General features: G+C 27.7%; 62 protein-coding genes (2 of these 62 only partly in view). 14 read left to right on the top strand and 48 right to left on the bottom strand.

Annotated elements, in window-relative coordinates:
* The 11 genes from HYG84_RS19915 to HYG84_RS19865 form a co-directional block, all read right to left on the bottom strand.
* A protein-coding gene (locus HYG84_RS19915) for a type II secretion system protein (protein ID WP_212382723.1) crosses the window boundary here: on the bottom strand, positions 1-1,088 show its 5' portion. It extends 322 nt beyond the left edge of the window; the window shows 1,088 of its 1,410 coding nt (coding positions 1-1,088); it begins with the start codon at positions 1,086-1,088; its stop codon lies beyond the left edge, outside the window.
* A 160-nt stretch (positions 1,089-1,248) separates the two neighbouring features.
* Positions 1,249-2,025: a hypothetical protein gene (locus HYG84_RS19910; protein WP_212382721.1), complete on the bottom strand. Its 777-nt coding sequence runs from the start codon at positions 2,023-2,025 to the stop codon at positions 1,249-1,251.
* 24 nt (positions 2,026-2,049) lie between these two features.
* Complete coding sequence (locus HYG84_RS19905; protein ID WP_212382720.1) at positions 2,050-2,220, bottom strand: hypothetical protein; 171 nt, start codon at positions 2,218-2,220, stop codon at positions 2,050-2,052.
* 17 nt (positions 2,221-2,237) lie between these two features.
* Positions 2,238-2,957, bottom strand: a complete 720-nt coding sequence (locus HYG84_RS19900) for a hypothetical protein (protein WP_212382718.1) — start codon at positions 2,955-2,957, stop codon at positions 2,238-2,240.
* Between the two features lie 109 nt (positions 2,958-3,066).
* On the bottom strand, positions 3,067-3,612 hold the full coding sequence (locus HYG84_RS19895; protein WP_212382716.1) for an SLOG family protein: 546 nt from the start codon (positions 3,610-3,612) through the stop codon (positions 3,067-3,069).
* A 4-nt stretch (positions 3,613-3,616) separates the two neighbouring features.
* Positions 3,617-3,931, bottom strand: a complete 315-nt coding sequence (locus HYG84_RS19890; RefSeq protein WP_212382714.1) for a hypothetical protein — start codon at positions 3,929-3,931, stop codon at positions 3,617-3,619.
* A gap of 2 nt (positions 3,932-3,933) precedes the next feature.
* Positions 3,934-4,098 (bottom strand): hypothetical protein, encoded by a 165-nt coding sequence (locus HYG84_RS19885; protein WP_212382713.1) that lies wholly within the window; start codon positions 4,096-4,098, stop codon positions 3,934-3,936.
* A gap of 147 nt (positions 4,099-4,245) precedes the next feature.
* The gene (locus HYG84_RS19880; RefSeq protein ID WP_212382711.1) at positions 4,246-4,548 is read right to left on the bottom strand and encodes a hypothetical protein; all 303 of its coding nucleotides are present in this window, start codon (positions 4,546-4,548) and stop codon (positions 4,246-4,248) included.
* Positions 4,549-4,928: 380 nt separating this feature from the next.
* Entirely contained in the window at positions 4,929-6,092 is a 1,164-nt protein-coding gene (locus HYG84_RS19875) for a sensor histidine kinase (protein ID WP_212382709.1), read from the bottom strand.
* A 164-nt stretch (positions 6,093-6,256) separates the two neighbouring features.
* Entirely contained in the window at positions 6,257-6,397 is a 141-nt protein-coding gene (locus HYG84_RS19870) for a hypothetical protein (RefSeq protein WP_212382707.1), read from the bottom strand.
* 66 nt (positions 6,398-6,463) lie between these two features.
* Positions 6,464-6,634 (bottom strand): hypothetical protein, encoded by a 171-nt coding sequence (locus HYG84_RS19865; RefSeq protein ID WP_212382705.1) that lies wholly within the window; start codon positions 6,632-6,634, stop codon positions 6,464-6,466.
* A gap of 69 nt (positions 6,635-6,703) precedes the next feature.
* Between HYG84_RS19865 and HYG84_RS19860 the strand changes: the two genes are divergently transcribed.
* On the top strand, positions 6,704-7,213 hold the full coding sequence (locus HYG84_RS19860) for a metal-binding protein (protein ID WP_212382703.1): 510 nt from the start codon (positions 6,704-6,706) through the stop codon (positions 7,211-7,213).
* Between the two features lie 178 nt (positions 7,214-7,391).
* Here HYG84_RS19860 and HYG84_RS19855 read toward each other — a convergent pair whose 3' ends face one another.
* From HYG84_RS19855 to hflK, 8 genes are all read right to left on the bottom strand, one after another.
* Positions 7,392-8,018, bottom strand: a complete 627-nt coding sequence (locus HYG84_RS19855; RefSeq protein WP_212382701.1) for a RecX family transcriptional regulator — start codon at positions 8,016-8,018, stop codon at positions 7,392-7,394.
* Positions 8,019-8,230: 212 nt separating this feature from the next.
* Entirely contained in the window at positions 8,231-10,216 is a 1,986-nt protein-coding gene (locus HYG84_RS19850; protein WP_212382699.1) for an ATP-dependent helicase, read from the bottom strand.
* A 239-nt stretch (positions 10,217-10,455) separates the two neighbouring features.
* Complete coding sequence (locus HYG84_RS19845; RefSeq protein WP_212382697.1) at positions 10,456-12,111, bottom strand: DUF4127 family protein; 1,656 nt, start codon at positions 12,109-12,111, stop codon at positions 10,456-10,458.
* Between the two features lie 134 nt (positions 12,112-12,245).
* Positions 12,246-14,759: a hypothetical protein gene (locus tag HYG84_RS19840; RefSeq protein WP_212382695.1), complete on the bottom strand. Its 2,514-nt coding sequence runs from the start codon at positions 14,757-14,759 to the stop codon at positions 12,246-12,248.
* Positions 14,760-14,781: 22 nt separating this feature from the next.
* Entirely contained in the window at positions 14,782-16,878 is a 2,097-nt protein-coding gene (locus HYG84_RS19835) for a hypothetical protein (protein WP_212382693.1), read from the bottom strand.
* Positions 16,879-16,998: 120 nt separating this feature from the next.
* Positions 16,999-17,994 carry an HD domain-containing protein gene (locus tag HYG84_RS19830; protein ID WP_212382691.1) on the bottom strand — a complete coding sequence of 332 codons (996 nt, stop codon included), beginning with the start codon at positions 17,992-17,994 and terminating at the stop codon, positions 16,999-17,001.
* A gap of 141 nt (positions 17,995-18,135) precedes the next feature.
* Positions 18,136-19,134 carry a protease modulator HflC gene (gene hflC / locus HYG84_RS19825; RefSeq protein WP_212382690.1) on the bottom strand — a complete coding sequence of 333 codons (999 nt, stop codon included), beginning with the start codon at positions 19,132-19,134 and terminating at the stop codon, positions 18,136-18,138.
* Entirely contained in the window at positions 19,134-20,081 is a 948-nt protein-coding gene (gene hflK / locus HYG84_RS19820) for an FtsH protease activity modulator HflK (RefSeq protein ID WP_212382689.1), read from the bottom strand. Before hflK ends, hflC begins: the two co-directional genes overlap by 1 nt.
* Positions 20,082-20,288: 207 nt before the next feature.
* Here hflK and HYG84_RS19815 point away from each other — a divergent pair, with 207 nt between their 5' ends.
* Positions 20,289-21,257, top strand: coding sequence for a hypothetical protein (locus tag HYG84_RS19815; protein WP_212382688.1), 969 nt, complete (start codon positions 20,289-20,291; stop codon positions 21,255-21,257).
* 80 nt (positions 21,258-21,337) lie between these two features.
* Here HYG84_RS19815 and HYG84_RS19810 read toward each other — a convergent pair whose 3' ends face one another.
* The 12 genes from HYG84_RS19810 to HYG84_RS19755 all read right to left on the bottom strand — a co-directional run bounded on the left by HYG84_RS19810 (position 21,338) and on the right by HYG84_RS19755 (position 30,381).
* Complete coding sequence (locus HYG84_RS19810) at positions 21,338-21,796, bottom strand: chemotaxis protein CheX (protein ID WP_212382686.1); 459 nt, start codon at positions 21,794-21,796, stop codon at positions 21,338-21,340.
* 142 nt (positions 21,797-21,938) lie between these two features.
* Positions 21,939-22,526 (bottom strand): deoxynucleoside kinase, encoded by a 588-nt coding sequence (locus tag HYG84_RS19805; protein WP_212382684.1) that lies wholly within the window; start codon positions 22,524-22,526, stop codon positions 21,939-21,941.
* 108 nt (positions 22,527-22,634) lie between these two features.
* On the bottom strand, positions 22,635-23,336 hold the full coding sequence (locus tag HYG84_RS19800) for an ATP-grasp domain-containing protein (protein ID WP_212382683.1): 702 nt from the start codon (positions 23,334-23,336) through the stop codon (positions 22,635-22,637).
* 137 nt (positions 23,337-23,473) lie between these two features.
* The gene (locus tag HYG84_RS19795; protein WP_212382681.1) at positions 23,474-24,847 is read right to left on the bottom strand and encodes a LamG-like jellyroll fold domain-containing protein; all 1,374 of its coding nucleotides are present in this window, start codon (positions 24,845-24,847) and stop codon (positions 23,474-23,476) included.
* Positions 24,848-25,008: 161 nt separating this feature from the next.
* Positions 25,009-25,164, bottom strand: coding sequence for a hypothetical protein (locus HYG84_RS19790; protein ID WP_212382678.1), 156 nt, complete (start codon positions 25,162-25,164; stop codon positions 25,009-25,011).
* 64 nt (positions 25,165-25,228) lie between these two features.
* Positions 25,229-26,083: a type II toxin-antitoxin system HicB family antitoxin gene (locus tag HYG84_RS19785; RefSeq protein ID WP_212382671.1), complete on the bottom strand. Its 855-nt coding sequence runs from the start codon at positions 26,081-26,083 to the stop codon at positions 25,229-25,231.
* 154 nt (positions 26,084-26,237) lie between these two features.
* On the bottom strand, positions 26,238-26,585 hold the full coding sequence (locus HYG84_RS19780; RefSeq protein WP_212382669.1) for a hypothetical protein: 348 nt from the start codon (positions 26,583-26,585) through the stop codon (positions 26,238-26,240).
* A 77-nt stretch (positions 26,586-26,662) separates the two neighbouring features.
* On the bottom strand, positions 26,663-26,965 hold the full coding sequence (locus HYG84_RS19775) for an extracellular matrix/biofilm biosynthesis regulator RemA family protein (protein ID WP_212382667.1): 303 nt from the start codon (positions 26,963-26,965) through the stop codon (positions 26,663-26,665).
* Position 26,966: 1 nt separating this feature from the next.
* Complete coding sequence (locus tag HYG84_RS19770; protein WP_212382665.1) at positions 26,967-27,293, bottom strand: extracellular matrix/biofilm biosynthesis regulator RemA family protein; 327 nt, start codon at positions 27,291-27,293, stop codon at positions 26,967-26,969.
* Between the two features lie 129 nt (positions 27,294-27,422).
* Positions 27,423-28,394 (bottom strand): HD-GYP domain-containing protein, encoded by a 972-nt coding sequence (locus HYG84_RS19765; protein WP_212382663.1) that lies wholly within the window; start codon positions 28,392-28,394, stop codon positions 27,423-27,425.
* Positions 28,395-28,474: 80 nt separating this feature from the next.
* Complete coding sequence (locus tag HYG84_RS19760; RefSeq protein ID WP_212382661.1) at positions 28,475-29,851, bottom strand: hypothetical protein; 1,377 nt, start codon at positions 29,849-29,851, stop codon at positions 28,475-28,477.
* Between the two features lie 5 nt (positions 29,852-29,856).
* Positions 29,857-30,381: a hypothetical protein gene (locus tag HYG84_RS19755; RefSeq protein WP_212382660.1), complete on the bottom strand. Its 525-nt coding sequence runs from the start codon at positions 30,379-30,381 to the stop codon at positions 29,857-29,859.
* Between the two features lie 241 nt (positions 30,382-30,622).
* On the opposite strand from HYG84_RS19755, the gene HYG84_RS19750 reads away from it, so the two are divergent.
* Complete coding sequence (locus HYG84_RS19750) at positions 30,623-30,883, top strand: hypothetical protein (protein ID WP_212382658.1); 261 nt, start codon at positions 30,623-30,625, stop codon at positions 30,881-30,883.
* Between the two features lie 134 nt (positions 30,884-31,017).
* Here the strand turns inward: HYG84_RS19750 and HYG84_RS19745 are convergent, their stop codons facing one another.
* The 9 genes from HYG84_RS19745 to HYG84_RS19705 are packed head-to-tail and all read right to left on the bottom strand — an operon-like array spanning position 31,018 to position 40,156.
* The gene (locus tag HYG84_RS19745; protein ID WP_212382657.1) at positions 31,018-32,628 is read right to left on the bottom strand and encodes a transglutaminase-like domain-containing protein; all 1,611 of its coding nucleotides are present in this window, start codon (positions 32,626-32,628) and stop codon (positions 31,018-31,020) included.
* A gap of 20 nt (positions 32,629-32,648) precedes the next feature.
* Positions 32,649-33,299, bottom strand: coding sequence for a hypothetical protein (locus HYG84_RS19740; protein WP_212382656.1), 651 nt, complete (start codon positions 33,297-33,299; stop codon positions 32,649-32,651).
* Positions 33,300-33,319: 20 nt separating this feature from the next.
* Positions 33,320-34,180, bottom strand: a complete 861-nt coding sequence (locus HYG84_RS19735) for a hypothetical protein (protein ID WP_212382655.1) — start codon at positions 34,178-34,180, stop codon at positions 33,320-33,322.
* A gap of 23 nt (positions 34,181-34,203) precedes the next feature.
* Complete coding sequence (locus tag HYG84_RS19730; protein WP_212382653.1) at positions 34,204-34,890, bottom strand: hypothetical protein; 687 nt, start codon at positions 34,888-34,890, stop codon at positions 34,204-34,206.
* Between the two features lie 19 nt (positions 34,891-34,909).
* Complete coding sequence (locus HYG84_RS19725; RefSeq protein WP_212382651.1) at positions 34,910-35,371, bottom strand: type IV pilus modification PilV family protein; 462 nt, start codon at positions 35,369-35,371, stop codon at positions 34,910-34,912.
* Position 35,372: 1 nt separating this feature from the next.
* Positions 35,373-35,735, bottom strand: a complete 363-nt coding sequence (locus HYG84_RS19720) for a hypothetical protein (protein WP_212382650.1) — start codon at positions 35,733-35,735, stop codon at positions 35,373-35,375.
* A 59-nt stretch (positions 35,736-35,794) separates the two neighbouring features.
* Positions 35,795-37,426: a GspE/PulE family protein gene (locus tag HYG84_RS19715; protein ID WP_212382647.1), complete on the bottom strand. Its 1,632-nt coding sequence runs from the start codon at positions 37,424-37,426 to the stop codon at positions 35,795-35,797.
* Positions 37,427-37,446: 20 nt separating this feature from the next.
* A complete protein-coding gene (locus HYG84_RS19710; protein WP_212382645.1) occupies positions 37,447-39,054 on the bottom strand; it encodes a type II secretion system F family protein in 1,608 nt (535 codons plus the stop codon).
* A gap of 16 nt (positions 39,055-39,070) precedes the next feature.
* Entirely contained in the window at positions 39,071-40,156 is a 1,086-nt protein-coding gene (locus HYG84_RS19705; protein ID WP_212382643.1) for a type IV pilus twitching motility protein PilT, read from the bottom strand.
* Positions 40,157-40,321: 165 nt separating this feature from the next.
* Between HYG84_RS19705 and pilM the strand changes: the two genes are divergently transcribed.
* On the top strand, positions 40,322-42,007 hold the full coding sequence (gene pilM / locus HYG84_RS19700; protein ID WP_212382642.1) for a pilus assembly protein PilM: 1,686 nt from the start codon (positions 40,322-40,324) through the stop codon (positions 42,005-42,007).
* A gap of 97 nt (positions 42,008-42,104) precedes the next feature.
* Here the strand turns inward: pilM and HYG84_RS19695 are convergent, their stop codons facing one another.
* Together HYG84_RS19695 and HYG84_RS19690 are read right to left on the bottom strand one after the other, a co-directional pair.
* Entirely contained in the window at positions 42,105-42,479 is a 375-nt protein-coding gene (locus HYG84_RS19695) for a hypothetical protein (RefSeq protein WP_212382641.1), read from the bottom strand.
* Between the two features lie 115 nt (positions 42,480-42,594).
* Positions 42,595-43,137: a prepilin-type N-terminal cleavage/methylation domain-containing protein gene (locus HYG84_RS19690; protein ID WP_212382640.1), complete on the bottom strand. Its 543-nt coding sequence runs from the start codon at positions 43,135-43,137 to the stop codon at positions 42,595-42,597.
* Between the two features lie 500 nt (positions 43,138-43,637).
* Between HYG84_RS19690 and HYG84_RS19685 the strand changes: the two genes are divergently transcribed.
* The 3 genes from HYG84_RS19685 to HYG84_RS20925 all read left to right on the top strand — a co-directional run bounded on the left by HYG84_RS19685 (position 43,638) and on the right by HYG84_RS20925 (position 45,125).
* On the top strand, positions 43,638-44,507 hold the full coding sequence (locus tag HYG84_RS19685) for a cell wall hydrolase (protein WP_212382639.1): 870 nt from the start codon (positions 43,638-43,640) through the stop codon (positions 44,505-44,507).
* 101 nt (positions 44,508-44,608) lie between these two features.
* Positions 44,609-45,013: a signal peptidase I gene (gene lepB, locus HYG84_RS19680; protein WP_212382638.1), complete on the top strand. Its 405-nt coding sequence runs from the start codon at positions 44,609-44,611 to the stop codon at positions 45,011-45,013.
* Positions 44,943-45,125 carry a S26 family signal peptidase gene (locus tag HYG84_RS20925; protein WP_442860816.1) on the top strand — a complete coding sequence of 61 codons (183 nt, stop codon included), beginning with the start codon at positions 44,943-44,945 and terminating at the stop codon, positions 45,123-45,125. Before lepB ends, HYG84_RS20925 begins: the two co-directional genes overlap by 71 nt.
* 72 nt (positions 45,126-45,197) lie before the next feature.
* On the opposite strand, the gene HYG84_RS19675 is transcribed toward HYG84_RS20925, so the two are convergent.
* The 4 genes from HYG84_RS19675 to HYG84_RS19660 all read right to left on the bottom strand — a co-directional run bounded on the left by HYG84_RS19675 (position 45,198) and on the right by HYG84_RS19660 (position 48,194).
* Positions 45,198-45,899, bottom strand: a complete 702-nt coding sequence (locus HYG84_RS19675; RefSeq protein WP_212382637.1) for a cell wall hydrolase — start codon at positions 45,897-45,899, stop codon at positions 45,198-45,200.
* Between the two features lie 196 nt (positions 45,900-46,095).
* On the bottom strand, positions 46,096-46,626 hold the full coding sequence (locus HYG84_RS19670) for a hypothetical protein (RefSeq protein WP_212382636.1): 531 nt from the start codon (positions 46,624-46,626) through the stop codon (positions 46,096-46,098).
* Positions 46,627-46,671: 45 nt separating this feature from the next.
* Positions 46,672-47,124 (bottom strand): hypothetical protein, encoded by a 453-nt coding sequence (locus HYG84_RS19665; protein ID WP_212382635.1) that lies wholly within the window; start codon positions 47,122-47,124, stop codon positions 46,672-46,674.
* A gap of 11 nt (positions 47,125-47,135) precedes the next feature.
* Entirely contained in the window at positions 47,136-48,194 is a 1,059-nt protein-coding gene (locus tag HYG84_RS19660) for a ParM/StbA family protein (protein WP_212382634.1), read from the bottom strand.
* 250 nt (positions 48,195-48,444) lie between these two features.
* On the opposite strand from HYG84_RS19660, the gene HYG84_RS19655 reads away from it, so the two are divergent.
* The 3 genes from HYG84_RS19655 (at position 48,445) to HYG84_RS19645 (ending at position 51,926) form a co-directional block, all read left to right on the top strand.
* Positions 48,445-48,759: a hypothetical protein gene (locus HYG84_RS19655; RefSeq protein ID WP_212382632.1), complete on the top strand. Its 315-nt coding sequence runs from the start codon at positions 48,445-48,447 to the stop codon at positions 48,757-48,759.
* A gap of 115 nt (positions 48,760-48,874) precedes the next feature.
* Complete coding sequence (locus tag HYG84_RS19650) at positions 48,875-50,650, top strand: ATP-dependent metallopeptidase FtsH/Yme1/Tma family protein (RefSeq protein WP_212382630.1); 1,776 nt, start codon at positions 48,875-48,877, stop codon at positions 50,648-50,650.
* A 157-nt stretch (positions 50,651-50,807) separates the two neighbouring features.
* The gene (locus tag HYG84_RS19645; RefSeq protein ID WP_212382629.1) at positions 50,808-51,926 is read left to right on the top strand and encodes a hypothetical protein; all 1,119 of its coding nucleotides are present in this window, start codon (positions 50,808-50,810) and stop codon (positions 51,924-51,926) included.
* 85 nt (positions 51,927-52,011) lie between these two features.
* Here the strand turns inward: HYG84_RS19645 and HYG84_RS19640 are convergent, their stop codons facing one another.
* Positions 52,012-53,526, bottom strand: a complete 1,515-nt coding sequence (locus HYG84_RS19640) for a hypothetical protein (RefSeq protein WP_212382628.1) — start codon at positions 53,524-53,526, stop codon at positions 52,012-52,014.
* Positions 53,527-53,934: 408 nt separating this feature from the next.
* On the opposite strand from HYG84_RS19640, the gene HYG84_RS19635 reads away from it, so the two are divergent.
* The 4 genes from HYG84_RS19635 (at position 53,935) to HYG84_RS19620 (ending at position 57,159) form a co-directional block, all read left to right on the top strand.
* Positions 53,935-54,606, top strand: coding sequence for an S-layer homology domain-containing protein (locus HYG84_RS19635; protein WP_212382627.1), 672 nt, complete (start codon positions 53,935-53,937; stop codon positions 54,604-54,606).
* Positions 54,607-54,753: 147 nt separating this feature from the next.
* A complete protein-coding gene (locus HYG84_RS19630) occupies positions 54,754-55,737 on the top strand; it encodes a prepilin peptidase (RefSeq protein ID WP_212382626.1) in 984 nt (327 codons plus the stop codon).
* A 3-nt stretch (positions 55,738-55,740) separates the two neighbouring features.
* The gene (locus tag HYG84_RS19625; RefSeq protein ID WP_212382625.1) at positions 55,741-56,067 is read left to right on the top strand and encodes a DUF192 domain-containing protein; all 327 of its coding nucleotides are present in this window, start codon (positions 55,741-55,743) and stop codon (positions 56,065-56,067) included.
* Between the two features lie 201 nt (positions 56,068-56,268).
* Entirely contained in the window at positions 56,269-57,159 is an 891-nt protein-coding gene (locus HYG84_RS19620; RefSeq protein ID WP_212382624.1) for a hypothetical protein, read from the top strand.
* A 113-nt stretch (positions 57,160-57,272) separates the two neighbouring features.
* Here the strand turns inward: HYG84_RS19620 and HYG84_RS19615 are convergent, their stop codons facing one another.
* A protein-coding gene (locus HYG84_RS19615) for a flagellin N-terminal helical domain-containing protein (protein WP_212382623.1) crosses the window boundary here: on the bottom strand, positions 57,273-57,671 show its 3' end. The gene runs 1,398 nt beyond the window's last position; 399 of the gene's 1,797 nt are visible here — the last part of the coding sequence; the start codon falls outside the window, past its right edge; it ends in the stop codon at positions 57,273-57,275.

The following is a 57,671-nucleotide window of genomic DNA, read 5'->3' as shown; positions in this document are numbered from 1 at the left end:
GTGGCAGCAACGCCACTTTTAGGTAATCCATAATGTACATATTCTCTTTCTGAATTAGGATTTCTGAATATAATAGAAGTATTTATATTTCCTCCTACATATTTACTGCCCGGTACAAAATCGAATTCAATATCTATAATGTCTCTTTTAGGAATTAATTTTTTAGTATAAAACGAGCCTCCCGTCCATAAAGAATATGAATTATGTATTTCCATCATACCATTGTTAATTCCAACAGTTGTACCATTATTCTTTTCAAACACATCCCAATTTTCATCAAAGCCTTCAGAGAAATCTGAATTTATAATCGGATTATTGTTTTCTGTGTTTTTATAATAGATATTATAATTACATTCTTTATTTTTGTCTGAAATTATAAATTTAATTTCATTTTTTCCGTCTTTTAAATTTAATTCTATGCTAAACATTCTTTTCTTATTTCTATTATTTGAGGCATATATATTTGCTATTTTTTCGTTTAATATCACTTTTTCTTTGTATTGTATTTGAGATGAAACATCATCTCCATTTAAGTAAATTTTTAATTGTTCTTCATTATCTATTTTCCCATTTATGATTGCATTTGATTTTGTTAATTCAATTCCATTATACAGATGATCATCATTAATTGTTAGATTGCTTAATACCAGTTTTGTATAATTTGTGAAATTAGATGTATATACCATTATGTTTTTAGAGTTCTTTTTTCCACTTTTATAATATACATTCCCCTTACTAGAAACAATATAATCTCCATCGTTATATTCTTTTCCAAGATTACTTGCATATTTAATTACCTTATTAAAATCTAAGTTATACAATTCATCGAGATTATCCTCATTACTTAGAATTAAATCTATTAGATTACTATCTAATATGGAAAAATTAATTTTATCTTTTACAGGTATGTTCCCATATTTATTTTCATACACTGGAATTATCTTTTCTATCGAATCTATATCATTAACTAATCTTGCTACCTCACCATCACGTTTAACTCCTATAATTTTAGGAATAGCAAGTCCTGATAGCAAAATAATAACTGCTATAGTTATTATAAGTTCAATTAATGTAAATTTCTTCTTCATTTTGATCCCCCCTATTAAATTTGTGAACATTTTAAATTAAACCCTGCTATATTTCAAGAAATTATTTATTAAACTTAACAATAAAAAATAGAGAACTTTTCTTGATTTTGTCTGTCTTTTGCATAAAAAAGACTATCTGTTTAAAGGATAGTCTTTTAAATTATTCTATTATTTTAACAACATTCACTAGAGATTCTTCAATTAGTCCGTTTCCTACATCATAAACTTCAAGAGTTACTTCTTTATCTACATACTCGGATAAACTGTTATCAGAAACTACATAATGCTTATCTATTTTATATAGGTAACGTCCACTACTATCTGTTTTATCATCAAGTATTTCAATCAATTTTCCTGAAATTTTTATAGTTTTATAAATCTCTTTAAGTTGTGAAACTCCTTCTTTTTCATTTTTCACTACTATAAATACATTGCTTTTTTCATAATCAGATAACTCATTATCTATTTTAAATTGTATATTTTCAACCCTATATAAAATTTTATTATCTACCTCTTTTATTTTCTCTAACTTTCCAGATGTCATTTCCATTGTTGTATTATCAGAATGGTTTTCATCTATCACTGTAATTTTATCAACCAAAATTGTAAGTTTTTTCTCTTTTATAGTGCCAGACACTTCTACAGATTTACCTAAGTAATTATTAAAATCCAGATCTCCCTCTAAAGACCATCCTAATAATTTATAGTTATCACTGTTATTAACAATATAACCAATTAAGATTACTTTTTTATCAAAAGTAGAGATCTCTTTGGATTCATTTATGTTTTTGTTAGAGTCTTCTATATCTTCTATTGTTTTATCTGTATTAGTAGGCAAATTTGGTGGATCATTTTTTGCTAATTGTATGCCTACATAAACAACAGCACAAGAAAGAATTAACGCTATTAATCTAGTTAATAATTTGTTTTTATTCATGACAACCTCCCCCTTTTACTTGATTTATTTAGCCGTTTCTTCTTCTAATAATTTATAAGTTTTACACTCATCAATTTTTTCAGTTTCCTTGTCATCAACTTCTTTGCTGAACTTATCCATTAGATAAATGCCACCTGCAATAATAGTAGCAGTAGCACCAATACCTATACAAGTTAAAAATGCTTTTTTATTCAAGGTAAACAACTCCTTTCCTATTCAATAATCTTAATAAATGAAACTTCTTTTTCACTATTAATAAATCCATGCTGCCCAATGTAAACTTCTATTTTTACTTCTTTATCAATATAATCTGATAGATTTTCAGTTGAATGTATATCATATTCACCTAAATTATAATGGATTTCCTTGTTTACTCTTTTTACTTTTTCTCCTTCCAACACTCCAGAAATTTCAATAATTTTTGATATCTCTTTCGCATCCACAGTTATATCTTCCTGTTCCTGTGGTCCAAATTTGCTTTCTATAGCCTTGACAAACACCTTTTGTCCCACATATTCTGAAAAATCCTTATCTGTCCTAATCTCGTAATTATTTATTCTATAATGAACATCATTTGTTTTTTCTCCTGATATATATTCTAAACTACCGATAATTTCATGAATCTCTCCTAAATCCTTATCTTCATCCGTTATTTCAATATTTTTGATCTTCAATTGATAGTCTTGATCTGTCGGTACACCTGTAACTTTGACTTTTTTATCTTCATATTTTTCGTACTCCAAGTCACCTAATAAAACCCAACCTAAGAGATTTATCTCCTCATTATCTTTTACCAAATGTCCCTCCAATACAATATCTTTAGATGTATTTTGTGGGCCTATAGTTCTATCACTATTGCTATATAAAAATAATAATGAACCCATTATAATCATTACAATAGAAACCAATGCTATAATTTTCTTCCTATTCATACTAAACTCACTCCTTTTTGTCTATTTTATTTAACATAACACATAAAACAGTTACTCTATTAAATCAAAACTTATCTTCCGTAATCAAGTTAAGAAAAACAAACCTTACTTAAAGTAAGGTTTGTTGAGTATATGGGTATTTAACTTCAAAGTTAAGAGGATTAATAATAACAATCTCTTTGCTTGTTTCTTTAGCGTAATCAACAGCATCTTTTGTACCACTATTAACTCCACTAAAAACTGCTATAACTAATGAACTATTATCAACCATATATTTATTTCTATTATTCATTTGATTCAATCCATTAGTATATTCTTTTTGTGATACATAATGAACTTTATCTGCTCTGTTTAATATATTTCTATATCTATCTTTAGATGCTTGGTTCCACTTTCTATCTTGGTTCAAACATGGAACTGCTATAATAAGTTTAATCCAAGGATAAACTTCCTTTAGTTCCAGCACTATTTCAGCAGCCCAAGTATCTAGACCTAATGCTCCTCCTGCAATAAAGTAATTATAACCTCTTTCAATTACTTTTATAATTTCTTGTTTAAGGAGCATTTTTATTCTTATACAATCCTTATGGGTTTCGTTAAATCGAAACGAGTAATATTGTGGTCTATGACCTGTAAAAGTACATACCTTTATCATGGCCTTACCCCCATATGAAAATTAATTCCTTGGCTTTTTCATATTCTTCAAACATTTGCAAACATGCTGCTTCTTCTCCTATTATATTTAAACATTCGCTATGAACAATCACATTTGGAAATAACTTATTATTGTTTATTACTAATATAGTCTTATCTCCTATCTCAAATTCTTTTTTACATAAAGGACATATATCTACTTTATGCCCTTTCCCTTTATTAAAATTAACATTTTTTCTTATTAAAATAAATCTAGTGTCCATTATTCCCATGCTTGTAAAAAATACACGTTCTCCTTTTATAACTATTTCATTATTCATCTTTATTCTCCTCTCACTTTCTGTTCTATAATTTCCTTATTTCTAGCAAAACAATCAAATCCTGCTTTCCAGCCTACTTTTCCTCCAATTAAAAAACCATTTAATAATCCTGCAACATATGCAACAAATATAGTGATCCATAGCAAGTTAAAGTTTATATTTTTCATACAATTCCCTTCCTCTTTAATTTAAATATCAAAATAATCTTCAATATTATATTGAAATATATTATTAGAAATCAAAAGAAAATCCTACCCTTATTTTGAGTGTAAGACTTGATATAGCAGTATATTAAGTTATCTATTTGCTTATTTCTAATCTAACTTCTTAAGTTCATCTGCGGAATGACCAAGAGTAACTTTTAATTCATACAACTCTTTTTTTGTGAGAGTGCTAGTTTTAATTACTTCCTTATCACATTGTTCACATCCATAAACTGTTGAAACCATATATATTGCATCTTCACCTTCGTCAAGTTGTGTGCATTTTTTAACATCTACTGGTTCATAAATGTGCTTATGATTATTTTTTTTAGCATTTACAATTTTTTTCTTTAATCTTTTCTTTTTACTTAAATCAAAATAGTTGTCATAATCTTCTACTCTAATCTTCGCCATATGTAATTTCTCCTTCATGTCTTATGATTATTTTCCTTTAACATAACACATGATTTTGTTAAATTATATGCAACTATTTAATGAAATTCAAACTTGCTTTTTTGCTTTTATTAACATTCAATGAATAAATATTATAAAGAAATTGTTCTAAACAGAGATATTGGATTAGCCATACTTCCATAATAAGGTGTAATAAATGGAAGAGTAGTTTTAATCGGTAGATTTTATTGAAATAATCAAAGAGGAGTACGCCAGTTTAAACAATCAATAATTTGTATTGTTCAAAATAGCAGCATAGTAGCAATACCTAATAGATATTGCTACTATATTTTATGTAAATGTAAAAATTATTTAAAAATATACGTTGATAATTTTAAATCCTAACTTATTTTAAGAGTTCTTTCTATATTTAATGGAATTTGAACCTTTAGTCTAGTTCCTTTATTTTTTTCAGATTCTATTCTAATATCTCCACCGATTAATTCAACTCTTTCGTATAGTCCAGTAATCCCATAACTATCTGTTTTGCTTTTCATATCAAATCCAACCCCATTGTCAGAAATTACTATGACTACAAAGTTATTATTTACAACTTCCATTTTTAATTTTACAAGAGTTGCATTAGCATGTTTTTTAATGTTATTTAATGATTCTTGTACAATTCTAAAAGTGTTTAATTTTACACTAGATTCAAGTTTGTTCAACATATTTTCAGGATCTAAGAATCTTGTCTCAACATTCATTCCATACTTCTCTTTTGTTTTTTTTACGTAGTCTACTATTATTGATTCATACTCATTATCTTCAAAATCCAAAGGACGCAATTCATATAAAATATTTCTCATATACTTCAACGTATCTTTTGCTAATTCACTTAGTATTGTTAATTGTTCCTTGGCTTTTCCTTTATCCAATTCAATATATTTTTTTATAATTTCTGTATGCATTATAATAGCACCTAAATCTTGTGCAGGTCCATCATGTATTTCCCTAGCGATCTTTCTTCTTTCAAACTCCTGTGCCTTAGCAATTTTATTTTTATAATTGTTTTTATTAATGTTATCCTCATGATTATCAAGTTCTCTTATAATAATATTTACCCGATTAATGGATTCTGTTGTTATTTTGGATAATTCGTGTACCTCTTTAAATTGTTTTTCTAAATCTTTTCTTTTATCTTGCATTTCTTTCTCTATTTTTTGTTTTTCTTTGAGCATAGTATATATTTGAATAGTATGATTATATTTGCCTTTATACTTGTTCTGATTATTATGCCCATTGTTATTTTTCAACTCGTTTGTAATATTGATCAATTCTTTCTTACTGTACTCATACTCATTTTGTAAATTCTCCAATTGTCTTATAATATCTTTTATATCTTCAGTTATCATATTTAATTCATACTGAAGTTTAAGTAAAAGTTCATTAGCCTCTTGACTTACTTGAAGAATACTTTTCTTATCTTCTCTTAAACTGCTTTCAATATTTTTATTTAAATCATGGATAATTTTCTTTAATTGTTCTATATGCATTTTATTTTCCAATAGTGTCATCTCCTATAAAATATGTAAATATCTATAAATACATTTTGTAGTTTTGTGTCGGATTTTGTCACATAAAGAAGTATATCATAAAATACATTAAAAATACACTAAAAATATAAAAAGGAAAGATACAAAATGCACTATCCTTCTCTTTAAAAAATCATTTAATTTTTACTCCATATATTTTCACCACCTCTTGTCACAACTACAACCATATCGTTATAAATAGTAGGAGAACTTTCAATATTAGCCCCTAGTTTAATACTGTTTAAAAATTTTCCTGTATTTCTTTCTAATATATTCATTTGACCTGCTGAATCACATTGAATGACATAAGTCTTGCCATATTCACTGTAAATATCTATAGCGGATCACCAAGTGTAGTTAGACATTCCCCATGACCATATTTCTTCTCCTGTATTTTTATCAAAGGCTATTAATAATCCTTTAGATCCTCCTTGATATCCTAGCACTGGAACAATGATTAGATTGCTAATATCATTTTTACTAACTATGGAAGTAGCATAAAATCCTCCATTCAAATAATTTTGCTGTTTTATATGTTATGTTCAATACTGAAAGACATAACGATAAATGAGGAAGTGGTTATTATGGCATCAGGGAAAACTCACGACAAGATAACTTATCTGACAATTCCTCTGGTAATGTTTATACAGATATTTCTTGTGAAAGATTTTCAGTTAGTATTTTTAAACACATTAATATATGTTTTTGCTGCACTAATGTTTTCTGGAGATTTAGATATTAAAAGTGTTCAAGTAAACAGGTGGGGAGTATTTAAGTTTATTTGGTGGCCATATAGGAAATTTTTCAATCATAGATCTTCCTTCACCCATGGCATTATAGATGCAACTATAATTAGAATTATATATTTGATTTCATGGATATACTTATTTCTATCAGTTTTGCATATGATCTATCCTGAAACAGTGATATCAGGAAATGAGTTCATTAAATGGATTGTAACATCTGCTAAGGAAGATACATTTCTATTCCTAAATATACTAGGTTCGTTATTGTTGGGTGGTTTATCACACACATTAACCGACTATATCTACTCTACACTAAAACGAAAATTTACATTTAGAAGAAAAAAATAATCCGAGAGTAAGCATAGGCTTATTTCTCGGATTTTTATTCTCATATTATTTCGGTCATCTGTTGTTTTTCTGAATACAAACTGTATATCCCGCTTTACCTAACAATTCCTCAACTTCTTCATTATTAATGATTTGATGTAATTTATAATATTATTACTGTTGGCACTTAACAAGTCATCTATAATACTTCTTTTAGCACCCTACTAACAATACTATAAGAATAACCTTTACGCTGAAGAAAACTACATAACTTTCTTTGTTTTGCTTGTTTATCATCATGTTTATAAGTAGAATTTAATTTCTTTTTAGCCAATTCTAAGGCTGCCGTATATTGTTTATCTTCATCCATTAGTACATTAATAACATCATTAATAATATCAGAACTTATTCCTTTATAAAAAAGTTCCTGCCTAATTAGTTTTTCACCTGCACTCTTTAAATTTATTTTATCCTTAGCAAAACTCAATGCAAACTCCTTATCATCCAAATATTTATATCTATACAGAAACTCTATAGATTGATCTATTATAGAATCCTCATATCCTTTTTGAAACATTTTGTTTTTTATTTCTTTTTCAGACCTTGCTCGGTAAGATAATAAGTTTAAGGCATAATTATTAGCCTTATTCTGTTCTTCTTCTTTTACCACATTTTCGATAAAATGTTTGTCAATTTCATTACCTTTTTCTAATCTAAATTTTACCATAACATCTTCATGAATACCAAAAGCAAAAACTCCATCTATATAAATAGAAAATCTATGTTTATTCCTTTTCTGCTGCTCTATTTTTGTTATTTTAGACATTCCCAATACTCCTTTGCATTTATCTTAAAGCATATAGTTTTTATTCCTCATAAATATTACTATGTTTCAGCCTGTAAAGATTTTGATATTTGTATCTTTCTATTATTCCATAATTATTTTTCAAATAAGTCATTTCTTCCGTATAAACTTACAATATCTAATTTTAATATAACATACAAGAAATCTTGCCTATTAAGATAGGCAAGATCTTCCTACTTTACTACTTTATAATCAAATATGTTTTCATCTAATTCTTTAAGAAATATTGATGGAGAAATTGAATCAAGCCATCCCAACATATCTCCTACAAAACTAATATTTAAATATTTTTTTGCTCTGGTAACAGCCACATAAAACAATCTTCTTTCTTCTTCTATATTTCCTTCTAACACGCTTAGTTTACTAGGAAATACTTCATCCACAAGATAAGGTAGGAATACACTGTCCCATTCAAGCCCCTTCGCTTTATGAACAGTTGTAATTGTTACACAACCTTGTTCTTTTTCTTCCTCTGTATCGCTTTTATCCAAAATAATATCGGATAAAAACTTATCTATATCACTATATAAAGATGCGGAATCAATTAAAGACTCTACATCTTTTAATCTATCATAATAATCCTCGAATTTATTTTGCATGTATTCTTTATAATTAATATCCATAATTACTTCTAAAGTTTGTTTTAAGTCACTTTGCTTACTTATTTCGCACAAAACATCAAATAGTTCTTTTATTCCTTCTTTTGCATCTTTAGTAGCCCTAAATGGAAGTTGACTTAAATTAATAGCATGTATATTATAATCTACTTCTCTTAATGCTGAATAGATCCTTTCTATCGTCTTTTCTCCGACTCCAGAAAATAGATTTGCTATACGACTAAAAGCAATTTCATCATCAGGATTGCTTTGATACTTTAAAAAAGCAATTAGATCTCGAATATGCTCTCTTTCAAAGAATGATATTCCGCAGAGTATTCTGTAGGGGATTCTTGCACTTTTAAGACCTAATTCTAATGATTTCGTTAGATAGTTCGCCCTAACTAATATAGCAATTTCATCATATTGTGTGCCTTCTCTTTTTTGCCTTTCTATCTCGTTTACAATAAATCTTGATTGAGCGTTCTCATTATTAGCATCTACAACCAAAGGCTTTCTAAAAGATGAAAGATAAGGAATCATTTCCTTTTTATACTTTTGGGTATTATTATTAATTGAATTAACCGCTAAATCTATAATTTCCTTATGTGATCTATAGTTGTATCTTATTTTATATAGATTACAGTTTGGGTGATTATCTTCAAAATTTAGAATATAATCAATCATTGAGCCTCTGAAACCATATATAGATTGCTCATTATCGCCAACCACATATAAATTATGTGTTTCTTCATTTAAATATTCTATGATATCATTCTGAATCCAATTGATATCTTGATACTCGTCCACTAAAATAAACGGAAAATTTGATGATATTGCTTTCCTAACATCCGGATGACTTTTTAGCAAATCTCTGAAATTTAAAATTAAGTCGTCAAAATCCATACCTTGATTTAGTGCTTTTCTATTTTTGTAATCCTCTATAATAGTATTAATCGCATTAACAATTTCTTTTGAGTATCCATACTTTTGAGAAATCAGACTTTCAACAGATCGTTTAAGATTAATAGAACTAGAATATAGTCCATAGATAATTGCTTTAGTCGGAAATTTCTTTTTTGGTATATGATCATTTTCTGTTAAGTATTTCTGCCTACATAAACCTATGAGATCTTTTGCATCTTCAGGAGTCAAGATAGTAAAGTTATTTTTATATCCTATTAATTTAGCATATCTTCTTAAAAATACTACTGCAACATGATGAAAAGTTCCAGATAAAACCCCTACATTATCTTTTTTAAGTATTTTCTTTACCCTTTCAAGCATTTCATCTGCTGCTTTGTTGGTAAAGGTAAGTAACATAATTTGACTTTCCGGAACTCCCTTAGCAATAAGATAACTTACACGATAAGTTAAAACCCTTGTTTTTCCTGAACCTGCATTTGCAATAATCAAAGTATCTTTAAAAGGAGCCTCTGCTGCCTTTTTCTGATCATCGTCTAAGTCTTTTAATAATTTTTCTATAATTTCGCTATTCTCATTACTTAAGTTTTCTACATTTGCTCTTTTCATTCTTTCTTCCTCATTAGCAAGAAAATTCATTATAACATCCACCTCTTTCGACACAGAACCTTTTTTCTTTAACATAACACATGTTTTTGAGCGTGATTTATCTGGATGTTTAGTCATATACAAATAAAAAAAGTGAAAACATTTAGTTTTCACTCAAAATATTATATTGCAATTAAGCCCTTAATTAAACTCAAAGCAATATCAAGATGACTTGTACGTTATATAGCAAGAATATCATTAAATCAAGTATTTTTATTAAATTCAATACATTATTTAAACTTATTTTTATTATTGGCTACTTCTACCTTTATATCAAACATTCTTTGCCATGGCAAAGTAATATTTTTAACCTTATAATCCACTTTGCCATTATGAAAATCACCTAATAATTTTTCTTCATAAAAGTTTACTTTTTTTGTAATAGATTGTTCAACTTCTTCTAAATTTTCATTTTCAATATTGTATTGGTCTATACCATTTGAAAGTAGTATATCTATTATTTCTGGCCTAACAATTGCATCATATATATAGTCTCTTATCAATCTTTCATATAAAAAATTAAAATGCACTTCTAATTCACGAGTGTTATGTTTTATATTTTTTAAATTATTATATGATACCGCATGACTAACTCCAATGCCGACCATATTAGAGACAGTATTCCAACTACTGTATGTTGCTAATTTCGATAAGTCTATTTTTTCATCAAGTGACTTCATAAAAAGTATTTTATCATCATGATATGATATGTCAATAATTGCAACACTCTTACCTTCTTCTAATGCCCTTGTAATATCTGAAATGAACATATCCATTCTCATTTTTTCTACCGGGGTGTAAATATAAAACTCAATTTCTGCGTTATCTTCTACAATTTTACCTCCAAACCATTCCACATGTTCTTTTACTGTTTGCTCTAGTGGTCTATCTTCAAATGTAGCAACAAAATCTTTCTTGCTATCATCACTATAGTTAATTTTAAATGTTGAATTTGTATTATATTTTTCATGTATAACTAAGTTTATTAAATTCATATGAATCTCATCAGCACCACAGGTAATTTTTACTTTATCTTCTACTCCTGACGTTTTAATTTTGTTTTTTAATTCTTCTTGTTCAAGTCTGTGTAGGCCATACTCTGCTGCATCTTCTTGTGAGTAAATTATATAGTCAACATATCCATCTTCAGCAAGTTCGATCATTTTAAGTTTTAGATCGTGATTTAATTTTCTTTGAATATTATATTTATTTAAGTATTCTTTTGATATTACACTTTTTAAAAATTTTATTCTTTCTTTTGCTCTTTGATCATCAAAGTTATCCGCTTTATCTATTAATTCAGCCCACTCAAGAATATTTTTATAATTATTTATATCATCAATAGTCCATACTGAACCTGCAAGTCTTTGAATTGTATCATATAAGTATATTTTCTTTTCAGGATATTGTGTTTTAATATCTTTAATTAACTGAAAATCATAAACCTTTGAGTCATAGTAATCGTCAGTATAATTTCTTGAGTGCATTAAGCCTCCATGATTTAGCATTGTTGCCGATATGATAAAAGAATCTACTTTATTTGCATTTTCTCTAACCCATTTCTCAATTTCCTCTACATTCCCTCTTGTTGTTTTACCACCAATAATTTTTACTGGTGGCATTAATATATTTATCCTAGATATCCTTCCTATCTTTTCCCCATAATATGTACTAGAAGGTCTATTATCAAGTGGTACCAACATTATATTCATTGGATTTTTGTATTGATTTTTAAAGCCCTCCATATATTTATTTATACTTATATCTCTTGCATTTTTATTATCAATAATTTCATTACCAAAATCATTGTTTCCATTATTCGGTATAGTAAATAAAGTTAAAAACAAACATAGAGTTAAAATTCCAATCACTACACATTTCTTCATTCATAGTCCTCCTCAATTGTTATTTAGATTACATATTTTACAAATAACAAGAGGATATTCAAATTTGAACATCTATTTTTAATAAAATAAAATAAGAACTGCGTTTTGAGCAGTTCTTAAAATTATAAATACTATTATGGTTCAATAATATGCAATTTATCAGTTACGTAATGCCCCTCATTTTCAGGTCCAGTTCTACCATTAAATGAGTCAATATATTGCATACCATTTTTAGAATATGAGATAAAAACACTGTAAACTTTAAATTCAAGTGATGTACATCCTAATCCCTGCTTGTCTAATATTGAATCATAATAACTATTTGCTACAACCACTAAAGCATTAATATGCTTCGCCTTTTCCATTGCGATCTTTACAAAGGTTTTTAAAATCCTCTTTTTGATTTTATCAGATACCCCTTTAATATAAGGTCTTTCTACAAATAATATTAATTGTTCTTTCTGTTCTATAACCATCTCATTATTATATTCTTCAATTTTTTCAATATCTTTAAAGGTTAGTTTCCCTTGAGTATAATTATAGTTTTCTAGGTTTTCAATTCCTTTGGTAAGTCTTATAACGGCTCTCGCAACTAATCCATCACTATTACCTGCAACAAGCAGTTTTTTGTTTGTATCGAAGTTAGAAAGAAGACAATTATTATATGAACCACTTCTCCAGTTCATACAAGTTGAAGTTGGGTTTTCCCCCATTTTTAAAGTGGTTTTAAAATCATATGTTTCTTCACAGTAGTATTCATTATTGATATCTTTTTTAATATTCTTCTTCCATTCATCTTTTACTTTATCAGTAGTCTGAATACCAATTTCAATATCAAGATCATCATTAAAGAATTTTACTTTTTCAAATTGTTCTGCCATATAAGCCTTTGTCAATAACATTAAGTTTCTTTTTTGTGCGGAATTAACACAATCATAAAGAGTGTCCACTACTCTAATTAATCCTTCGGAGGCGAATTTGCAAATTCCATCTTTATTATCTTCTATAAAACTATCTGAAAGCCCCATTCTGTTTAAAAGTGAGATTAATTCTTCTGAATCTTTATAATATGCATGTTTAGCATCTTTTAAATCCTTCATGTTCATAAAAGGGGTGTTTCTATTATCCATTAAAAAATCAATGTCATTCTCCTCTTTTATTTCTGGAATAAATCTTCTAAATACATCTTTATTAAGAAGTATTTGAAGATATCTTGATCTTTTACATCTTTTAATGTGAGCAAGATCATCGTTTATCCATTTAGATAGAGGTTTTTGCTCTAACAGACTCTTAACCCTTTGGACTTTTTCTTCTAAAGAAAGTTCAGGCATTTTAAGATTTTTTTCATTAATGCCAACAAGTTCAGAAATAAGTTTTAATTTATCATCAATTCTCATATCTAAGACAAAATATATATCTATAACAAAGGCACTACAACCACTTAGTATCTTATATTCATTGAAAGTAATTGTTTCTCCTTTGGATATCCTTTTAAATACGTCCTCATTAGAAGATACTGAAGATATATCTATTAAGTTATCCTTATTTAAGGTATTAATATTTATATAATTTCTAAAGTCGTTGGAAAACAATATACAAGTATCATACAATTTATTGAAAGTATCTTTTTCTTCAAGCATTAATTTAATAAATGCTTTTTTTCTATTTCTAACACAATATATAATAAAATCGTTTTGCTTATTAGAAGAACGACTAAGTATATAGTTAAACTCATTAAATAAATCTTCATATTGATCTTTATATAGAAATTTTATATAATCCATATAATTATAAATTGATGAGTAATCTTGTCCTTTCTCAATTTTATAATTTAACATTTTAAGTTCTTTATTTAAAACTTCTCTCTCAAATACTATTCCCATAACCCTTTTAAAATCATCACTATGCAATCTATCTTCAATACTTTTTAAAACTTCTAATATATCACTCGGCTGTTCTACATTAAAATCATTAGCAACTATATTATATTCTCCAATAAAATTAAAAAGTTTAATTGTTTCAGTCTTTCCTTTAATTTCTTTAAATAGATCAATAATATTATTACCATACAAACTTACGAAAGAATGTTTTATAAACTCACAAAACATTTCACGATCTTCATTTTTCATATCCTGATAACTTCCATATTCATAATTATAAATAAGTGTGTACATTGTTTTATACATGTTTTGTAATTCTTCTATGGATACATTATTAGTAAGAGAATAATCCAAGAGTTCCATCATAGACTTTTTCATTCCCCTAGAAATTCGATAAGAATCATTGTATCTATAAGTATTTTCCTTGGCTTTATCAATTAGTTCCTCTTTGATCTTGTAAAGTTTTAAAACAAAATCATCTTTATATTGGTCAATATTAGATAAGGATATATTTTCTTCATCATTGTTAATGAAGTATATATATGCATCTTTTAGTTCTGTATTCTCTGAATTGAATACATTAAATATTTTATCGCTTTTAAGTAGATGTGGCTGAATAGAACGATGATAATCTCTATTCCCCAGTTCAAAGATCTTGCTTAATCTTTCTGGTTCTATGTTCTTTAACACCCTATTCGCTATATCTAATTTTCTTACCTGCCCTAATATATTTAACTTGTTTTCTATATTTGCAACTAAAGTATTCATGTCAAAGTTTTCTCCTTTCAAATTAAGCAATTTTCATGTTTTGAAATAGTCCAAATAACTGCTCCTTGTCCAAAATATGCGAATCAATAAGTTCTTTAATTATTTCCAGAGAGTAAGAACTATGTTCTTTAAAGGTACATAAACGTTCACGAATTGCTATGCTAATTTCTTTGTTTTGATAATCACTTTCTTGCGTATAACGTTTAAGCGACCATAAAGAATCACAATTCTGAATCTGACTAATTTTCTTTTGTATTCGTTCTCTTTCCTTTTCTTCTTCAGTCATAAAAGATTTTCTGATATTTTCTCTAATGTCGTGATCTAATAGACTATACTCAATAAACTTCCGAAGTAATATATCTCTTTCATCATCCGAAATTTTCATTATTTTAAGATATTTTTCATCTTGAAGATTTTTATAAATTAAAACATCATATGATTCTGGCCTTAATGTAAAACACGCAGCATCTTGTAATTCATATAACTTTTTTATTAAATGTTCTTCAAGTTCATTACTTTTATCTATTATATAGTTGATCTTACTGTAAAATAGATCATTCATATCATACATTTTAACTGTATCACTTAATCTTATAAGATACTTTGCATATTCAGTATCTGAAAACTCTTTTTCGATATATTTAAATGTGTTTTCAAATATACATTCTCTGCTATTTATATTTAAAAAATCATAAATATCAAACATCTTAAATTTAATCATATTCTCAAAAACTGAATAATTATCTAAAAGATCAATATTAAAATCATTGGCTTTTTGCATAAATAATTCAAATTCATTTTTATCATTTAAAATTCCTAGTACATCTATAAGAATCGTTCTAAGTTCATCTTTTCTCATAATTTTCATATAATCTGGGTTCTCAAGAATATATTTATGTTCCCTTCCACATGCAAAATTTAAATCTTTAAATTCTTTTCTAGCAAGTTCTAGTATCAATTTAAAGTTTTCATATGAATTTGACATATTTACATGTCTAAAAATCCAACATAAAATGTTATCTTCTAAATTTTCATATTCACTTAATTTTATTAAATGGTCTTTTATAGTTTCAGGTAATACATCATATTTTTCTAAATAAACTTTAGCCATTTCAGTAGCAAGTCTAACATATCCGGGACCAGTAATCTTTTTTCGTATTCGGCTATAATCGTTATAAAAACCCATATAATAATTCAAGAATCTAATTTGCTCATTTGATAGTTTTAAAAACCTCTGTATCTTCTCTACTTCTGAGTCCGTTATTTCTTTTAATTTAAGATTACTCACTGAACTTAAAAATCCAGAAAAATATTTAGTTTTAAAGTCTTTAGATTTCGGAGAACCAATTCTCTCATACATATTAACCAATACAGAATAAATCTCTACATTTTCCTCTATATCTATAATATTGTTATTGAGGGCAGGAACCAATATACATTCTACATCGTTAACCATGGTCTCTATAATATCTTTTATTGGTTGAACGCTTTCAAAATTTGTATGTCCGTCAATAAAATATTTTAATTCTTCTATCTCTGTAATATAAAAATTAATTCCTAATAAAACTTCTTCTAAGGAATTGTTCTTAATTAATGATTCTTTTAGCATTACAAGCAATTTAAAGTAATCTAGTTCAAAAAACTTATCATCTCCTAATTTAAGCAATCCAAATCCTTTTTCATCATCAGTTAAATTCATGATAAAACTGCTAATTGTTAATACATCTGGATTATCTTTAATCAGTGAAAGGACATTTTTTCTGTATATTTCACGTTGATCATCTACAATATCTAAATCAGTAAATTTATTCAAATTTCCTACTGTAAATACTAAAGTGAACAGATCTTTAGTATCTCTTATTATGTTTCTTTGATTAAATCTTTCAAGTAACTCACCCATATATAGAAGATTATTGTTTTCAGCAAAATTCTTGCCTTTTTCTACTATGTTGTCAATTTGTATTAAAGATTTAAATTTTAATTTATCCTCATTTGCATAGTTATGAAAAGCCACTATGTTCTCTAATAATTCTTTATTTAAAGTTCTATCCAATACTTCAAAGTATTTTTTTCTTAGTAAAATTTCCTTAAACATTTTCACTAATATATTTTCCATCATATTGAATACCTCCTATAGTTTTAGTTAATACCTTAGTAAATTTAATGATGTCATTATCAAAGAAAAGGCTATATTATTTCAAGTAAAAAAGTGCAACTTTTAGTTGCACCTTTTAAATTTTTACAAAATATCATATCTTTGAGGTATAAATATTTCCTCAAATTTAGCAATTGCATATACATCAGTCATTCCTGATATAAAATCTATAACTGCTGTTTCTTTAGAATAACTCTCAAGTAATTGCAAGTACTTTTCTGGCATTTTTTCAGGGTGCTTCAAATAATATTCTGTAAGGGAAATAACAATATCTTTTGCCTTCTTGACTTCCCGCTTTGAAGACTCTCTCTCATATATAGTTTCAAACATATAACTTCTAAGTTCTAACATAGCGTTTTCAATGTCTCGTGACATTTTTATTTCATCTTTGCCTAAACTAGATTCAATTATGTCTAGAGAAAGAACTATTGACACATCTTCAATTGAATTAAATAGTTCTCGAAGATGTGTTGGAATATCATCATAAGTAATAATTTTTCCTCTAATAGCATCATCAATATCATGATGTAGATAAGCAATACGATCTGCTATTTTTACAATTTGGCCTTCTAATGTCATAGGTTTTATTTTACCCGTATGATTAAGTATCCCATCCCTTACCTGATTGGTGAGATTCATATTTTCAACAACATCTGCAACTCTAAGACTTTGTTTATTATGAGAATAATTAGATCCAAAATATTCCTCTAGTGCTGCCTCTCCTGCGTGTGAAAATGGACTGTGACCAATATCATGTCCATACCCGATAGCAGCCGTTAAATCTTCATTTAATCTTAAATATCTTGCAATGAATTTAGCAGTTTCCACAACTTCAAGAGTATGTGTAAGCCGAGTTCTATAATGATCTCCCCTTGGATTTAAAAACACTTGTGTTTTATGTTTTAATCGCCTAAATGATTTTGAATTAATGATCCTCTGTATATCAATCGTGAAAGGAAGTTGAAAACCATTAATATCTTCCTTTACTCTAGTGGCATTTTTGCTTAAACATGCAAATTTCGACAAATTATTTGCCTCTTGTTTTAATAGATAATCTTTTATATAAAAAACTACTTTCATTTAAATACCTCCCTAGATTTCATAAAAAGATTTTTTGTTATTATCATATAAAATTCCAGCCTTTATCAAGTAATTTAGGTGATCCACTTTTAACATAACATACAAAACAAAACCCCCATTGTGCATCATGGGGGTTTAAAATTATCTATTTCCTAAAAGATATTTCAAGAATGGAGAATCAGAGCCAATTACTAATTTATTATCTTTTAAAGTTGATTTATAGGCTGTTAGTGTTCTGTAAAATTCATAAAACTCTGGATCTTTGTTATATGCATTAGCATAAATTCTTAAAGCCTCTGCATCGCCTTCACCTCTGGTTTTTTCGGCTTCTTTATATGCTTGTGCCTTAATAATTGTTACTTGTTTATCTGCCTCTGCCTTTATTTTTTTTGATTCTTCCTCACCTTCAGAGCGAAACTTTTTAGCCATCTTTTGTCTTTCGGTAATCATTCTGTTAAAAATGTTTTGATTGTTTTCTTGCGGTAAATCCGTTTTTTTAATCTTAATATCTTCAATTTTAATTCCAAACTTTTTCACATCTTCATTAGCAATATCTTTTGTAGCATTAAGCATTTCATATATATATTCCTTATCAGAAATTAGAGTTGTCCCATCTGTAAGACCGATTTTTTCATTTAGTCTTGAATAAATAATATCATCTAACTTTGTGTTAGCACTATTAATGTTTTCTACCGATACTCTAAATGCTAGAGGGTTAACTATTCTCCAGTGTGCATTATTATCAAGTACAACTTTCTTTTTATCAGAGGTAGTCACCTCTCTCGGAGATGCATCGTAAGTAAGTAGTCTATTCGGATATTTTTCTACATGCTCAATAAATGGCCATTTAAGATGCAAACCCTTTCCCTCTATAATTTTTACATTTTTAAATTTAGAATCACCATTAATTTCTTCCGTTATTTCAACTGTTTTTTCATCCACAACAATCCTAACCACTTCACCAAACCTAGTTACAACGGCTTGGTTTACTTCATTGACTGTATAGGTAAATAGATTGAAACCAATTAAACTAACAACAATTACACCTGCTACTATTCCATAAACTTTGGCTTTCTCTTTTAATTTATTTAAAACCATTTTCTTTAATTGTTGAGAATCAATGTTATTAAAATTATTCATTAGTTGCTACCTCCTTTTGGAAGAACCACATTATCAGTTAATGGTAAGAACTTTACAGTTTCGCCAGATTTATCATCAACTATATAAAGATCCATGTCAGGTAGAATTTCTTCTAATGTTTCAAGGTACATTCTTGTTCTTGTCACAGATTTTCCTAAGTTGTACTTCTCTAATATAGCCTCAAAATTAGCAACGTCACCTTTTGCTCTCTCAATTCTATCTTCCTTATATCCTTCTGCACTCTTAATCATTTTCTGTGCATCTCCTCTTGCAGTAGGCAACACATCATTTTCATATCCTAAAGCCTCATTAATTTTAGACTCTTTATCTAGTTTGGCTCTAGCAATATCTTTAAATGCATCATCAGTTTCTATTGGAGGGTATACATCTTGTAAGTTTACTCCATTTATCACCATACCCAAACCATACTCATCAACAACATTTTGAATATCTGATTTTATTTCTTGCTGTATAGCAAATTTATTATCTGTTAGGACATCATCAAGAGTATTATTGGCTACACTTCTTCTTATAATTGATTCTGAAATAAGCCTTAATGTTTCAACAGGATTATCTACATTAAACATAAAATCCTTTAAATTTACAATTTGATATTGAATCGAAAGATCAACATGTACTAAATTCTCATCCCCAGTAAGCATTAATGACTCCTGTGGAGCATCTTCATACTGTGCAGGATATCTTGAACTTCCACCATCAGTAGTTCTAAATCCAAACTCTAGTCTTCTAACTTCAGACATCTTTGCAGGATATATTTTGTCTGCAAATGGAAATTTGAAGTTGATTCCTGCTTTTTTCACTGTTGTTGCATATTCCCCGAATCTTAGAACTAATGCTTCTTCTCCAGAATCAAGTGTATACACCATGTTTGGAATTAGAATCAAACCAATAAGTATAATTGGAATAAATTTAATTAGCCTTTTCAAACTACATCAACCCCTTTTTGTCTTATTTTTATTCTGCTTTAACATAACACACACTATTTTTTATTAAGATACATTCATAAATTTTAAATTATTTGATTTTATCTTTGATAAAACTATATAATCCCGACACAATTCTATATATAGGTTTCTAATTAAATTTATGTGTTATCTTAAAACTATAAAAAGCATTTAAGGAGGTATTCATCTATGACTACTGCTAATACAACAGCACAAGATTCAGATAAAACAGTTGACAAAAATATGCCCAATGAAAATGAAGTTGTATCAGAAAAATCCACATCTGCAAAAGGTAAGAAAAACAATTTGATTATACTGACTACTAAACCTATTAGTGACGAGGATTTGAGAGATAAACTAAATAAAGAATTTGGAAAACATAATCAATACTATAAGGTTTTAAAAGAAGCAGTTGATAACTTAACCGGAAAATATAAGCAAAAATTAGCAAGCATGATTCTTTTAATTAGAGAAGGAGTGAGACCTGATTTTAAGATTGAAGATGGTAAAGTTAAAAGTGTAGAGTTTAAAAGAAAACTAACCAATGAAGAACTAGAAAATTTTGTAATATCTATACCTGTTGAAATGTTTTTTATTCAGGAGTATATGGATGATAGAGCATTAGATATGGAAATGACACAGCATATGAAAGAATTTAATATTACCGAAAAAATCTTAGAAATTCAGGGTGGTACAGAAAAGGAAAGGCTTCGTGCTGCTGAATATAATTCTATGATTTCAATATTCACCACTATTATTAAAAATAGAGTTTATTACAACTTAAAGAATGACATAGACCAAGCATCAAAGGTTTATGATGCACTGAAAAGAGTTATTCAACTTAGAATTACTGAGATGCAGACATTTGGAAGATCCCAAGAATATGGCTCTCCTAAAAACTCTCTTTCAGGAAATAATCTTTTATCTAATAGGACAGAATATATTGAAGTGGATCCTAAACTAGCAAATTTTATCATCAAAACAAATAAATATAATGATGGCATTAGTGTTAAGGATTTGTTTTTTAATGATCTAGGATATTTTAACTGGATAAAAGACAATGTTGATGTTAAAGGAGTATTCGTTGAATATCAAAAGGTAATCAAGCAGTTTAAAGAACGATTTGAGTCATTAAATCCTGACTATAAAGTAAGTTAAAACCCCTTAATTGGAGTTTTGCTATCATTTAAATTAAAAATTATAACTCCTCTATGTATTTAGAGGAGTTTCATCTTTGATTAAGAGACTGCAATATCTAACTCTATCTTACCATGTTGAGATTCAAGGGGTATCGTGATCGGCTTACTGTCTGAAGTATGTATTAGCAAAGAGTCTCCAAATATTATTGTTGGTGGAGTAATGTCAATAATTGTCCCCTCACTAGAAAGATGTGTTGCAGAATTACCCATAATCATGTTCCCTATTTCTGCTAAAGCACTTCTTGAAATTTCATCGAATGCTTGAATATCTATTCCACCCATCATATGAGATGCAATTTTAAGTCCTAGTAATTTATTCATATTTAATACTGCTCTACCTTTTAAATCACCTGTAATTCCAATAAGAATAGATACATCTGGTGCATTAAATGTCTCGTTTTTAATATATATTTTGCCTAATTTACATGTAAGACCTGCCATTTGAGATAAAATGTCTGTGCTTGCTTTAACAAATGGATTAATATGTTCTACCTTCATTATATATTACCCCCAATCTATATTTTTAACATAATATATAATAAGAAATACTTTATAAGAATCAAATTATTGCATAAAAAAATCTTATATAAGAACTTACTCTCATATAAGATTTTTTATTAGTAAATTATCTCTTGTATTATTAGAGTTCATATATAAACTTAATAATATCTAGAATATCTTTTTCTAAAATGTCTTTCGTTGTGTCTAAAATGTATACCGGTAGTTTACTTTTATTAATATTTTTTTCATACTCTTTTAATATTATTTCTATATCAGAGGATTGAATATACCAATCCCCTCTTTTTTCTATTCTTTCAACTACTGTGTCAACATCTGCTGTAATATAGATGATTTTGAAGTTCTCCCTTATAAGTAGATTTTCTAATTCATACATATTTATTTCAGTCTCACTATCTACTGTTTCAGGTCTAAATATAGAGCCATATGTTAATTCTCCAATATGGTATCTATCAATAATAACAGGTTGATTTAATAAACTGACTAGATCAAACATCTTCAGAAGAATGTTATAATAGTAATATTTATCATTTCCTTTTGGCGGTGCAGATGTATGAAGTACAAAAGTATGTTTCATAATCTCCGTAAGAATTTTCTCAATTGTTGACTTTCCTACGCCATCCCCACCTTCTATAATTACTTTTGGAAAAGTTTCAGGTAATTCAATCATCTGACGCTTCCACCATTGTTTCCAATCTATATTTAACATAATATGCCCTCCTTTAAATTTCTTTAATAACCTAATTAAGACCATATTTTTATTACAAATAATAATCTATTTATATCATATTTTTCAATATATATTGTCTATATCTTTTTAATTATTGATTATGTAATTAAATGCCTGATTGAACATAGTAGGCAGAAATTTTCCCCTAAAACCATATAACCCACAAGATACAAAAGGATGTACTTCTATAATAAATGTGCCCGATTGATTCACTCCTACATCTATAGTATAGGAAGGAGGACAGTTTTTGTAAGAGTTAATCATTTCTTTAATCAGCAATATATCTGGGAAAAGGGTAAAATCCCCAAGATAATTATTTAAACCTACCAATTTCCCATTAAGGACAAATCCTCTCCACTCACTTTCAATATCAATTACTTCAGAAACAAGATACCTTCCTTCTGGAATATTGTTTTTATCATTTATAATTTCTGTGAAAGATTTATATGCATCCATAGACTTTATAAATACAGGCCTATCAATAATTATATTTTTCTTATCTTTTATACAACAGTCTCTTTTTAAATATTTTGGTATAAATAATTCATCAGGAATATTTATTGGCTTTATAGACTTTCTATCCTTTCTAAAAAACTTCTCTATATAATCGAACACAAATTCTAAACTTCCTACTGGAATGCACTCCCTATAATTAATATAGTCACTTAATATTACATTATAAACTTTCTCTCCATTATACCAATTAATGAAATTCACCGCTTCAATTAGTTGAAAGCAAAAATCATGTTTTATATTACCTCCTATTGTTTGTATTAAAAAAGTTTTCATAATAAATCTCCCCTTTATCTCTATCAATTCATTAATCTTTTCTATATATTATAGTTACACATAATTTCCATTATATATTTTTCTTTAAAATAACATACAAAATAGGTTTTGATATAAAAAAGACCTCAATAGAGATCTTATTTTAAAGAATTGTATAAACTTTCTACTTCTACATCCGTTAAGGCTCTATTCCAAATATACACTTCATCCATTATAGATCCACTCAAACGATAATCTCCACTATAACCCCATCCACTTATATGAAAAGCATCACCAAAACTTGCCCGGCTTGCAGTCATAGAACCTCTTTTTTGGCTTAAGTTTTGTTTAATACCATCTATATAAATTGAGTTCAGTCTATAATTGCCTTTTTTAAATATAATTACAACATGTTTATATTCTGATGTGCTTAATGGATTGTTTATACCATATACATCCGAATTGTGTGTATTAAACCCAAACTCTCCGACGTATATATAATTATCATATCTATTAAAACCAATGGGCATTGCTGAAAGTTCTCCATTCCACTTCATAATATAAGATACAGTAACATATTCTGTTGAACTATTTATGTCTAAATCAGCATTAGGAATTTTTATCTGTCCACCATTTATTTGAATTCCGCTACCAACCTTTCCCGGAACAAAATCAATTCCACTTCCTATATATGTTTTACTATTAATTTCATTTACTATTTGGTTCCCTTCAAAAGTAAATTTACCAACAATTCCATCAGGAACTACAACTTCAGGGTTATTGTTATCAACAACTACTTTATAGATTTGAACTTTACTTTTTGTTTTAATTTTAATATCATTTATTTTATTATTACTTAAATTTATATCTGCTTTAAATCTTTTATATTTAGTTTCAGCAGCATAAATGTTTTTTATATCATAATCGAAAGATATATTCTCATAAGTTACGTAAACTGGAGAGTCATTAATCGTAACAGTTATTTCTTCATTTATAGGAACTTCCCCGGTCATGATTACTGAAGTAATCTCTACCTTATTCACCGAATTAGTAGAAAGATATGTCTCTCCAATGGCCACATTTCTAATATCTCCCATATATCCAAAGATTAGTTCCCCATCAGCATCTTCTAATCCTTTAGCATAAAATACTCTACTACTATCTTTTGAATAAACAAAGAAGTCATCTTCTCCCCTATTTTTTCCATGTTTTAGTCTAGTATGGTATTCTTTTGATTTTGAAATATCTATTTTATATAACTCATTTCCACTGTCTCCAACAGATGTGACTGTTTTTAAAAGTTCTTCAGATGGAGTTATCTTATCTCCAATTGGTAATGAATCTTTATGTGTATTATATAATACAATCGCTGTTTCTAAACTATCTATGTCTTTGTAAAGTGTTGCTATATCAGTATCTCTCTTTAGATTTATTAATTTTGGTAGTGCCAACCCTGTCAACAGTCCTAACACCAAAATTACTACAATTAACTCTACAATTGTAAATGCTTTGTTTTTTATTATTTTAGACATCTTATTTCTCTCCTTTCTTTTTAAAATCGAAATATATTTTAATCAGTCATGTATAAGAAATCAAGAAAAGAAATTATGATATTTAAAGACTTATAATAAGAAAAAAGCAATGCCAAATTTAGCAATGCTTTTATTAGATATATTTTAAATTTGTTTAGTTGTTATTTGCCATACATTCCACTTTTATGTCTTAAACCTTTAGATGTAATTGGCTTCTTTTGAGACTGCATTGGTTTTTTACACTTTTTGCAGATCAAGTCTCCATTTCTAAAAATATAATCTCTACAATCACAAGTAAGAATTTTGCTTTTTTCCATTTAGAACATCTCCTTCATTTATTAGTTTGATATAGATTGTATTGATAAAATGTTGAATTTCAATTTATAGACAACTTTTTTTAGTTTTATTTCTTTCAGTAATATAAGAAATTCCGCCTAAATATTTTTGTGCTGTTTTAAATCTGACTTTATTTTTTTTCAATTCCTTAATTCTAGTTTTCTTACCATTTATCGCATTTGCAAAAGCCTGTTGAGGTGTATTACCTTCCCATGCATAATCAAGGGCAGGACAATAAGCGAGATAGTTTCCTTCTTCATTTTTACTAACCTCAATTTTATAAGGTAAGTTATAATAATAATGAATAGTTTTCTTTTTCTTCTTTTCTTTTGGATTTACTATCTCCCTTATAACTTTTTTAGGAAGTTTGTATTCTTCAATCAGGCTAGGCTCGTCTTGATAAATCAAATAAAAAAGTCCAATAAGTGCTAACCCAAATGCGTCACATTCATTATCTTTATTTGCAAAATCAATACCATAATTATCCTTGGCCCCTAAGATAGTCCACTCTTTTGTATTTAACTCTTTAAATTTTTTAGGTTTAATTCCGTTACCAGTAAGAATTTTTTTAGCCTTTTGGGTATTTACAATTAACAGATCCTTATCCATTATGTATAATCGTCTTTTTATAACTCCCTGCAATTCAGCCAAAGCCTCTCTATTGTATTTTTTTTCATAAGCATAATTTTCTATAACAATTAAATCAGCATCTTTAGCCCAATCCCTTATTTGATTCTCTATAAAGAGTATCCTTGGAATTCCTTTTAAGTTATTAGTAAGAGTTAGCGTCTTAGGCTTCTCTCCCTTTAAAAAATCACTATTTATAAGACATAAACCTGTGCCAGTTAAAGATGCATCTATTCCTAAAACCGTAAACTTTTTATTCTGTAAACTTTTCATCTTTAACACTTCCTTTAAGGAAATTCATATTATTAATGCATTTTTAACATAACACATATTTTTTGTTATTCTAAAAACAATGATAGTTTTTAGTACAAATTAAAAAACCTATCGGTTTACTCGATAGGCTCTTTAAAATATCTCTCTATGAATTTTAATTATTTTTTCTTATATCAAAAGAAATATTTTGGTAAGTATCTTCTCCTCTTTTGAAGTCATATGATACACTAACTTTCTTTGAATCAATATGTTTTACTTTCATGTCTTTTATATATTCTTCCAATTTATTATCTCTAAGTCTCATGTTTATAAAATTATTAAACTTAGGCACTTCTTCAATTTCTATATCCATATCGTTAAAGTACATCATTATAGACTGAAGAACACATGCATTAATCTTGTTTATAATATTATTATGATACTTGTACTTAATATAATCAAATAGAATGTAAATAATTGCTGAAATGCCTAGACTAATTAGCAATCTGCTTGTTGATAACATATATCATATCTCCTTCTATATAATTATTCGTACCATTATATTGACCATCCTTGGATAAAGTCAAATATATTTACTGTCTATGTTAATTTAATATAAATGTTCTTATCATCTGATATTCCATTAATTCGATCTTGAAATTCTTGATATCTTTTTTTAATAGTTTTAGAGTCTATTGGAGAGGCTATTAAATAGCCCCCTTTACAATATATAAGACTCCTTGTTTTTTTATCAGATTGTGTTTCAATATATTCATTATATTTTGGGAAACTTTCTGCTGTTTGTAAAAAATTAGGATTCAATATTGCTATTATGTTTTCTTTATCTATGAAGTAGTCAAAGCCTATACTTATTAACGCCTTAAACTTGCTGTTCCCTATCATATCAATTACCTCTGTTTTTTTCTTTACTTTGTGTTCCCTCGTTCGACTTTTCTTTTTCGCTTTGAGTTATCCCATTCACCTTATCAGCATATCTTAAATATCTATTTCTAATTGTCTTAGTATCAATGGCAGATAAAACAACTTCTCCAGTATCAAGAACTAGAACTGCTCTAGTTTTCTTACCTTGTCTAACATCAAAACATCTATTTTGTTCTTTTGAATCTTTAATTAATCTTTTTGTCGGTTGAGAATCTGGATTCAATATTACAGTTACTCTTGCAGGAAATATAAAGTTTCCAAATCCAATCTCTAGTAATGGTTCTAACATAAAACCACATCCTTTCTATATGCATTTACTGTGTTTTTAGATTTAGTTCGGTTTAATTAAATTTAAATGCATTATACGAACATAGTTTTATTTAAATCAAGTCTTTTTTATAAAACAACAAAATTATATCTAAAGCGTAACTTGTTCAATAAACAAAGATAAATTTTCAAGCAAATTATAGTACATATTTTTGGTTTTAATAATTGGCCTTAAAGGATAGGATTTGTTTTGAATATAAACAACTCCCTCGACACCATTATTTAGTCTAACAGGTAGTCCCATAGGGTAAATATAAAGTGATTTTCTAAATGCATCAAAAATTTCAGGATCAAATCTAGTATTTACTAAGGATTGCACCTTTTCAAAACATTCATGAGGCATTAACTCTGTTGTTCTTAATAAATTTTCATAGTAATCACAAATACTCAATATTTTAATTAATTCATTTTGCTTTTTTCCTTCCATCTTAAATAATCCATTTCCATCAAAGAATTCACTTTGAAATTTCACAGTCATATACACAAGGGCAGAGGTTTGTTTCCTTTTTAGAAATTCAAATCCTATTTCCTCATATAATTCTTTTTTCAATTTTTCATTCTTTTGTTTTAATATTTTCCCTATATCATGCATCAGAGATGCTATAGCCAGATATTCTATTTTATCTCGATTAATACCTAGTGTAATTGCTGTTTTTACTGAAAGTAAAGCAACATTAATGGAATGTTGAATAATATCATCTTTATCCATCACTTGACCAACAGTAATGCTAATAGGTTCATTTTTTATTTCTGGCAATAATTCATTCCTTATAAAATTGTTAAATTTATAATTATTAAACTCATCTTTTGAGGCTGCTTCATATACCTCTTGTAGTTTAATAAAAATAGCAGCCATTTTATCACTATCTAAAGTTCCCTGTAACTCTATATCAATATTTTCATCTTCAATATAAACTGTATTAAGTCCACTATTAATCAATCTTTCGATAACTTTATCTGAAAGCACCGCACCTTCGTTTATTAATTTTTTTCCATCCTTAGATTTTATAGCCGTAGCCAATTTATGATTTGATAGACTTTCATTTAATTTTGCTAATCGCATTATATTTTTCCTCCTGTTATTATCTTAAAAGTTTACCTTTTATAACATAACATACAAAAATGCAAATAATGATTACTAAGTTAATAGTAATCATTATAATTATCATAGTAATCATCTCGATTTTTGTTTGCACTTATAGCCTTTATAACTATAAATCCTGCTATTAATAAAAATATAAAGATTAATGCGTATGGGACAAACTTCAATAAAACATTTCCATCACTTATTGCTAGTTTTCTATATTCAGTAATATCCTCTTTATATTCTGGTTTAAATGTAAGTCTATTCATATATTTATCAGGATTTAAACTTATAAAAGATAGATTAGAGTGAAATGATGAAATTTCATTTTGCACAACTTCAGGAGTGATATTTGCCCCAAATTCTGTATAGATATCATTGAAATATATAGATAAAAAATCATAATGTAAGAAAAACTTTTGCCAAGCCTCATCAATTCCATTTGATTTTTTATTTTTATAATTTGCAATAGAATAAACTAAATCATAATGTAAATTTTTAAGTTTAATAGTTTCTGGTGTCTTGACTTTAGACGTATGCATTACTTCTACCATTTTGTTTAACTGGTTAGATTTCACTTCTAATGCTAACTCTTTAGTTGGAAAGTCTAAAAAATTGGTAAATTTTGCAGAATACATTCCGAATTCTCTGGCCTTATCATTTACTTGTGCAATTGATATCAAAGTTTCTATCCTTAGTTTATCTGCACTAACATGTCTTAATATGTCAGGCTCCTTTCCATTGATTATTGCTGTATAATCTATTATAAGTTCCTCTGCATACCCTCTAATGACTTTAAAATTATCATTATTATCCCTTATCTTTTTTAATTCAGCAATAGTGTTTTGTAGTTCTTCTATTCCTTCCTTTTTTTCATTAGCACTACCCTCTTTAATTTTTTTTATTGCTACCCTATTGTTATTTTGATAAATATATTTATCGTATAGGAGTTTTATTTTCGTATCCTTAAACTCTTGATAAAAATTTATTAGATTTGATACTTCAGTTTTCTTTCCAATATAAATCAACGCATCTGCATCTTTAGCATATAGACTATTATAATTGTTTTGTATATTATCCAAGTCTTTTCTATATTGATTTAAAACAGTATTAATTTTTTCTGCTGACTTTGACTTATACTTATATAAATCAATAATAGAAAGTTGATCTTTTGCATAGTTAATATATTCTTTAACATCTTCATATCTTTCCTGTTCACTAGGAGTATATATATCCCATTTAGATAGAATTCGATATTTCATAATTCTTTGATTGTGACTTATATAACTTATTCTTTGAATTATTTCATCTAATTGCCTGTATTCTGTATAACTCATGTCTATAATAGGATTATTACTAGCAAAGATTTGAGTAGGCATCAGTGAAATTAATAATATAAGTAAAATTATTAATGACAAAATCTTGGTATGTTTCATAACAATCAACCCCTATCATTTAATTCTTTTAGAGATATAGAGGATTTCTTTCTAAGTCTAGGATTTAACATTACTAATTCCGTATCGTCATCTTCGTTTCTTAATGTTGCCGTAATCACCTTTTTATCACTTAATGATATTCTTGTTATTAATCTATTTTTCTTATCCTTAATTTGAATCAACGAACCTATATCATCTTGGTAAATATCAATCTTATGTTTCTTTCCTTCAATTTCATATTTATAAGAACCATCACAAAGTCCATAACAAACGATATCAGATGTAGAAATCTGTATTAAAAGTTTGTTTAAAATATTTTGATGTTTATTAAGTTCTACAATATTTCTTGATATCCAATTTACTACTTCTTCTTTAATTAAAAAAGTTGTCATAAATGTACTTAGTTCTTCAATAGGAATTATAACAGGTTGGCTAAATTTTTTTATCACAAATTTAATTTCTGTATCTTTAACAAAAATCGCATAGTCATTTATTAAATCATAATTATCTAGGTTTTCTATATAAACCATATTTATCCCCCTCTCGCTTTAAAAGTAATTAATATTATATTGATAAACCCTTGCATTTCAAATATATATAATTAAATTTTAATATTAAAAAACAATCAAATTAAATCTTTTTTGTCGCCACAAAACATTCTCTACCTTAGTTATTTTTAACGATACATGAGTTTTGCTATAATACATATTCTATACAAGGTACCTCTCTTACAATAAAGATTGATTTTTATTTTAATGGAGGAATTAAACAATGATGCTATCCACAGAGCAGTTAATAAAGATAAATAAACTAAATTTAGGAAAAGTGATTTATACTTTAGAAAAAATATCAAATGATTCTGGTATAATTACTGAAACTCGTATTGGTCAATGTCTTGGAACCATAGAAAAAATAGGTTCCGACGGTACTTGTACTTTATATAATAAAATTTCAAAAGAGCAAACTACTATAAATATTTTTGATTTTAATAAAAACTTAAATAACTTCTGTTTGCGTAAAAAATATTTATAATATTAAATGTAAAAGGATGACTTGCATGAAAGGAAAATTGCTTAAATAAAATTATTTAATATAGGATTTCAAAAAACGATTTAAGTTTAAACAGAAATAAAAGGACAGGTTTACCTGTCCTTTTATTTGTTTATTTAAATTAAAGTCTTTAATAACTGGATAAAATTCTTAACCAATGTAGAAATAGGCTGTGAAATATTCTCATTAAATATCCTTTTAACCAATATTTGAATATCTCCCTCACTAACATATTTATCAGGTTTGACGGTATTGTCCTTATATCCTATTAAAATTCTATGCTTTGATAACTCTTTGGCCATGTCCTCCGACCAATGACCCTCTATATCCTTCCACTTTATTTCATTATACTTTCCTTTTCCTTCTGTAATTGCGTACATAATAGCAGCAGACTCTCCCCTTGTCATTTGAACATTATTTACTATATTACTGTCTATATATGATAAAATTCCTTCCTTGTCGAGAGTACTTTGGACTTTTTCATAATAATTATTCATGATTTTTTTTCTATTAAGAATCCGAAATTTCGCTTTTGAAAGATCCACATCTTGTATTACCTCCTGATTAGAAGGATATTCTTCATCTTCTCTTGATTGAGTATCATCATCCATATTTTCATCAATATCAACATTTGATCCATTGTCTTGATTCGTACGCTGATTTCCTTGATACACTTTTAATATTACTTCATGATTATAGATTACATTGTCTGGAACCTTGTGTTGCATAGAAGGATAAGAATATCCTTGTTTTATATAAAAGTTATTTGTTTTTCCAAAGTTTTGAAGAATTATATTATCAGGAGTAGAATTTGTAATTCCCGTTATTGTGGGATCTGCAATTACCCAACCATAAGGTTCAATATAAAATTCAACCCAAGCATGGGCATTTTCACTTATATCAATAGATCCAACTTTTTTAAGTTTCACAACTTCATCACTTGTTACCACAAAACCTACTGGTACTCTAGCAGGAATACCCTCTGACCTAAGCATTGCTGCAAACAAAGTAGCATACTCAAAGCAAATTCCACCTTGCTGTTGATTAAAAGTTTTTTCCTCATATTTTTGTGTCTTTTCATTATAAACTAATCCTTTTTTTATATCTTCATTTAACTGCTTTTCAGTTCCTCTTAAAACATCTCGAATTGCACTATATGATCCAGAATTATTAATTGGAGATTTTTTATTATACTTCATATTTTTAACAATATACTTATAAATCAATTCTGCTTTTTTATAGGGGTTTTCTTCATTTCCAACTATTTCTTTAGCCTTTTGTTTGATTAATTTATCATTGGTTAAAATATATTGTTCTTCATTTAAATACATATTGTATCCTTTCAATTCACCTTTCTCAATATCCTTTGAGTTTACTGCATAATCAATTGGCAGAAGTTTAACTGTATATTCTTTTTCTAAAGTAGTTTCTTGTTTCGGATTTACATTTTTAAATATATAAGTAAATGCAGAGTGTTGCCCTTTATATACGTGAGAACCTTTTACTGTAGTCTCTTTTAGTAATGAATAATAAGATGCTGTATCATTAAGTAGCGACATTAGTTCTACTTCGATATTCATTGTTTTATCTGATTTATTCGTTATCATATGCTTATATTCTACTGTGTAGGTGTTGAGAGGTTGATTAGTAACATCTTCTGCAAAAACTGGTATAATGCTTGAAAATATTATTAATCCTATTAATATACATGTTAAAAATTTCTTCATAGTTTCACCTCCTTGTAGAACTATTCGTTAGTAATATTCTCATTTGGAAGAATAGTGGATTTTTCATAATCGTAGCCTTCTTGCGTATAAATTTCTGAAAAAGGATTAGATTTATTTACCTTATAAAGTTTATACTTTTTGGCAAGTTCTACATTATCCTTTGAATAGACATAATCTTTTCTTCCAACAAAATTATCTTTTACATCCTCAATTTCTTCAAAGATATCATCAGGTTTAGATGTATCGTATTCATTTTCTTGTGGAATTTGTTTATCCGTATTCGTCATATTATCATCTACACTATCATCATGTATTGGATAATGCGTGTCTATAGGAGGCTTTTCTTTTTGGTGGTCTATTTTTTGGAACTTATCTTGATTAAACCATGAAAGAACCTGATCTTTATTTGCAGTGTAATAACATGAACCATACATTGCGACACCCATTACAAGCATTCCTGAAACTATAAGTGTCAATACAGATGATGACTTAGACCTCTTTTTTTCCTCCCTATCCTCGCTACTTAAAGATAAACACCCTTCGTTAGAATCTTTAATTTGTAAATCATTATTGACACCGATAATTTTATCCTTGGAAATATTACAATTTTCATTTTGAACTTGTTCTTGAAATTCATTATTCTTATTTTTTTTAAAATTAAACTTTTTCATTTTCGTTAACCTCCAATCTGCTAATTTTCTTTGTAATTAAGAACAATATTTAAATCTGCAATAATATTTTTAACAATAGGATTTCCATTATTACTTTCATTTTGTATTAACTCGTCCTGCATAGAGTCACTTTCATTTTGAGATTGCTTGATTTCTACTTGAAGGTTATTCCAATCTATAACTTCACTATTCCCTCTTTTCATTATTAAACTATCTATATAATTAAAGTTTCCAATATCTATATTTAAACTTTTAACGAATTTCTCAACCTTTAAATAATCACCCATTACAATTAACTTAATCCTTTTTTGCTGTATTCCATGTTGATCTAATGGATTATTGCTAATGGGATCATTAGGCTGCTCTGTTCCTAAATCGTTAACTTGGCCATCTTCTTGCTCTTTATTTATTTTATTTTCAGTGTTATTTATTTGATGTTCTTCCGACAGTAAAATTTCTTCATTCACAGGATGTTCTTGAATATTGCTTTGACTTACTTGTTTATTTAAATCAAGTTTTGAGATCACAACATCATTTAAAAGTGCCTGTTCTTCTATAAATAGTAATAGTGAAGCATAGTCTACACTTCTTGGGATTTGAATTAGAAGATCGTTTTTTTCATCAGATTGCAATTGAGGTTGATTATTCAAATTGTCTGTTTCTAATTTTATATTGTTTTTTAAATCGTCCACCCTTTGTTTTAACAAATTGATTTCTGATTGCATTTTAGTTACTTCATTAGATTTTTCTACAATTTTACTATATTTATATGGAAATTTAGAAATAAAACTATTATCAAAATAAAGCATATATCCAAAACCTACAAATGAGAAAATCCCGACTCCTATGATAAATTTTTTAAACTTTGGATCAAACTTCATTAACCCTCACCTCTTTTTATTTGTTAATATGAAATGCTTATTAATTCATCAACTTCATCACCAAATTTATGTACAAGAACCTTCAATTTATTGCTTTGAGTATCTGATATAATAATCTCATATACTCCGTTAAATTTATATTTATCCCACTCTTTAAGTCCAAATAAGTATGCTGTTTTACCATTAACGGTTTCTACGTTATAATTACCTAGACCATAATAACTTGTGGTATCTCGCTTTAACACAAATCCATTATTTGAACTTGTACCAAGATACATATTGCTTGCATATAATTTGAAATCATCATCAAAACAATATACTAGGTACTGCCTATATTTATCCAATTTCAAATTCTTATCCTTACTTAAATAAGCAATATCTAAAATTGAAGATTCTAAAGTAGGTTCATAATAAGTTGTATCATTATAATCAGGAGGAGAGGCATGTTCAAATTTTATGGGCAAAATTCTCACATTAAAATTCTTGTATTGATAAGATTTTTGAGCCAATACCTTATTACCTTCCAAGTCTGCTAGAACCTGTGCCTTAATTGTTTGAATTTCATTGGTTATTTCTACTTTATTAAAATAAACATTGCTTAAATTAATGTTAATAGCAATATACTTTAGTATATTTAAAGTAACAAGTGTTGCTACAAATACTGAAATGGTGATATAAATACCTATTGCCCCTTTTCTTTTAGATAGCATAATATTTCCCCCTTCCAATCTATAGTTTTTCTTGTGTATTTATGTATTTTGTAAAATTTACTGTGTTTTCTTCCAATTTATTTTTTTTCTTATAAAAAATATCTAATTTTACAATAGTTGTGCCGTTTCCATTATTGATTTCTGAAGTAGCATCATAAAAATAAATATCTATATTACTTAGGTCCAATAACTTAACATTATTTCGATATAAACCTCCGTTTTTTTTAGTATAAATAATTTCATCTAATGAGGTTTGTGCAATAATTTGATTTTTACTTATATTTATTTTATAGGTATAATTTAAATCTTCATCAAACAATATAAAAGCATTTTGAATATGTGCAATCTGGCTATTGTTATATTTAATGGATTTAGCATAAATACTAGAGTCAAACACTATATATCTTAGAATACCTAATATAAAAGCAAACAACATAATGCTTATAAGACCTTCTATTAGTGAGAATTTCTTTTTTTTCATATTAAACATTCCTTTCTGTTGATAATTTTTTTGCAAATTCATTCCCTTTATGATTAAATAGGACCTCTACATCTATATTCTTGGTCCCTCTTGAAGTATCTAGAATAGAAACTCTTACTGTGTATTGATTATTGTCTATTTTAATGGTACGTTCACTAAATCTATTTGATAAGACATTTTTACTAAGTTCTTTATTTAATTCTGAATGAGCCAATACAAATGAGTGAAAATCTTTAGTTCTATATGCTAATTTATCTAATGATTCCCTTATAGCACCATGAGTAACACCACTTAATAAAATAATTATTATAATTCCAATTATAACTGTTGGATAAGTTTGACCTTTTCTATTTAATCGAAACATATAACCACCCCTTATATCTTAATTATGTAAAATACTTAGGGATTAAAAACCCCTAAGCATTAATTAAACATTCTTATAACGTCCTTTATATCAATTTTACCTAATTTAGCCTTTTCAATAGCCTCTAATTCAAAAGGAAGGAAACTTTGATTTTTAGCAACTTCTTTTCTAAGTTCTGTACTATTTAAATTTGATGCAATTAATTCATTAATAATATCATCAATTAATAGCATTTCCATAATAACAACCCTTCCTTTGTATCCATCTTTACATTCACTACAACCAGTCCCCTTATAGAAAACTTCATTACCAGTAATTATTTTTCTTTGATATTTTTCTTCTACCTTTTTGAGAAAGGAAAGTTCTTTTTCAGTTGCATTATGTGATTCTTGGCAGAAAGGACATACCTTTTTTATGAGTTTTTGAGAAATGATTCCTGCTATGTTATCTGCTAGTTTATAAGGCTCAATCCCCATAGCGATAAGTCTATTGATAGTAGTTGTTGCGTTATTTGTATGAATGGTAGATAAAACATAATGACCTGTGTTGGCAGCATCAACGGCTGTTTTTGCGGTTTCAGTATCACGAGTTTCTCCTACAACTACAATGTCGGGATCTTGTCTTAAAAATGTTCTAAGTGCTGATGAAAATGTAATTCCTGCTTGTGGGTTTACCTGTACTTGATTTACACCGGGGATAGAAGATTCAACAGGATTTTCCACAGTACAGATATTTACTTCTTCATTGTTCATTTTATTTAAAATAGCATATAGGGTTGTAGATTTACCAGAACCAGTTTCTCCTGTAATGAGAAGGATTCCATTATCTTTCTCAAGCATTTTATCCAAAGTTTCAATTTCTTTTTCACTAAAACCTAATGGTCTAAAATCCTTAATTTGAGATTTATCTTCCAATACCCTCATTACAATCTTTTCTCCATAAACCGTAGGTAAAGAAGAAATACGAAGATCATATTTTTGCCCATCTAATTCATAATTAGCAATTCTTCCATCTTGTGCCTCTCTGCTTTTAGTAGGGTCCATATCTGCAAGAACCTTTACTCTTGATACAAGACCTGAATATTCTCCAATTGGAAAATTAAACTCTTTTTGAATCTCTAAATCACCATCAACTCTAAATCTAACTCTTACTCTTTTATCAATTGGCTCTAAGTGTATGTCAGAAACTTCTTTAGATAATGCTGAACGAATAATTCTATCTACAATTTGTACAAATGCACCATCATCTATTTTTAAATTGTCATCTATTACATTATCTACATTTGATTTATTTATGCTTTCAATTTTTGCAAGAATTTCTTTACTAAAAGCAAAATATTTCTTAATCTTCATGGGGTGCAACATTATATCCAAATCTTCATCCAACACATAATTATGAGGTTTAGATACTGCGATTTTAATAAACTCTCCGTCATTATCAAATGCTATTAATTCATATTTCATAATTAAATTTTCAGGAATTAATCTAATAATTTCTTCTGTTATATGTTGTTTTTTCAAATCAACATAATCTATCATATAAAATTGTTTTATATATTTAATCAAGACTTCTTTATTAAGAAGTTTGTGTTCAAAGAGGTAATCCATACAATTATCTCCTTTTATTTTAACTTCTTGATATATTTCCTCTCTAATAACTCCGTTATTAAATAAATACTCTAAAAAATTCATGTTTTTCCCTCCTTTTATTTCTATTGAATCCCTGCACCAGATGAAATTTCAAAAATAGGAATTGCAATCGCAAATATCATTGGAGCAACAAATATTGCGACCAATACGATTGACGCAGGTTCCATCCATTTACTTGCCTTTTCTATGAAAGAAGTAATCTTCCAATCATACCACCTAAATGTATTCTGTATCATTTCTTGCATATTACCGCTTTCCTCTCCAATTTTTATCATATTTATCGTATAATTAGGAAAAGCAAGAGATGACTGCATTGCAACCGAAACTGGAGTACCTTGAATAACTGAATTTAATACATTCTGTAGTTCAAATTTCATACCATAATTAGTAGTATTATTAATTGCTATTGATATTGATTCTGGAAGTGAAATACCACTAGATAAAGCAATATTTAATGTTTTTAACATGATTGTATTTTGATATTCTCTAATTACCTCACCGAAAACTGGAATTTTAAATTTTTGCATATCTACAAAATATTTGAAATAAGTATTTTTAAGGGCCATTTTATATCCAATAGTCATTGCTACAATAAATGAAATAATATACAAAATATTGCTACCAATAAATTTTACTACTCCAAAATATATTCTGGTAAATTCAGGTAATGGTTGTCCATCAAACAATTGTTCAAACTGCGGAATAATAACAAATATTGCAGTAATCATGGCAAATATTAAAATCGAGAAAATAAATATAGGGTATATAGATGCTTCAACAATTTTGCCTTTCAATTTTTGATTTGACATCATATTGTCATAAAGCATATCAAATGTTTCTGCAAGTTCTCCTGTTGATTCTCCAGTCTGAACCATGGATACATAATAATTATCAAATATATGAGGAAATTTACTTAATGCGATTGAGAGACTTGAACCTTTTGATACCTCTCGTGTTACATAAGCCAAAACCTTTTGAAAGTATTTATGATCCGTTTGCTGCATTAATATCTGCAAACACTTTACAAGGGGAATACCTGCATTTAATAGTACAACAAATTGTTTTGAAAACATCATTATTTCTTTTTTATTAACCTTTTTATTACCTATATTTTTCTTTTTTCCTTCACCTTTTAAGTTTTTTAAATCTGTATTTAGTAAATTTTTAATTCTGTCCATATCTATCTCTGATGTAAGGATGTTTTTATTTTTTTTCCCTATTTTTTTTTCTTTTTGCTCTTTTGCAATTTCTTTATCCATATTCTTAAAATAATCAGGATTGCTCATTTCTGAAATATCGAGATTTGAGAGAGCCTCATCAATTGCTTTTTTACTCTGCTTATTTTCTTTTTGAAATTTGTCACTAGGTCTTGTTTTTGAATGAAATTTTATATTTTCTGATTTACCTTTATTAATGTTAATGTTTAAAGAAAAATTCATGTCCTTTATTTTGCTTACTGATTTAAAACTGTTCGATTGTTTTATTTTATCTAAATTAGAACTTATCTTCTTCCTTATAATTGATGTTGATTTTTCTTTTTCTTCATTTAATTCAATAATAGTTACCTTATCTTTTTTAAGTTGTATAATGACTTCTTTTCTTGATTTCCCCTCAATACTCCCATTAATAAGATTGTTATATTTATCCCTACCTTTATAAGTAAACTCCATTAATATCTCCTCCTAACTATCTACCCATAATAATTAATTTTTTCATTGCCTCCACATCACTGCAATGACTGTAAGCAGTATCAAGAGTTATTTTCTTTTGTATATATAATGATGCTAGAGCCTGATCTATTGTTTGTGTTCCAAGTTTTTGTTTATTCATAGTAATTGCATCAGATAATCCAGATATGTTTTTTCCATCTCTAATTATCCCTCTCATTGCATCTGTTACAATCATAAGTTCAATTGCTGCAACTACTCCTCCACCAATTTTAGGTATAAGCCTTTGAGACACCACCCCTTGTAATACTGTTGATAATTGGGTTCTAATTTGTTGTTGGGCATTTGGCTCAAATACATCTATAATACGATCTATTGTTTTTGGGGCAGATATCGTATGAAGTGTTGCAAATACTAAATGTCCAGTTTCAGCAACACGAATCGCATTTTGTATTGTATCAAGGTCTCTCATTTCTCCTACCAACACAATGTCTGGATCTTCCCTAAGAGATGCTTTAACTGCATCAGAGAATGAAAACACATCATGTCCTACTTCTCTTTGGTTAACAATAGATAGTTTATTTGGATGTACATATTCAATAGGATCCTCTATTGTTAATATATGTTTTTTCTGTGTTGAATTAATTAAATCTATCATAGCAGCCAGTGTGGTAGATTTGCCTGAACCTGTTGGTCCCGTTACAAGCACTAATCCAGAATGTAATTTCGTAAATGTTTCCACAGCATCGGGCAACCCTAAATCAAATAAGGAAGGAACTTTTGATTCAATTTTACGAATAACAATTCCTCTATTTCCTCTTTGAGTAAATATATTAACCCTGAATCTTCTTCCTTCAGGAGTTTCAAAAGACATATCTACCTGTCCGTTTTTATCTAACTCTTTCATTTTAAACTCTTGTCCTGTCATAATCTCATTTATGAAAACTGTCTCAACCATTTCTTTAGTAATTACACCATGATCATCAATTGGTACTATATCGCCATGTTTTCTCACATATGGTTTCATATTTACAATTATATGAAGGTCAGAACATTTATTTAGAATCATGTAATTTAGTAATTGTAAAAACAAAGTTCTTTCCATACAAACACCTCTTTCTTGTAAAGTTACTATTTAAATCTCAAACATTATAAGAATGAGGTGCCATTGTTTCAATTTTTAAAGGGTATTTTTTGACTTCTATAAATGAAATCAATATCATATGAGTGACTTTTAAAATGGTCAATATATAATAAAGGATGTGGGTTAATGTTTGGATTAAAGAAGAATAAAGATATCCTTGGAGTTGACTTTGGTGATAAATATATGAAACTTTCTGTTATTAAAAAGAATAAAAACTTCTATAATATATATGCCTATAAAAAATATGATATTGAGCCTTTTATTAAGAGTGGGAAGATAGAGGAATTTGGATTTATTAGAGATGCTCTAAAGGAATTTATATCCGAATACAAACTTGATAGTCCCAAAACAATATTATCTATCCCTAACAAAACTCCAGAATGTTCTTTAACTAGAATATTTAACATGAATAAACTAAACAGTAAAGAATTAGAAAAGGCTATGCAAATAGAAATTGAAGATAGGATCCCAGTAAAAGACGGAGAAAAATTTTTACCTGCATGGAGTGTTTTAGAGGAGTATGATAAAGGACAAAAAATGTTATTAGTAGTTGCAAATAAAGAAGTTTTAGAGTCTTATCAAGAGATTTTTAAAGATGATAAATTAGAGAAGTTAGACTTGGTTATACAATCTAAAACAACAACTATATTAAATAATGTAATAAATAATGAGGATATTAACCTTATTATAGATTTAGGACACACTTCTACTGACTTTATTATTTCGCAGGGCCAAATCCCTCTTTTAGTTAGGTCAATAGATTTGGGCGGAAGAATGTTAACAGAAATGATTGCAAGATTTAAGAATATCTCTAATACAGAGGCCGAAGAATTAAAATTAGATTACGGATGTGTCTTGAAAGGACATGAGAATCTATCTGAAAGTGAAATACACCAAGAAATATCTGATATATTATCATCACAAATAGATATAGTTTTATCGGAAATCAAGAAAACTCTGTTCATTGCATCAACAGAATTGGAACTGGATGTTGAACATGTATATATAACTGGTGGAACTTCAAAACTTGCTTATTTACCTGAATACATCAGCAATAAAATAGAAAAACCTGTTAAAAAATTAGTTCCTTACTATTTATTAGAGAATCAAGATGAAAAAATTAAGAATAATTTAGAATTTTATACTACTGCTCTTTCAAGTTCATTCCAGAACTTTTCTGAACCTAAAATTAGTATTGTATTTGATGGTAATATACAGGGGAGCAATAAATGCAATAAAAAAATGTTGATAGCAACAGGAGTAATTTGTTTAATGTCAATTATAGGACTTAATTTGTATCCCATAAATAAATTAAATTCTTTGGAAAAAGAATTTAAAAATTATAGAGTTCAAATAGCAGAATTAAAATCTCAAGATAGTCAACTTTCAAATGAATATCAATCTATTCAAGATGAACTTAATCAAAAGAATCAGGAAAATCAACAGAAAGAACAATACAATTACCATATTAAACAACTTACCGCATCAAAATTAAATCATATTGATTATTTGAAAAAGATAAGGGAAATAATACCTCAATCTATTCAAGTAGATCAAATAAGTATAGATGGCTATAACTTGACTATGAAAGGGCTTGCAGGTACCTATAGTGACATTGGGTATTTTATAAAAGAATTAAGTCATCAAGGAGAATTTAAAGATATAGATTTTTCATATAATGCAGTAGATAAAACAGTTGGGAAATATATTATTAGACATTTTGAATTTACTATATCGGCTAAAATTGTAGATAAAAATCTTTTGGGATTAGAGAACAATCTAATGGAAGATGCTATGATAAATATGCCATAATAAAAAACACTCCTTATCTTTTATAATCAGAGAAGTGTTTGCTAAATATGAATATCACTACTAAAAATCGAGGTTGAAATTCACCCCGATTTTTCTTTTATTGTTTTTCATTTCGTACTTTTTTCCAGTGATAGAACCAAAATCCTCCAGAAATTAACATAGATATTAAACTAGAAAAAAAACGCTTTAAATTTCTTTGCTGCTCTCTAGTATTTTCTTTTTTAATGTATTCATCATACTCTTTTTTTATATATTCCGGTGGAACAACTTCAATATCTTCTTTCACCTCAAAATCTTTAGACTGAATGTATCTTTGCTGATAGTCCTCATATGATATATAATGATTTGTGTTTGGGAAAACCGTATCCATCAAACTATTAGCACCATTTATAGTAGACACAAGAAAAATTATAAGTGTAATAAGACAAACTAAATACATATACAAATTTCTAAAGTTAAATGTTTTTGACATATAAACCACTCCTTTTTTAGATTTAACACCTTGTCAAAATGTAAGCATGATAAGGCATTAAAAGATAAGGGGAAAGAATTTAAATTCTTTCCCCTTATCTTATATTAATTAGATATTATTGTGCTTTCTTAACAATTTCTAATCCAAAGAATTCATTACCTTGACCATCAACTACTCCATTTTTTTCAGCAGTCTCGTCACCTTCGTAAACAATTGTTCCTGCGAGTACACCTTCAGTAACTACATAAAACTTGCTTAAATCAGCAGTTTTTGTTTTCTTTCCAAGGCTTTCACTGTATTTAGCAGCATCAATTGGCATAATTTTTACTTCTGCAAGTTTAGCATCAATATCAGCAGTCTGAACTCCTGAATCTGCTAATGCTGCTTTTAATCCATCTTGTAAATCTGCATTTTTTGAAAAATCTAATGCTACTCCACTTACATCATGTCCATAAACAGGATCATTTTGTTCTCTTTGAGTTTCTACAAGTGTAGCAACTGTTGTTAATACATCAACATCATTTACGAAGTTAGCGTGTCGTGCATCACGAACAACTCCCATGAATTTTGGAGCAGCCATACCTGCTAAAAGTCCGATCACTACGATTACTATAATTAATTCCACTAATGTGAAACCTTTTCTTTGCATTTTTTTCATTTTACATCATCCTTCCAATTCTTGTTTTATTTAATGTTTACCACGAATCAGTGGTCATATTTTAAATATTTCTATTTAAATGTGTAAAGCAATTTTAAAAGTTATTTTTGTCTTTCGTAAAGAACTTGGTGATATTAATGAATCTTAATTTTAAATGTCAAGTATTTTCTCATTTATTTTTAAAATTCTTATTCCTCAAGGCTTTATTATTTAACAAAATAATGCTATAGCAAGTCAAGTATTTTCTTAACTTTTTATTTGATAGGGCTTTCCCTTAGTCAAGTCTCACTATAATAGATAAACATTCTTTATCATGTCAAGTGTTTTTAAAACTAAATTTTATTTAATTGATTTTAAATGGTTTTAATAATTGTTAATCAATTTTCAAGTGTTATAATCAATACTTTTATAAACATAAAATTAATTAGTGAAAAACTTGATTTACCCCCTTTTGTTCTTATAATTATGGAAATACCAAAAAATTAAAAGGGGTGTCGCTAATGAAATCAATTAGTAAAATATATATTTTTACGGCTATTTCTTTAAGTTTAATAGGTGGTTCTGTGATTTGGGCATACTCTTATTCTAATGGAATAAGTGTTGTAGATTTCAACAAGGAAAAGACACAAATAGAAGAAAAAATCGTTTTAAATAGAATGAATAAATATGTTGCATATAAAACGGATAATGGTTCATCTGATTATGATAGAATTAATGAACTATTAAGCAAAAATGTAACATTACAAGAAAAAGAGGTTCAAGAAGTTAAGAAAGAGGTTGAAAAAGAAGTAGAAAATAAGATACTAGCAAAAGAAGAAGAAAAGCCTCTAAATGAAAAATTGCAAGAAGTTAGTATAGAAGATGAAAAGATGAAAAAATTACTAGAAATTAAGGAAAATAATTTAGATGTAAAGAAGGAGATCATTCAAGATATAACTAAGAGTAATAAGTCTCAAACAAATTATGCTAAAGATAGTAAATCTATCACCACATCAAAAATAAACATAGCAACTTCAGATAAAGAAATTTTAGAAAGAATAGTTCAAGCCGAGGCAAGTGGTGAGTCTTTTGAAGGAAAAAGAGCCGTAGCAACCGTTGTAATGAATAGAGTTGGTAGTACAAGTTTTCCGAATACCATCAAAGAAGTAGTTTTTGCACCAAGACAATTTTCTCCAATAAGTGATGGAAACTATTATAAAGTAACAATTTCAACTGAAACTAGAAAAGCAGTTGAGGATGTATTAAATGGATATAGATCATTTGATTCAGCAGTCGTATACTTCTGCAATCCTAAAACATCTACAAGTAGATGGATGATTGACAATAGGCCTTATGTAGCAACAATAGGCAATCATGCCTTTTACAAATAAAAATTGCTCCTCTGCTATTTCAATGCAGAGGAGTTTTTGTTAAAAAATTAGTTTTGAATTATGTAGTTTATTAATAAAACAATAAAAGGGGTGCTGATGTTATGAAATCAAAAAATTCTAAATTAATAAAGTTTATATATCCTCTATTAGTTATTCTAATATTAATTTATGTATATAAGTATGTAATCATAAATGCAAATATCCCAACCAATTCTATGCAGCCGACTTTGAATCCGGGTGATAAAATTATTGTTAATCAATTTTTTTATAGATATTTTGCTACTCCCAAAAGGTTTGATGTATTAGTATTTAAGTTCCCTGAAAATGAAAGTATGCTTTATGTAAAAAGGGTCATAGGTTTACCGAAAGATAAAATAGAAATAAAGGAAGGACAGTTGTATATAAACAATGAAAAAATTAATGAATCTTATCTAAATGAAAATTTTCAAGGAAATTATGGTCCATATATTATTCCTGACGATCATTACTTTTTTTTTAGGAGATAATCGAAATCATTCCTATGATTCAAGAGAGTGGAGTAGTCCATTTGTTCATAGAAAAAAAATCATAGGAAAGGTGGAAATAAAATACTTGCCTGAATTTATAAAAATAAATTAATATGAGAAAAAGGCAGGATACCCTGCTTTTTAAACATTAAAACACAGGTCGCAAAACCTGTGTTAATTTTTATTATTCAAAATAGAACGAGTGATTTCCTATTTTTATAGCAAATTCTTTATTGTTCGGGATCCATGCGTTAGTTGCAATGTCACGATTTAAAAAATATAAAACCTTATCTCCAACCACTTTGAATCCTTCAAGTGCTTTCTCTACAGCGTCCTTGGTTTCTTGAGATGGCTTATTCTTTATTGACCCATTATTAATTGGGGAGAACTGCCCTTTTTGTAAAATTACTTCTTTTACAGTATTAGGAAAATCATTACTTCTTACTCTATTAAAAACAACATTGGCAACTGCAATCTTTCCATTGAAAGATTCACCTTTTGCTTCTGCATGTACCAATCGTTCTAATAATTCTATTTCTTCATCAGTAATATTAATATCAATTTTTCTAGTTGAATTATTTCCCCTTGATACTGGCTCAACTCTATTAACAAGTTTAGGTTCTTGCTTGTAAGATGCGATTGATGCAAGTACTGGTAGAGTTTCAACATGTTTATCTTTTATACTATTAAACTCATCTAAATAATAAAGTTCTTTAACATCAACTGAAGTGTATGAATTGGTATCTACTTCAATTTTATCATTTACCTTAATTGTATTTGCAAAGGCCAGTCTAGAACATATTATTATAGACAAAATAAGGTTAATAGATATAAAAAATCTCTTTTTGTTAACTATTCGATATTTTTTCTTTCCTATTTTTAGCATACTATAAAAGCCTCCTTAAATTATAAAATACCTAGCATAGATTTAGAGGCTATTATATAAACTCATATTTTCTTATTTCAAATATTTAAACTCAAAAAAGAATATTGAAATTAATCAATATTCTTCTTTAGTTATTTATTCATTAGTCATATTGCCATTCTTGTCATACTTAACTACAATACCATCATTCCCACATTTATTTATCTATATTACTAATTCTATTTAGGCAAATCCTATTTATAATATGATGTGCATATAATGTTTGGTTATCTGAATAAAGGAGTTTATTTAGATCTTCTTCTTCAATATTAAGCCCTGTATTATACAGTAAATCTTCAAGATATAATTTTTTAGTTAATCTATCTTTAGTGCCTTGTATATTTGACATATTCATAAAAAAATAAGGTACTTCTTGAATTTTTTTTAATGACTGAATATTTACATCTTCATCAAAAACATAAATATATGCACCATTTAAGTCCTTAAAACTAATAATTGATTGTTTTATTAAATCTGGATTATGATAACCTATATAAATGAAGTTTTGAATATTATCATCTATGAATTCAACATTTATTGTTATTTCAACTTCTTCAGTAACATTAACTGGTATGTAGAAACGATGATTTTCATATTTTACACCAAGATTCATTAAATCCTTAAATGTATCCTTGGTAAAATATCCTTTTAGAATATATAAGTCATCATTATATCTTATTGCTTTCATATATTCACCCCTTTTTTATTCTGATTAACCCCTAATGTCAGGGGATTAACCAGATAGATTTATACCTAGACTTAATATAGCATTAGAAGGTATTTTAATCTCTTTTTGCTTTTCTTCTTTATTCTCTTTATTGTTGTTTTCAATAAAGGATTTTATGTTTTTATTATTCTCTTTTGCCTTAATAGGGTTAGAGATATTAATCGTTTGATTATTTTCTTCAGTAGCCACCTCTTTATTATTAATATCCACTAAAGAATCATTATTTAAAGGTTGTGACTTAGCATTTTCTTCAAGCAATTTGATAAGATCATAAATATCAACATCATATTTCTCAACTAATTTAGAAAATATGATTAGATCTATATTCTTATCTTTCATGCTCTTAAATGAAACAAGTAATTTACTAATAAATACATTGAATTCTTCCTTGTCGTACTGTTCATTATACCATTTCATTAAAGGCTTATACTTATCCCCTATTTGTATTGTTTTCTGCATTTAAATCACCCTTATAAATTTTGCAGTATACTTGCCGAAATTAAATAAAATCCAAAAGCATTTGCCATTCTTGGATTTTCAGGAATAGTCACATCCCATCCAGTATGCTGTTCAAAAAGACCTCTCAGAATATTTGCAAATACTTCATTGGCGACGCATCCTCCTGATAAAATTAATTCATCATAAGTATCTATCACTGATTCCCACTTTGATGCAACTTCATTTACTAAAAGATTCCCTTTCTCTTCAAAAGCCAATTTTACCTGTTCACTACAGTCTTTAAAACTACCCTTAACCTTAACTTCGCAAGTTTCAAGAGACTTTAATACTTCATCCTCTTTCTTCTTGGTCTTAAAGTTACTATCAATTAATTTTTTTGCAGTAGCAACGATTTCTACCATTGCAAATGTCGAGAAATTAATTTTATCTCCCTTTACAATATCCTTTCCTACATAACTAGATGCATCCGAGGTATTGAAACCAAAATCAATAATACCAAATTTTCTTTTCTTTAATTCGTCCCAAGACATTCCTTCTCCTAATTTTTTATTAATTACAGAAATAATTGTTCCCTTTGGCTGATTTTCTATATTAGCCTTAATAACACTTAGAGACTTATTAAATCTTTTAGATCCTACATAAAGTGTAAATTTATACGCATTTCCATCATTCATAATTTTTTTTGCGTATTCATCTTTAATTGCATCATGGTCATCTGTTGGCAGTCCAGTTGAAACCACAAGATCAGCCTCATTTACTTCATCTGTTGCCAATCCCATACCTGCCAAGAAAAGAATTGTTTCATTTTTTCCATCACGACTTCTTCTTAAATCTCTTTCAGCATATGTAGGTTCTACTTCAGCCACATAACTACCTACTAAGAAATACTCATTATCAACATGAAGAATGATTACACTCTTATCTCCTTTGTTGTTATTCATTAACTCGTTTGCTCTTTCTTCTGTGATTGGAGCCACAAGTGATTCTATATGACCAGAAACTAAATCTGACCAATATTTAGTTGCACCGAAACCTCTGTCAATTCCTACTGCTATTTTATGTTTAGCCATATATATTCCCCCTTTTTTTGTCTTTGTTTTATTAAATACTTTTAATTTATTACAATGTCATATTTTTATTGTGTTCTTATTATAGCGATTATTTTTACCTTTTCAATATTTCTTAATGTTTTTTTAAAATCAATCTTATCCTTATACAAACTCTCTCTGTACTAAATCAAGATTTTATTATTCTTGTGTTATGTTTAAAAAGGAAATTAGAAAAAATTCGACATCAAGTGTAACGAAAGAGGTGAATTAAATGGCAACTAGAAGTGTTTACGATAAGTGGAAGGAAATCAAAGATATAATTTTATCTACTCCTAACGTTAAAGTATTAGGTCGTAGTTTGTTTTCAATAGATGGCAAGTGCATTTATATCTATACAAGAAGTGATATCACTGTTAATACACTTAACTCAATTTTATCAGATATAAAAAAATATAAAAACTTTACAATGCCACTTTATATAGTAGTGGATAATGATAAGAAGATTGATGATTCATGTAAAAATTATTGCAACTTATTTAAAAATGATTTGAAATTGTATAAGATTAGCAAGTTTAATATACAGTAGCAAATTATATCTATTTGATTAATTAAAGAAGGAGTTGAGTTTTAAAACTTGATTTATTCATAAAACATTAATTATTTATAAAGGACATTAATTATTTTAGAGAGGTGAAAGTTAAATGAAGAAATTTATGAAGTTTTTTTCCAATAAAAAAGTAGGTGTTGCACTTGTTATAGTTTTTATTTTTATTAATGTATACATTACTACATCAATGTTTACAAGCAACCCTAAGAAACTAGAATATGTGAAATTTGAAGAAATGTTAAGTCATGGACAGGTCCAAGAAGTAATTCTTAATTTCTCTGCTCCAAAATTTACATTTACAGATATTCAAGGTAATAAATATATTACCGATAATCCAAGAATGGAAGGATTTAAGGCGTTGCTTCTGAAAAGTAATGTAGAGGTTACGGAAAATAATAGTAATCGTCTAATTTTAGACTTCGCAGTTGCTTTTCTTCCTTTTCCGATTTTTCTAGGATTCTTCTACTTTCTTTTCAAAAATTCCTTAAAAGGAGTTAGTGTAGTAAGCAATCAAAAACCTAAAAGAACTGTAAAATCTTCTATTAGATTCTGTGATATAGCAGGCAATGAGGAATCGAAGGAAGATATGATCTATTTGGTAGACTTCTTAAAAGAGCCTAAAAAATATAGAGATATGGGTGCTATACTTCCTAAAGGGGTTATTTTTTATGGCCCTCCGGGAACGGGTAAGACCTTAATGGCTAAAGCAATTGCAGGTGAAGCAGGGGTACCTTTTCATTATGCTTCGGGTTCAGACTTTGTTGAAATGTATGTAGGTGTAGGTGCTAAGAGAGTAAGGGAACTATTTGCAGAGGCTAAGAAAAATACTCCTTGTGTTGTATTTGTTGATGAAATAGATGCAATTGGTGGAAAAAGAGGTAGAGATTCTAACTCTGAAAGAGATCAGACTATAAATGCACTCCTTAATGAACTTGATGGATTTGATACTAGCCAAGGCATATTGGTTATAGCAGCAACAAACAGGCTTGATGATTTAGACGAAGCATTAGTAAGGCCGGGCAGGTTTGATCGACATATAGCCATTAATCTTCCTGATAAAGAAGATAGATTAAAAATCTTACATCTTCATGCGAAAGGAAAGACTTTTTCCAAAGATGTAGATTTTGAACAACTTGCTAAACTTACTATAGGTTTTGCAGGTGCAGGTCTTAAAACCCTATTAAATGAATCTGCTATTATTGCGGTTCAAAATAAGCATAGTGAAATTACAGCAAATGATGTTGATAAAGCCTTTTATAAAATTGTTATGAAGGGTGACGAAAAGAAAAATAGAAAAAATAGAGATAAATCCGAAATTGAACTTGTTGCTTGGCATGAAGCAGGACATGCAGTTATTGCTAAACTTGTCGCTAAAAAGTCTGTGCCTAAAGTCACAATCATACCTAGCACAAGTGGAGCAGGTGGAGTTACATTTATTCCTCCTGAAAAATTAGGACTGCACTCAAAAGAAGATTTAATAAATGATGTAATGATCAGTTACGGTGGCAGAGTTGGTGAATACTTACTTCTTGGTCACGAAGATAAGATTACAACTGGTGCAAGTAGTGATATTAGCAAAGCAACTGCCACTATTAAATCCATTATTAAATACTACGGTATGACGGATTCATTCGGCATGTTAAATCTTGATGATTTTGGATACAATGATGACAAGGCTATACTTGGAGAGGCTAAGAGAATGGCTAAAGACATCTATGATAAGACTCTTGAAATATTGAAAAATAATAAAGATATTTTAAAGTCAGTTGCAGATAAACTTATAGAAAAAGAAACTCTTGAAGAAAAAGAACTTGATCAGATACTATTTGGTAAGTCTTCTAAGAATGAAAAAACAATTGAAAATAAATAATATATCAAAGAGTCACTAAAAGTGACTCTTTTGTTATTTATCTTTTTTATTTGCATATTTGCAAAAGAAAATCAAATTTATATACTTGATAATCACTGTCTTAATTTTATATAATTTCATTCATTATAAGATATTAAAAAGTAAGGAGGTGGCCATCATGAACAAGATGGTTTCTATATTAATATGCTCTATACTTATGGCAAATACATCTACAATTGTCTTTGCGAATAATTTAAATACAAAACTACCAGATGTTCAGATTGAAAAATCTGATTTTGAACCATTAGATAATATGCCAGATCCTACCCAAAGTTTAAAGGAAGTATTTGACAATGCAGTTGAAGAACTCGTAAATCAAGGATTTGGAGAAAATAATTATCCTAATGGTTTCGGTGAATTAAATGCTCCAGAAGGTTTTGGCAAAAGTGCAGAGCAACTTTTTTCAGAAAAATATGGCGAACTTTGGTATAATCAACCAATGGATACCTCAAAATTGAAAGACAATATGAAAGGAAAACCCTCAGATTCAGAATTTAAAAATATCATCAATAATGCCAAAGCACAACATAGTTTAAATGATATTATATCCGAATATAAATCTGGATTTGATAGAAACATAGGTAGTTTTGAAAAATCTAAAGCAGCATGGAATGAGGCATCTTCTACATGGGCAAATATGTTGCCTTCAAAATCAGAACTATTAAATTATAAGCCTATTGATACAGATGCACTGGCTCAACAAATGGCTAATAAGCAAGGCGATGAAAGATGGAAGGCGACGTTTTATGGCTCAAAAGCCCCTATTAATCCTATTAAAGACTTGTTTGGATATTTCCAAGAGAAAGTAGGTGGGGCTGTAAATTCGGCAAAAGAATCATTAGGTTTGGACGTTATTGAGGATAAGTTTAAAAATAATTTTGTGACAGATTTAATTGATAAATATAAAGATTCAGAGGCTCGATTAGAAAAAGATATGTATAAAGAAGTCTATAGTAAATATTATGGAAAATCAGGACTATTGTCTGCATTTAATAAGAAAAATGTTGAGAAGGCTAGTGAAGTCAACAGAATCTTCAAAGAAAACGGAATATATGATACTACTTCAAGTTTAAGCGAATCGACTAAATTAAATGATCCAATTTATATGGGTAAATTAATTGAACAAAACAAAGACTTGTTGAAAAAAGAAAATCCAAAGTTATTTGGCGATATAGATACAACTATTCAAAAATACAAAGATGAAGCGGAAAAAAAGGGCCTGACTATAGGAGAATAAATTACATGAGCGAGTAGAATAAATCTACTCGCTTTCTATTATGATGACTCTTTTAAATTAATTCTTATAATTGTTTTTTCTTTAATTATATTACTTCTTCTAATTCTGTCATTACCAATTCATCTATCATATCATTATACCTTTTTTCTACATATATAACAGTAGGGTTTATTCTCCATACTGAAATAATATAATTATTATCAATAATATAAATATATTTGTGACCTTTAATAAGTTTAGTATTTTGATAATAGGTTCCCATACATACTACTCCATTTTTATATATATCTTTTTTAATATCCAATTCAATCATTGATATATCTGCATCTTTTGAAATCCTTTCTTTATATCTTGCCTTCGCATGATTTCTCATTTTTAATCCATTTATTGTAAATTGAGATATAATATCTCTAACTCTATCCCTTAACTCTAAATCTAAAATACACCTCTTTTCAGTGACAAATCTATCTTGGACTTTTTTAAATGATATACTACAATCTTCGATTTCTTCTTGATTTGTAGTCTTTATATTAATAATTACATTATTTTTAAGTAAATAGTAAAATCTTTTAGTTTTAATTATCATGCAGTTATCTATATAATTATCATACAAAACTATTCCATGGTAAACTACATCATCTACTAAAAACCTAAATAATTCAGACAGATTTTCTTCTGTTATGAATTTAGTAATCACTTTAATAGAAAGCCCTACTTTTTTAATGTAATTTTTTGCAGTTTCAATGCCTCCATATAAATCTAAAACTTTTAAATTCGTCAAATACTCTTGTTGCATAATATTTGCTATATCAACCTTATTATCTTTTTTACTCTGTGTTATCCCCTCAAGTTTTTCGTATATATCAAAGTTCTCCATTTTTAATATAGTATTTTTTATATTATAATTTATAATTTCATATTTACATTTTGTAGTCTCAATCGAAATTATTTCCTCTCCTCTATTGAATAGTTCAATTTCTTTAAGATTGCATCTTATGTCTTCAATTACTTTGTTTTTATCAATATTTACTCCTTCTAATAAGTATAACTGTTCTAAAAATACATCCTTTCTAAAAATTATTTTATCTTCCTTTATCTCATTATCTTCTAAAATAATAGCCTTACCTTTCTTGAATGTAATCGAATTATCTTTTATATCAATCCCCTTATCCTGAATAATTCCATTTATAGTTCTTTTCCTATAATTAATTAAAAACTTGATATCATAAAGTTTCATTGTAATAATTGCTTTTTCATCTTCTAATAATTGAATGTTTCCTGATTTTAAAAATATATCTATCACTTCGTAAATTTTTCGGATATTTTTATTTCTAAATTTATTTATAACATCCTGCGAAATTGTATATTTTTTATGTCTTATTGAAAATATCAATTCTTTTTCTGTAATAGCATTTTTAAATTTATCTTTTGATGTGTAGAGTTCTGAATCTTTATTACTTTTATTGATGTGAAATGATATTTCTCCATTGATAATGTCCTTTGTCTTTATCAATCCCACTGTACTTGGGTAATTGTTGTCTTTTCTATATATAATGTTTTTCTCAAGTAATTTATCTTTTTTTATTTTCTCACCAACCATTACTCTATCCTCCTTGGTTTTTTGTTTTAACATAACATATATTTCAAAACGCAAGGAAAATTTAAAAATAAAAACAGGCTACCTATCTTTTTAATTCCATAAGTAACCTGTTCTTCATTTTGAAAAATATTTAATTTTTACATACATTGACACTACGCTTCCGACTGATAAAATTGTGGCCAACAAGATGACAAAATCTAATGAAAAACTTTTCATCGGTATTCCTCCCTAAGCCTCTATATTAAAATATGTATTTTTATTGTATTTTTAATTATATTATAACACATGATTTTGGTTTATTCAATACATTGCAAGGCATATAATATGATGTTATTATTTGAATTTATCATTATCACAATTTATAATATTTTAGACCTAGAATAAGAAAAAAGAAAGGAGCATAATACTATGCAAAGAAAACACCTATACGCCTTACTATATTTGTTTGTTATATTTATAATATTATTTTACTCGTTTGTTTACTTTACTAATAAAGACTCTACAATAGATATAAACTATTCGATTATATCAGAGATTAGCGATTATAATGAAATTGATCAACATTATCGTGAAGCAGTAAAAGAAAGTATTAATTACTTTACACTAGATTCTATGAAAAAATTTAATGCTAAAAAACCCTTAATTCGCATAGATGCAATTAAATTATTTGACAAAATTGGTAGAGAAAACATCAAAAGTTATGGCAACACAACATCTGAACTTCCTTATTTTAATGACTTTAATTCTAACGATGCACATACGAACTCAATTAAAAGTCTCACCTCTCATATAAGTAAAAAGAAAGATTTTCCTAGTTATAATGATATATTAGGATACGAAATTAAGAAAAGTGAACCAATGACTCGTCTTGAATTTGTTCTTTTATTAAGTTCTTTTTTAGAACCTAAAAATGTTGGACATACATATAAGGATGTACCAGATAAATTTAAAAAACAGGTGGCAACAGTTAATGCTTATGGTATTATACAAACTTCAGATAACTTAATGGCTAATGATCCAGTGACCAGAGAACAAGCAGCACTTATGATTCATAGATTTAATCAATCCGTAGGAAAATAAAACCCTCATATTTTGAGGGTTCTTATTTTAAAGCATATAAAAACTTTTGAATAAATTTTACATTAGATCAAATAATTAAAGCCATTTTTTGATTTGCTTCCTTCTAATTTCTATAATGTTTAAAAATTAGATAGGAGGTTTTATTTTATGGATATTACATATATTATTTATTTTATCTTTGCATTTATGATGTTTTTTATATTAATCAGAGAAAGTATTATTGATATAAAAACTATGTATGTACCAGATAATATTGTATATGGTGCTTATGGCATATCTATCTGTTACATTATTATCCAAACAATCATACAGAAGGATTACAGTATATTTCTCAATGCTATTATAGGATTTGTTGTAGGTTTTGGGATTCCTTATTTTATTTCATATATGGTATATGTTATGAGAAAAATTAAGTCTAAATTCTTTAAAAAAAACTTAAAAGAAGTCTCCTCTGTTATTGAAACAGAATGTATCGAATCTACAGGCAAAAAATCTAATATTAAAAATTATATTTTCTATAGTATTATAGTACTGATTACAACTTTTATAGGATTAAATCAAGACACAATTAATTCAATTGTTTTTATTCTTATTGCTTTAATTATTATAACGGCTATTAGTTTGATCTATCATAAAACTAAAAAAATAGAATTTGTATTTTATAGTATTTCAATAGTTTCAATTATTCTAGTATCCTTATATTGGAATACAATGGAACAAGGTTTTTGGAAATATAGCATATTGTTTGCATCAGTGGGTTTTTTAATTGAAATAGGGTTAGGAAAGATATTAAGTAAATTCTATAATGTTGAAAAACTTATAGCGGAAGATAAAGAATACGAAGAACAGCACGAAGAAGTTATTTATGGTGGTATAGGTGGAGGCGATATATTAATATTTGGTGCATTAGGTATTATGTTTGGATTTAAAGCATTGATAGCAATACTAATATATTCTTGTTTTGCACAGTTATTAATTATATTATCTTATTATCTATTAAATGAAAACATAGGGGCTTATCTCCCTTTTGTACCGGGCATTGCCTTTGGGACACTCTTATTTATTTCAGGATATGATTTGCTCAATATTCAATCATTAATCTCTTTTATGTTTAGAATATTGGGGGTGTAATTAATGAAATTATATATAAATAGAAATCCTGTGATGGAAATAGACCTTGCAAATGATAGTTTAACGAGAATGAAGGGATTAATGTTCGTTAAAAATATTCAAAAAGGATTACTTATAAAGCCTACCAATTCAATTCATACTTTCTTCATGAAAGAGGCTATTGATGTAATTTATATTGATAAATATAGTAAAATAATCAAGATTACTCCTAATATGAAACCATGGAAGATAGGACCTATCGTTTGGAGTGCTAGAGCAGTATTAGAACTTCCAATTGGCACGATCAATAAGTATAGAATCAAAACTGGAGATTCAGTAGAGTTTTTATAGAGTAGTGTAAACTACTCTTTTTGATTATTTTATTGTAAAATACGCCAAACTATATTAACATGGTATTAATAAAATTATTTAAATAAGATTCAGATAATTCATTTAAAGTGTTGCTTTAAAAGATTTGATTTCATTTACGAACATATAGTATGTTAATATTGTTTAAATAAGTGGAATTTAATATATAGGAGGGGTATTTTGGTGTACGTAAAAACAACAAAAGAGGATAACTTTATGGATCTTTTTATATCGTATATTAATTATATGAAAGAAAATGAGTTATTCATATCAACATCTGATAATTTTATAAGAAAATCGGAGATCCAAGCGTTAAGAGAAGATTTGTTGAAAAAGTGTAAATCGTTAGATGAGGTCAAGAAACATCGAAAAGTAATATTAGAAAATCCATGGGTTGATATATTCCCAATTATACTTGGGTATCATCCCGATTATTTTAAGCATTATTTTTCAGATACTACGATTAGAAATTATTTTAAAGAATATATAATAGGAAAATTATTAAACATCATGAAAACTATCAATGATGTTAATGAAGAAAATGTATTAAATTATACTTTTTTAGATACGAAAGATAGTGGAGATGGTAATTTCATAATTACTAAATATTTGTTTGCAAAAAATTATTATAAAGGCATAAAACTTACTGAACCTATTTTAGCAAAAGAAATATATAATGAGGCTGCTGATGGATATAAAATTTATATGTTTCAACAAGGCTATGCGATAGGGATAAATAGTTATTCAGATGTATTTTTTCAATTAAATACAGACAATGGAAAAATATTCTTAATGAAAAAGATAATGGAGAACATAGAGATTGATGATGAAAAACCAGAGATAAAAATTAAACCCTTACTTAAATTCAAAGATGACATATTAAAAATATTTGAACAGTCTATTCTATTAGAAAATAAAACATTGATATACTCTTTAGGTGAAGAAATAGAATATTTAATAACATTTACATCTATACCTGAAGTAGTAGAATTTAAAAAACAAGTTGTGCAGTTATTAGACAAATACAGTCATATTCCAGTGATAAAAGAATATAAAGAAACCATATATTATTAGAACCTTTATCTAAAATATAGAATTGTAATGGTCTTATATTTTTAAAATTATTCAGTTTATTAAAAAAGAGATGATGACTAAATTAATTGTCATGATCTCTTTTTTATTATTGATTATCTTAATAGGTTAATAATTAAGTTTCTATTAAAGTTTAAATGCTGTGCCATCATTGCAGCATTTACATCCATAAGTATTTGACTTTTAGTTATACTCATAATTTCTTTGGCCATATTTACATCTTGTATCTTCGACAAAGCATTGAGTTTAATCATTTCATTTGATTGTTGAAATCTCAATCTTCCTTCTAATAACTTTTCCTGTATACCTAAATAACTTCTCAAATTTGAAATAGGCTTCAGTATCTTTTCATCAATCTTATCAGAATCCTTTAATAAATCAACAATATCTTCAGAAGTAGTTTTTTTCATATTTGTACTATTTAATAAAACTTCTTGTGTAGATGTATTTTCTTCATGCTGTTTCATAGAATTATTATGCTTATATTCATTTAC

It is taken from the genome of Alkaliphilus sp. B6464, from assembly GCF_018141165.1.
GTDB lineage: Bacteria > Bacillota > Clostridia > Peptostreptococcales > Natronincolaceae > Alkaliphilus_B.
Note: the sequence above shows the minus strand (reverse complement) of the source record. Positions and strands in the feature narration are given on the sequence as shown.

Coding starts and splice junctions, on each gene's coding strand:
- HYG84_RS19835 (WP_212382693.1), bottom strand. CDS start 16,878: ATGATGGAAAATATATTAGTGAAAATGTTTAAGGAAATTTTACTAAGA.
- HYG84_RS19705 (WP_212382643.1), bottom strand. CDS start 40,156: ATGGAAAGAACTTTGTTTTTACAATTACTAAATTACATGATTCTAAAT.
- HYG84_RS19770 (WP_212382665.1), bottom strand. CDS start 27,293: ATGTTAGAACCATTACTAGAGATTGGATTTGGAAACTTTATATTTCCT.
- HYG84_RS19860 (WP_212382703.1), top strand. CDS start 6,704: ATGGCATCAGGGAAAACTCACGACAAGATAACTTATCTGACAATTCCT.
- HYG84_RS19660 (WP_212382634.1), bottom strand. CDS start 48,194: ATGGCTAAACATAAAATAGCAGTAGGAATTGACAGAGGTTTCGGTGCA.
- HYG84_RS19670 (WP_212382636.1), bottom strand. CDS start 46,626: ATGAAAGCAATAAGATATAATGATGACTTATATATTCTAAAAGGATAT.
- HYG84_RS19810 (WP_212382686.1), bottom strand. CDS start 21,796: ATGAAGGTAGAACATATTAATCCATTTGTTAAAGCAAGCACAGACATT.
- HYG84_RS19890 (WP_212382714.1), bottom strand. CDS start 3,931: ATGAATAATGAAATAGTTATAAAAGGAGAACGTGTATTTTTTACAAGC.
- HYG84_RS19750 (WP_212382658.1), top strand. CDS start 30,623: ATGATGCTATCCACAGAGCAGTTAATAAAGATAAATAAACTAAATTTA.
- HYG84_RS19775 (WP_212382667.1), bottom strand. CDS start 26,965: ATGATAGGGAACAGCAAGTTTAAGGCGTTAATAAGTATAGGCTTTGAC.
- HYG84_RS19855 (WP_212382701.1), bottom strand. CDS start 8,018: ATGTCTAAAATAACAAAAATAGAGCAGCAGAAAAGGAATAAACATAGA.
- HYG84_RS19780 (WP_212382669.1), bottom strand. CDS start 26,585: ATGTTATCAACAAGCAGATTGCTAATTAGTCTAGGCATTTCAGCAATT.
- pilM (WP_212382642.1), top strand. CDS start 40,322: ATGTTTGGATTAAAGAAGAATAAAGATATCCTTGGAGTTGACTTTGGT.
- HYG84_RS19790 (WP_212382678.1), bottom strand. CDS start 25,164: ATGGAAAAAAGCAAAATTCTTACTTGTGATTGTAGAGATTATATTTTT.
- HYG84_RS19830 (WP_212382691.1), bottom strand. CDS start 17,994: ATGAAAGTAGTTTTTTATATAAAAGATTATCTATTAAAACAAGAGGCA.
- HYG84_RS19720 (WP_212382650.1), bottom strand. CDS start 35,735: ATGTTTCGATTAAATAGAAAAGGTCAAACTTATCCAACAGTTATAATT.
- HYG84_RS19725 (WP_212382651.1), bottom strand. CDS start 35,371: ATGAAAAAAAAGAAATTCTCACTAATAGAAGGTCTTATAAGCATTATG.
- HYG84_RS19760 (WP_212382661.1), bottom strand. CDS start 29,851: ATGAAACATACCAAGATTTTGTCATTAATAATTTTACTTATATTATTA.
- HYG84_RS19850 (WP_212382699.1), bottom strand. CDS start 10,216: ATGAATTTTCTTGCTAATGAGGAAGAAAGAATGAAAAGAGCAAATGTA.
- HYG84_RS19675 (WP_212382637.1), bottom strand. CDS start 45,899: ATGCTAAAAATAGGAAAGAAAAAATATCGAATAGTTAACAAAAAGAGA.
- HYG84_RS19840 (WP_212382695.1), bottom strand. CDS start 14,759: ATGAATACTTTAGTTGCAAATATAGAAAACAAGTTAAATATATTAGGG.
- HYG84_RS19630 (WP_212382626.1), top strand. CDS start 54,754: ATGGATATTACATATATTATTTATTTTATCTTTGCATTTATGATGTTT.
- HYG84_RS19625 (WP_212382625.1), top strand. CDS start 55,741: ATGAAATTATATATAAATAGAAATCCTGTGATGGAAATAGACCTTGCA.
- HYG84_RS19885 (WP_212382713.1), bottom strand. CDS start 4,098: ATGAAAAATATAAACTTTAACTTGCTATGGATCACTATATTTGTTGCA.
- HYG84_RS19765 (WP_212382663.1), bottom strand. CDS start 28,394: ATGCGATTAGCAAAATTAAATGAAAGTCTATCAAATCATAAATTGGCT.
- HYG84_RS19845 (WP_212382697.1), bottom strand. CDS start 12,111: ATGAAGAAATGTGTAGTGATTGGAATTTTAACTCTATGTTTGTTTTTA.
- HYG84_RS19910 (WP_212382721.1), bottom strand. CDS start 2,025: ATGAATAAAAACAAATTATTAACTAGATTAATAGCGTTAATTCTTTCT.
- HYG84_RS19650 (WP_212382630.1), top strand. CDS start 48,875: ATGAAGAAATTTATGAAGTTTTTTTCCAATAAAAAAGTAGGTGTTGCA.
- HYG84_RS19900 (WP_212382718.1), bottom strand. CDS start 2,957: ATGAATAGGAAGAAAATTATAGCATTGGTTTCTATTGTAATGATTATA.
- HYG84_RS19665 (WP_212382635.1), bottom strand. CDS start 47,124: ATGCAGAAAACAATACAAATAGGGGATAAGTATAAGCCTTTAATGAAA.
- HYG84_RS19710 (WP_212382645.1), bottom strand. CDS start 39,054: ATGGAGTTTACTTATAAAGGTAGGGATAAATATAACAATCTTATTAAT.
- HYG84_RS19645 (WP_212382629.1), top strand. CDS start 50,808: ATGAACAAGATGGTTTCTATATTAATATGCTCTATACTTATGGCAAAT.
- HYG84_RS20925 (WP_442860816.1), top strand. CDS start 44,943: ATGAAAATTTTCAAGGAAATTATGGTCCATATATTATTCCTGACGATC.
- HYG84_RS19880 (WP_212382711.1), bottom strand. CDS start 4,548: ATGGCGAAGATTAGAGTAGAAGATTATGACAACTATTTTGATTTAAGT.
- HYG84_RS19735 (WP_212382655.1), bottom strand. CDS start 34,180: ATGAAGTTTGATCCAAAGTTTAAAAAATTTATCATAGGAGTCGGGATT.
- HYG84_RS19895 (WP_212382716.1), bottom strand. CDS start 3,612: ATGATAAAGGTATGTACTTTTACAGGTCATAGACCACAATATTACTCG.
- HYG84_RS19795 (WP_212382681.1), bottom strand. CDS start 24,847: ATGTCTAAAATAATAAAAAACAAAGCATTTACAATTGTAGAGTTAATT.
- HYG84_RS19815 (WP_212382688.1), top strand. CDS start 20,289: ATGACTACTGCTAATACAACAGCACAAGATTCAGATAAAACAGTTGAC.
- HYG84_RS19745 (WP_212382657.1), bottom strand. CDS start 32,628: ATGAAGAAATTTTTAACATGTATATTAATAGGATTAATAATATTTTCA.
- HYG84_RS19715 (WP_212382647.1), bottom strand. CDS start 37,426: ATGAATTTTTTAGAGTATTTATTTAATAACGGAGTTATTAGAGAGGAA.
- HYG84_RS19640 (WP_212382628.1), bottom strand. CDS start 53,526: ATGGTTGGTGAGAAAATAAAAAAAGATAAATTACTTGAGAAAAACATT.
- HYG84_RS19635 (WP_212382627.1), top strand. CDS start 53,935: ATGCAAAGAAAACACCTATACGCCTTACTATATTTGTTTGTTATATTT.
- HYG84_RS19805 (WP_212382684.1), bottom strand. CDS start 22,526: ATGTTAAATATAGATTGGAAACAATGGTGGAAGCGTCAGATGATTGAA.
- HYG84_RS19695 (WP_212382641.1), bottom strand. CDS start 42,479: ATGTCAAAAACATTTAACTTTAGAAATTTGTATATGTATTTAGTTTGT.
- HYG84_RS19740 (WP_212382656.1), bottom strand. CDS start 33,299: ATGAAAAAGTTTAATTTTAAAAAAAATAAGAATAATGAATTTCAAGAA.
- HYG84_RS19870 (WP_212382707.1), bottom strand. CDS start 6,397: ATGAATATATTAGAAAGAAATACAGGAAAATTTTTAAACAGTATTAAA.
- HYG84_RS19730 (WP_212382653.1), bottom strand. CDS start 34,890: ATGCTATCTAAAAGAAAAGGGGCAATAGGTATTTATATCACCATTTCA.
- HYG84_RS19755 (WP_212382660.1), bottom strand. CDS start 30,381: ATGGTTTATATAGAAAACCTAGATAATTATGATTTAATAAATGACTAT.
- HYG84_RS19685 (WP_212382639.1), top strand. CDS start 43,638: ATGAAATCAATTAGTAAAATATATATTTTTACGGCTATTTCTTTAAGT.
- hflC (WP_212382690.1), bottom strand. CDS start 19,134: ATGAATAATTTTAATAACATTGATTCTCAACAATTAAAGAAAATGGTT.
- HYG84_RS19655 (WP_212382632.1), top strand. CDS start 48,445: ATGGCAACTAGAAGTGTTTACGATAAGTGGAAGGAAATCAAAGATATA.
- HYG84_RS19690 (WP_212382640.1), bottom strand. CDS start 43,137: ATGAAAAAAATGCAAAGAAAAGGTTTCACATTAGTGGAATTAATTATA.
- lepB (WP_212382638.1), top strand. CDS start 44,609: ATGAAATCAAAAAATTCTAAATTAATAAAGTTTATATATCCTCTATTA.
- HYG84_RS19785 (WP_212382671.1), bottom strand. CDS start 26,083: ATGAAAAGTTTACAGAATAAAAAGTTTACGGTTTTAGGAATAGATGCA.
- HYG84_RS19800 (WP_212382683.1), bottom strand. CDS start 23,336: ATGAAAACTTTTTTAATACAAACAATAGGAGGTAATATAAAACATGAT.